At 34.5% G+C, this 56,545-nt stretch carries 61 protein-coding genes (2 of these 61 cut by a window edge); 31 read left to right on the top strand and 30 right to left on the bottom strand.

What is annotated here, in order from left to right; translation table 11 throughout:
- The 3 genes from G9Q29_RS04435 to G9Q29_RS04445 all read right to left on the bottom strand — a co-directional run.
- Window positions 1–715, bottom strand: partial view of a hypothetical protein gene (locus G9Q29_RS04435; RefSeq protein ID WP_166133746.1) — the 5' portion only. Its footprint begins 131 nt before the window's first position; the window shows 715 of its 846 coding nt (coding positions 1–715); it begins with the start codon at window positions 713–715; its stop codon lies off the left edge, out of view.
- 18 nt (window positions 716–733) lie between these two features.
- Window positions 734–1,552, bottom strand: coding sequence for a 3-deoxy-8-phosphooctulonate synthase (kdsA, locus tag G9Q29_RS04440; protein WP_166133748.1), 819 nt, complete (start codon window positions 1,550–1,552; stop codon window positions 734–736).
- A 158-nt stretch (window positions 1,553–1,710) separates the two neighbouring features.
- Complete coding sequence (locus G9Q29_RS04445; protein WP_166133750.1) at window positions 1,711–2,160, bottom strand: 2-dehydro-3-deoxyphosphooctonate aldolase; 450 nt, start codon at window positions 2,158–2,160, stop codon at window positions 1,711–1,713.
- Window positions 2,161–2,322: 162 nt separating this feature from the next.
- On the opposite strand from G9Q29_RS04445, the gene G9Q29_RS04450 reads away from it, so the two are divergent.
- Window positions 2,323–2,883 (top strand): YeeE/YedE family protein, encoded by a 561-nt coding sequence (locus tag G9Q29_RS04450; RefSeq protein WP_166133752.1) that lies wholly within the window; start codon window positions 2,323–2,325, stop codon window positions 2,881–2,883.
- Between the two features lie 19 nt (window positions 2,884–2,902).
- The gene (locus G9Q29_RS04455) at window positions 2,903–3,319 is read left to right on the top strand and encodes a DUF6691 family protein (RefSeq protein ID WP_166133754.1); all 417 of its coding nucleotides are present in this window, start codon (window positions 2,903–2,905) and stop codon (window positions 3,317–3,319) included.
- A gap of 88 nt (window positions 3,320–3,407) precedes the next feature.
- Here the strand turns inward: G9Q29_RS04455 and G9Q29_RS04460 are convergent, their stop codons facing one another.
- Complete coding sequence (locus G9Q29_RS04460) at window positions 3,408–3,683, bottom strand: ATP-dependent Clp protease adaptor ClpS (protein WP_166133756.1); 276 nt, start codon at window positions 3,681–3,683, stop codon at window positions 3,408–3,410.
- A 48-nt stretch (window positions 3,684–3,731) separates the two neighbouring features.
- Entirely contained in the window at window positions 3,732–4,565 is an 834-nt protein-coding gene (gene prmA, locus G9Q29_RS04465; protein WP_166133758.1) for a 50S ribosomal protein L11 methyltransferase, read from the bottom strand.
- A 94-nt stretch (window positions 4,566–4,659) separates the two neighbouring features.
- On the opposite strand from prmA, the gene G9Q29_RS04470 reads away from it, so the two are divergent.
- Complete coding sequence (locus tag G9Q29_RS04470) at window positions 4,660–5,883, top strand: porin (RefSeq protein WP_166133760.1); 1,224 nt, start codon at window positions 4,660–4,662, stop codon at window positions 5,881–5,883.
- A 58-nt stretch (window positions 5,884–5,941) separates the two neighbouring features.
- On the opposite strand, the gene tpiA is transcribed toward G9Q29_RS04470, so the two are convergent.
- The 4 genes from tpiA to G9Q29_RS04490 all read right to left on the bottom strand — a co-directional run bounded on the left by tpiA (window position 5,942) and on the right by G9Q29_RS04490 (window position 9,122).
- The gene (tpiA, locus tag G9Q29_RS04475; protein WP_166133762.1) at window positions 5,942–6,694 is read right to left on the bottom strand and encodes a triose-phosphate isomerase; all 753 of its coding nucleotides are present in this window, start codon (window positions 6,692–6,694) and stop codon (window positions 5,942–5,944) included.
- Between the two features lie 52 nt (window positions 6,695–6,746).
- Complete coding sequence (locus tag G9Q29_RS04480; protein ID WP_166133764.1) at window positions 6,747–7,244, bottom strand: TlpA family protein disulfide reductase; 498 nt, start codon at window positions 7,242–7,244, stop codon at window positions 6,747–6,749.
- A 219-nt stretch (window positions 7,245–7,463) separates the two neighbouring features.
- Window positions 7,464–8,564: a BT_3928 family protein gene (locus G9Q29_RS04485; protein ID WP_166133766.1), complete on the bottom strand. Its 1,101-nt coding sequence runs from the start codon at window positions 8,562–8,564 to the stop codon at window positions 7,464–7,466.
- Window positions 8,565–8,573: 9 nt separating this feature from the next.
- Window positions 8,574–9,122: a DUF1599 domain-containing protein gene (locus G9Q29_RS04490; protein ID WP_166133768.1), complete on the bottom strand. Its 549-nt coding sequence runs from the start codon at window positions 9,120–9,122 to the stop codon at window positions 8,574–8,576.
- A gap of 151 nt (window positions 9,123–9,273) precedes the next feature.
- Between G9Q29_RS04490 and folP the strand changes: the two genes are divergently transcribed.
- Window positions 9,274–10,095 carry a dihydropteroate synthase gene (gene folP, locus G9Q29_RS04495; RefSeq protein WP_166133770.1) on the top strand — a complete coding sequence of 274 codons (822 nt, stop codon included), beginning with the start codon at window positions 9,274–9,276 and terminating at the stop codon, window positions 10,093–10,095.
- Between the two features lie 12 nt (window positions 10,096–10,107).
- On the opposite strand, the gene rlmH is transcribed toward folP, so the two are convergent.
- From rlmH to G9Q29_RS04510, 3 genes are read right to left on the bottom strand one after another with little or no spacing between them, the layout of a single operon-like run.
- Window positions 10,108–10,581, bottom strand: coding sequence for a 23S rRNA (pseudouridine(1915)-N(3))-methyltransferase RlmH (gene rlmH / locus G9Q29_RS04500; protein ID WP_166133772.1), 474 nt, complete (start codon window positions 10,579–10,581; stop codon window positions 10,108–10,110).
- Between the two features lie 59 nt (window positions 10,582–10,640).
- On the bottom strand, window positions 10,641–11,150 hold the full coding sequence (locus G9Q29_RS04505) for a CIA30 family protein (RefSeq protein ID WP_166133774.1): 510 nt from the start codon (window positions 11,148–11,150) through the stop codon (window positions 10,641–10,643).
- A gap of 3 nt (window positions 11,151–11,153) precedes the next feature.
- Complete coding sequence (locus G9Q29_RS04510; protein ID WP_166133776.1) at window positions 11,154–11,576, bottom strand: hypothetical protein; 423 nt, start codon at window positions 11,574–11,576, stop codon at window positions 11,154–11,156.
- Between the two features lie 192 nt (window positions 11,577–11,768).
- Here G9Q29_RS04510 and nadC point away from each other — a divergent pair, with 192 nt between their 5' ends.
- The 4 genes from nadC (at window position 11,769) to priA (ending at window position 16,525) form a co-directional block, all read left to right on the top strand.
- Window positions 11,769–12,626: a carboxylating nicotinate-nucleotide diphosphorylase gene (nadC, locus tag G9Q29_RS04515; RefSeq protein ID WP_166133778.1), complete on the top strand. Its 858-nt coding sequence runs from the start codon at window positions 11,769–11,771 to the stop codon at window positions 12,624–12,626.
- Window positions 12,623–13,531, top strand: a complete 909-nt coding sequence (locus G9Q29_RS04520) for a YihY/virulence factor BrkB family protein (RefSeq protein WP_166133780.1) — start codon at window positions 12,623–12,625, stop codon at window positions 13,529–13,531. Before nadC ends, G9Q29_RS04520 begins: the two co-directional genes overlap by 4 nt.
- A 48-nt stretch (window positions 13,532–13,579) precedes the next feature.
- Window positions 13,580–14,008, top strand: coding sequence for a DUF2147 domain-containing protein (locus G9Q29_RS04525; RefSeq protein ID WP_166133782.1), 429 nt, complete (start codon window positions 13,580–13,582; stop codon window positions 14,006–14,008).
- Window positions 14,009–14,077: 69 nt separating this feature from the next.
- On the top strand, window positions 14,078–16,525 hold the full coding sequence (gene priA, locus G9Q29_RS04530; protein ID WP_166133784.1) for a replication restart helicase PriA: 2,448 nt from the start codon (window positions 14,078–14,080) through the stop codon (window positions 16,523–16,525).
- Here priA and G9Q29_RS04535 read toward each other — a convergent pair.
- Window positions 16,522–17,217, bottom strand: a complete 696-nt coding sequence (locus G9Q29_RS04535) for a LytR/AlgR family response regulator transcription factor (protein ID WP_166133786.1) — start codon at window positions 17,215–17,217, stop codon at window positions 16,522–16,524. The genes priA and G9Q29_RS04535 overlap by 4 nt on opposite strands.
- Before the next feature lie 165 nt (window positions 17,218–17,382).
- On the opposite strand from G9Q29_RS04535, the gene rpsF reads away from it, so the two are divergent.
- From rpsF to G9Q29_RS04570, 7 genes are all read left to right on the top strand, one after another.
- On the top strand, window positions 17,383–17,724 hold the full coding sequence (gene rpsF / locus G9Q29_RS04540; RefSeq protein WP_166133788.1) for a 30S ribosomal protein S6: 342 nt from the start codon (window positions 17,383–17,385) through the stop codon (window positions 17,722–17,724).
- A 5-nt stretch (window positions 17,725–17,729) separates the two neighbouring features.
- Window positions 17,730–18,026 carry a 30S ribosomal protein S18 gene (gene rpsR / locus G9Q29_RS04545; protein ID WP_026715037.1) on the top strand — a complete coding sequence of 99 codons (297 nt, stop codon included), beginning with the start codon at window positions 17,730–17,732 and terminating at the stop codon, window positions 18,024–18,026.
- Between the two features lie 63 nt (window positions 18,027–18,089).
- A complete protein-coding gene (gene rplI, locus G9Q29_RS04550) occupies window positions 18,090–18,530 on the top strand; it encodes a 50S ribosomal protein L9 (RefSeq protein WP_166133790.1) in 441 nt (146 codons plus the stop codon).
- A 98-nt stretch (window positions 18,531–18,628) separates the two neighbouring features.
- Complete coding sequence (locus G9Q29_RS04555; protein ID WP_166133792.1) at window positions 18,629–21,805, top strand: TonB-dependent receptor; 3,177 nt, start codon at window positions 18,629–18,631, stop codon at window positions 21,803–21,805.
- A 128-nt stretch (window positions 21,806–21,933) separates the two neighbouring features.
- Entirely contained in the window at window positions 21,934–22,407 is a 474-nt protein-coding gene (locus G9Q29_RS04560) for a DUF6495 family protein (protein WP_166133794.1), read from the top strand.
- Between the two features lie 75 nt (window positions 22,408–22,482).
- A complete protein-coding gene (gene ligA, locus G9Q29_RS04565) occupies window positions 22,483–24,483 on the top strand; it encodes an NAD-dependent DNA ligase LigA (protein ID WP_166133796.1) in 2,001 nt (666 codons plus the stop codon).
- Between the two features lie 4 nt (window positions 24,484–24,487).
- The gene (locus tag G9Q29_RS04570) at window positions 24,488–25,201 is read left to right on the top strand and encodes a hypothetical protein (protein ID WP_166133798.1); all 714 of its coding nucleotides are present in this window, start codon (window positions 24,488–24,490) and stop codon (window positions 25,199–25,201) included.
- Between the two features lie 71 nt (window positions 25,202–25,272).
- Here the strand turns inward: G9Q29_RS04570 and G9Q29_RS04575 are convergent, their stop codons facing one another.
- Window positions 25,273–26,184, bottom strand: a complete 912-nt coding sequence (locus G9Q29_RS04575) for a bifunctional metallophosphatase/5'-nucleotidase (RefSeq protein WP_166133800.1) — start codon at window positions 26,182–26,184, stop codon at window positions 25,273–25,275.
- A gap of 148 nt (window positions 26,185–26,332) precedes the next feature.
- A complete protein-coding gene (locus G9Q29_RS04580; protein WP_166133802.1) occupies window positions 26,333–27,112 on the bottom strand; it encodes a 5'-nucleotidase C-terminal domain-containing protein in 780 nt (259 codons plus the stop codon).
- A 47-nt stretch (window positions 27,113–27,159) separates the two neighbouring features.
- On the opposite strand from G9Q29_RS04580, the gene G9Q29_RS04585 reads away from it, so the two are divergent.
- The 12 genes from G9Q29_RS04585 to G9Q29_RS04640 all read left to right on the top strand — a co-directional run bounded on the left by G9Q29_RS04585 (window position 27,160) and on the right by G9Q29_RS04640 (window position 39,072).
- Complete coding sequence (locus tag G9Q29_RS04585) at window positions 27,160–27,678, top strand: DUF6913 domain-containing protein (RefSeq protein ID WP_166133804.1); 519 nt, start codon at window positions 27,160–27,162, stop codon at window positions 27,676–27,678.
- Between the two features lie 10 nt (window positions 27,679–27,688).
- Window positions 27,689–28,576 carry a 4-hydroxy-tetrahydrodipicolinate synthase gene (gene dapA, locus G9Q29_RS04590; protein WP_166133806.1) on the top strand — a complete coding sequence of 296 codons (888 nt, stop codon included), beginning with the start codon at window positions 27,689–27,691 and terminating at the stop codon, window positions 28,574–28,576.
- Window positions 28,577–28,704: 128 nt separating this feature from the next.
- The gene (locus tag G9Q29_RS04595; protein ID WP_166133808.1) at window positions 28,705–29,499 is read left to right on the top strand and encodes an outer membrane protein assembly factor BamD; all 795 of its coding nucleotides are present in this window, start codon (window positions 28,705–28,707) and stop codon (window positions 29,497–29,499) included.
- A gap of 8 nt (window positions 29,500–29,507) precedes the next feature.
- Window positions 29,508–29,825, top strand: coding sequence for a DNA-directed RNA polymerase subunit omega (locus G9Q29_RS04600; RefSeq protein ID WP_026709525.1), 318 nt, complete (start codon window positions 29,508–29,510; stop codon window positions 29,823–29,825).
- 9 nt (window positions 29,826–29,834) lie between these two features.
- Entirely contained in the window at window positions 29,835–31,046 is a 1,212-nt protein-coding gene (coaBC, locus tag G9Q29_RS04605) for a bifunctional phosphopantothenoylcysteine decarboxylase/phosphopantothenate--cysteine ligase CoaBC (RefSeq protein ID WP_166133810.1), read from the top strand.
- Between the two features lie 65 nt (window positions 31,047–31,111).
- Window positions 31,112–31,996 carry a type IX secretion system protein PorD gene (gene porD, locus G9Q29_RS04610; protein WP_166133812.1) on the top strand — a complete coding sequence of 295 codons (885 nt, stop codon included), beginning with the start codon at window positions 31,112–31,114 and terminating at the stop codon, window positions 31,994–31,996.
- 53 nt (window positions 31,997–32,049) lie between these two features.
- On the top strand, window positions 32,050–33,702 hold the full coding sequence (gene recN, locus G9Q29_RS04615; protein WP_166133814.1) for a DNA repair protein RecN: 1,653 nt from the start codon (window positions 32,050–32,052) through the stop codon (window positions 33,700–33,702).
- 96 nt (window positions 33,703–33,798) lie between these two features.
- A complete protein-coding gene (gene fabV, locus G9Q29_RS04620; RefSeq protein ID WP_166133816.1) occupies window positions 33,799–34,989 on the top strand; it encodes an enoyl-ACP reductase FabV in 1,191 nt (396 codons plus the stop codon).
- A 123-nt stretch (window positions 34,990–35,112) separates the two neighbouring features.
- Window positions 35,113–36,111, top strand: coding sequence for a glycosyltransferase (locus G9Q29_RS04625; protein ID WP_166133818.1), 999 nt, complete (start codon window positions 35,113–35,115; stop codon window positions 36,109–36,111).
- Window position 36,112: 1 nt separating this feature from the next.
- The gene (coaE, locus tag G9Q29_RS04630) at window positions 36,113–36,709 is read left to right on the top strand and encodes a dephospho-CoA kinase (RefSeq protein WP_166133820.1); all 597 of its coding nucleotides are present in this window, start codon (window positions 36,113–36,115) and stop codon (window positions 36,707–36,709) included.
- A gap of 59 nt (window positions 36,710–36,768) precedes the next feature.
- On the top strand, window positions 36,769–38,352 hold the full coding sequence (locus tag G9Q29_RS04635; protein ID WP_166133822.1) for a sensor histidine kinase: 1,584 nt from the start codon (window positions 36,769–36,771) through the stop codon (window positions 38,350–38,352).
- Window positions 38,353–38,355: 3 nt separating this feature from the next.
- Window positions 38,356–39,072: a response regulator transcription factor gene (locus G9Q29_RS04640; RefSeq protein WP_166133824.1), complete on the top strand. Its 717-nt coding sequence runs from the start codon at window positions 38,356–38,358 to the stop codon at window positions 39,070–39,072.
- Between the two features lie 56 nt (window positions 39,073–39,128).
- Here the strand turns inward: G9Q29_RS04640 and G9Q29_RS04645 are convergent, their stop codons facing one another.
- The 8 genes from G9Q29_RS04645 to G9Q29_RS04680 all read right to left on the bottom strand — a co-directional run bounded on the left by G9Q29_RS04645 (window position 39,129) and on the right by G9Q29_RS04680 (window position 47,188).
- The gene (locus G9Q29_RS04645; RefSeq protein WP_166133826.1) at window positions 39,129–39,869 is read right to left on the bottom strand and encodes an acyl-[acyl-carrier-protein] thioesterase; all 741 of its coding nucleotides are present in this window, start codon (window positions 39,867–39,869) and stop codon (window positions 39,129–39,131) included.
- Between the two features lie 30 nt (window positions 39,870–39,899).
- Entirely contained in the window at window positions 39,900–40,817 is a 918-nt protein-coding gene (gene miaA, locus G9Q29_RS04650) for a tRNA (adenosine(37)-N6)-dimethylallyltransferase MiaA (RefSeq protein WP_166133828.1), read from the bottom strand.
- A gap of 160 nt (window positions 40,818–40,977) precedes the next feature.
- Window positions 40,978–41,808, bottom strand: a complete 831-nt coding sequence (locus G9Q29_RS04655) for an ion transporter (RefSeq protein ID WP_166133830.1) — start codon at window positions 41,806–41,808, stop codon at window positions 40,978–40,980.
- An 18-nt stretch (window positions 41,809–41,826) separates the two neighbouring features.
- Entirely contained in the window at window positions 41,827–43,188 is a 1,362-nt protein-coding gene (locus G9Q29_RS04660) for an exonuclease domain-containing protein (protein WP_166133832.1), read from the bottom strand.
- A gap of 67 nt (window positions 43,189–43,255) precedes the next feature.
- Window positions 43,256–43,918 carry a YggS family pyridoxal phosphate-dependent enzyme gene (locus G9Q29_RS04665; protein WP_166133834.1) on the bottom strand — a complete coding sequence of 221 codons (663 nt, stop codon included), beginning with the start codon at window positions 43,916–43,918 and terminating at the stop codon, window positions 43,256–43,258.
- A gap of 22 nt (window positions 43,919–43,940) precedes the next feature.
- Window positions 43,941–45,164: a DUF1015 domain-containing protein gene (locus G9Q29_RS04670; protein WP_166133836.1), complete on the bottom strand. Its 1,224-nt coding sequence runs from the start codon at window positions 45,162–45,164 to the stop codon at window positions 43,941–43,943.
- Window positions 45,165–45,253: 89 nt separating this feature from the next.
- Window positions 45,254–46,141 (bottom strand): 3-hydroxyacyl-CoA dehydrogenase family protein, encoded by an 888-nt coding sequence (locus tag G9Q29_RS04675; RefSeq protein ID WP_166133838.1) that lies wholly within the window; start codon window positions 46,139–46,141, stop codon window positions 45,254–45,256.
- Between the two features lie 81 nt (window positions 46,142–46,222).
- Entirely contained in the window at window positions 46,223–47,188 is a 966-nt protein-coding gene (locus G9Q29_RS04680; RefSeq protein WP_166133840.1) for a Gfo/Idh/MocA family oxidoreductase, read from the bottom strand.
- Window positions 47,189–47,344: 156 nt separating this feature from the next.
- On the opposite strand from G9Q29_RS04680, the gene G9Q29_RS04685 reads away from it, so the two are divergent.
- On the top strand, window positions 47,345–47,986 hold the full coding sequence (locus G9Q29_RS04685; protein WP_166133842.1) for a protein-L-isoaspartate(D-aspartate) O-methyltransferase: 642 nt from the start codon (window positions 47,345–47,347) through the stop codon (window positions 47,984–47,986).
- A 67-nt stretch (window positions 47,987–48,053) separates the two neighbouring features.
- Here G9Q29_RS04685 and G9Q29_RS04690 read toward each other — a convergent pair whose 3' ends face one another.
- The 3 genes from G9Q29_RS04690 to G9Q29_RS04700 all read right to left on the bottom strand — a co-directional run bounded on the left by G9Q29_RS04690 (window position 48,054) and on the right by G9Q29_RS04700 (window position 50,088).
- A complete protein-coding gene (locus tag G9Q29_RS04690; RefSeq protein ID WP_166133844.1) occupies window positions 48,054–49,025 on the bottom strand; it encodes a helix-turn-helix domain-containing protein in 972 nt (323 codons plus the stop codon).
- Window positions 49,026–49,106: 81 nt separating this feature from the next.
- Entirely contained in the window at window positions 49,107–49,562 is a 456-nt protein-coding gene (gene smpB, locus G9Q29_RS04695; protein ID WP_166133846.1) for an SsrA-binding protein SmpB, read from the bottom strand.
- A gap of 40 nt (window positions 49,563–49,602) precedes the next feature.
- Window positions 49,603–50,088, bottom strand: a complete 486-nt coding sequence (locus G9Q29_RS04700; protein ID WP_166133848.1) for a SixA phosphatase family protein — start codon at window positions 50,086–50,088, stop codon at window positions 49,603–49,605.
- A 46-nt stretch (window positions 50,089–50,134) separates the two neighbouring features.
- On the opposite strand from G9Q29_RS04700, the gene G9Q29_RS04705 reads away from it, so the two are divergent.
- A complete protein-coding gene (locus G9Q29_RS04705) occupies window positions 50,135–50,365 on the top strand; it encodes a VF530 family protein (protein ID WP_166133850.1) in 231 nt (76 codons plus the stop codon).
- 5 nt (window positions 50,366–50,370) lie between these two features.
- Here the strand turns inward: G9Q29_RS04705 and G9Q29_RS04710 are convergent, their stop codons facing one another.
- The 3 genes from G9Q29_RS04710 to G9Q29_RS04720 form a co-directional block, all read right to left on the bottom strand.
- A complete protein-coding gene (locus tag G9Q29_RS04710; RefSeq protein WP_166133852.1) occupies window positions 50,371–50,922 on the bottom strand; it encodes a DUF3575 domain-containing protein in 552 nt (183 codons plus the stop codon).
- A gap of 116 nt (window positions 50,923–51,038) precedes the next feature.
- Window positions 51,039–51,587 carry a GNAT family N-acetyltransferase gene (locus G9Q29_RS04715; RefSeq protein WP_166133854.1) on the bottom strand — a complete coding sequence of 183 codons (549 nt, stop codon included), beginning with the start codon at window positions 51,585–51,587 and terminating at the stop codon, window positions 51,039–51,041.
- A 12-nt stretch (window positions 51,588–51,599) separates the two neighbouring features.
- The gene (locus G9Q29_RS04720; protein WP_166133856.1) at window positions 51,600–52,451 is read right to left on the bottom strand and encodes an aldose 1-epimerase family protein; all 852 of its coding nucleotides are present in this window, start codon (window positions 52,449–52,451) and stop codon (window positions 51,600–51,602) included.
- Window positions 52,452–52,613: 162 nt separating this feature from the next.
- Here G9Q29_RS04720 and G9Q29_RS04725 point away from each other — a divergent pair, with 162 nt between their 5' ends.
- A complete protein-coding gene (locus tag G9Q29_RS04725) occupies window positions 52,614–54,884 on the top strand; it encodes a M1 family metallopeptidase (protein WP_166133858.1) in 2,271 nt (756 codons plus the stop codon).
- Between the two features lie 70 nt (window positions 54,885–54,954).
- On the opposite strand, the gene G9Q29_RS04730 is transcribed toward G9Q29_RS04725, so the two are convergent.
- On the bottom strand, window positions 54,955–55,995 hold the full coding sequence (locus G9Q29_RS04730; RefSeq protein WP_166133860.1) for an agmatine deiminase family protein: 1,041 nt from the start codon (window positions 55,993–55,995) through the stop codon (window positions 54,955–54,957).
- 183 nt (window positions 55,996–56,178) lie between these two features.
- On the opposite strand from G9Q29_RS04730, the gene G9Q29_RS04735 reads away from it, so the two are divergent.
- Window positions 56,179–56,545 carry the 5' portion of a choice-of-anchor I family protein gene (locus G9Q29_RS04735; protein WP_166133862.1) on the top strand. Its footprint extends 1,154 nt past the window's final position, so only the first 367 of its 1,521 coding nucleotides appear in the window; the start codon lies at window positions 56,179–56,181; its stop codon lies beyond the right edge, outside the window.

A 56,545-nucleotide genomic window follows, 5' to 3' on the forward strand; every position in this document is an offset into this window, starting at 1 on the left:
GAATATAAAAATGTTTAAAAAAAGTAACATTTACACCTGCTTTTACCGAAGCTCCATATCCTGAAACATGAAAATCGTCGTGTCGCTCTTTGCCAAGCAAAGTAGTATTAGTTTTCGGATAAAGTACTCCTGCGCCAATACCTTCCGTAAGATTCACTTGAATTTTATCAGTATTCGTAATTTTAAATAGTTTGGAAATATCATCATAACGCGATACTTCAGTATGTACATAGTTTAAACCATCGGTGTGCTCGTACATTAAAAAATCTTCAGTCAATTCAATCGAGGAATTATTATATACTCCGTCAAAAGGCGTTCCTGCTGCAATTGTACCACTAATATTAGCCGTTTGACCTTGAGTCATCACATATTTCATGTGGTCAACTCCAAGGGCTACACTATAATGATCATTAATAAAGTAACCCAAACGCAAATTAGTTTGTGGGATGGTCATTTTAGTGGGGTTGATATAGTCAACGTGCCAACCCTTAGGTTTGTCATGCGCCGTTATGTTATTTAGGGTGAAATTATAATCAGCACCCTTAAAAGTCACATCAGATTTACTATATGTTTCTCTGTTTCCGCCCCATGATACAAAAAACTTCCCTTTATTGTGTGCTGTATATTTATCTTGAATTTTAATATCGTCTTGAGCTTGAACCCTATTTCCAGCCAAAACTGTTAAAAATGCAGATATAAAAATTATTTTTTTCAATTGTTTAGTTCTCAAAAATTAGAATTTATTCACAGTTTGTCTAATAGCCACAAGCTTAGTCATTAAAGCTTCAAAATAATCTAAATGTAGCATATTAGCACCGTCACTTTTAGCATTAGCAGGATCAAAATGTGTTTCTATAAAAATTCCATCTACTCCTGTTGCAATTCCGGCCTTGGCAATCGTTTCAATCATATCTGGGCGTCCACCCGTCACACCTGCAGTTTGATTGGGTTGTTGTAAAGAGTGCGTTACATCAAGTACCGTTGTAGCATAGTTTTGCATTGTCGGAATACCTCTAAAATCAACAATCATGTCTTGGTACCCAAACATTGTTCCTCTATCCGTAACCATCACATTGGTATTGTTGCAATCCAGCACTTTTTGAACGGCATGCTTCATACTTTCTGGACTCATGAATTGTCCTTTTTTTAAATTCACAACTTTACCAGTATTAGCGGCTGCAACTACCAAGTCAGTTTGACGTACTAAGAAAGCAGGAATCTGCAATACATCAACATATTGAGCAGCCATGTCAGCATCTTCATTGGTGTGAATATCAGTAACGGTTGGAATATTAAAAGTTTCAGAAACTTTTCTTAGAATTTTTAAAGCTTTTTCGTCTCCAATTCCCGAAAAACTATCTATTCTAGAACGGTTTGCTTTCTTAAAGGAACCTTTAAATACAAATGGAATTTGAAGATTGGTAGTAATTCCAACTAATTTTTCAGCAATTTGTAATGCCATTTCTTCGCCTTCAATAGCGCATGGTCCAGCCAATAAGAAAAAATTGCCGCTATCAGTATGCTTAACTAAAGGGATATCTTGTATGTTCATAATGTGTTGTTTTTTAAAGTTGCAAAGATAGTCAGGTTTTACAAATTTGTTGGCGATTTTATTTTTTTTAGGAGCTCTTTCCTGCTATCCGTTGCAATCTTTTGCTTTTTGAAAATAAAAAGCAAAAGGATTTCCACTGCTATCAGGGCTAGGAACGATTATTTTTTTAAAGTAAAACCCACGGGAACCATCAAAATTCCTTTTTCATAGATGTTTAAGTAAAGTAAAACAGGTTTATTTTGACCTTGCCATTTAATCTGATATACATCTAAGAAACCTGCACCCATATCGCTTTTTGTGGTTGGAAAAGGACAACAGCTTTCTAATTTTTCATAACTTATTTTTTCGCCTTTTGGCCCAGCCAATGCATTCAAAAATCGTTCTTGGTTAATGGCTGTATTTGCTGTTCCGCTAAAAAATAAATTTATCGGGTAATCTTTGTCGTATCCATATTTTTTATCAGTGCTAAATTGAGTAATTATAAAGGTGTTGTTTTCGCTCAATCGTAGGTTTGGTGCCGAGTCATCGGTGTTTTTTAAAGTTGATTTGGTGCTAGTGCAAGAGCTTAGTTGTAGTGCCAAGATGGTTAAGAGGAGTAATTTTTTCATGCTAGGTGGTTTTTTATATTTGTTTGTAGCGCTTTTTACGAGTTCAATTTCTAAAACAAAGATAATTGAAACTAATATGTATTGTATTTCTACATTCAAAAATTACAAGTGTTAATTGAACTTTGCAAATGCTTCTTATATTTGTCTAAAAAATTCAAGAATATGGAAATAATTTTTCAAACCTGGCCTTGGTATATTTCAGGTTTTTTGATTGGTATGATAATGCTGGCACTTACTTATTTTGGAAAAGCTTTCGGGATGTCTTCGAACCTGCGCTCACTTTGTGCAATGTCTGGATTGGGTAAAAAGGTTTCATTTTTTAATTTTGATTGGAAATCGCAGCGTTGGAATTTAGTTGTGGTCCTGGGTGCTATGCTTGGTGGATTTGTAGCAGTTCAATTCATGAGCGACCCTTCTAACGTTAGTTTAAATCCTGCTACAGTCATACAATTAGAACAAATGGGTATTGATGCGCCAAATGGTAAACTGATGCCTGCGGCTCTTTTTGGGTCTGATGCAATTGCAAATCCTGCCACTCTTATTTTATTAGTTATTGGCGGAATTTTAATTGGTTTTGGCTCCCGTTATGCCGGCGGATGTACGTCTGGTCATGCTATTTCTGGCTTGAGCAATTTGCAAATTCCATCTTTAAAAGCGGTTATTGGCTTTTTTATCGGAGGCTTATTGATGGCTCATTTTATTTTGCCTTATCTTTTATCCTAATCATTTTAAATAGTTCAAAATGAAAAATATAATAAAATATCTTTTAGTGGGTTTTGTTTTTGGAATTGTCCTTACAAAGTCCGAAGCCGTTTCGTGGTACCGAATTTACGAAATGTTTCAATTTCAATCTTTTCATATGTTTGGTATTATTACCGTTGCAATTGTAACTGGAGTAATAGGGTTACAGCTAATCAAGCGTTTTAATGTTAAGGACAGTTCAGGTGCAGCGATTAATATTCCTGATAAGGAAAAAGGAAATGCCAGATATTGGATTGGTGGTCTTATTTTTGGATTGGGTTGGGCATTAGTTGGTTCTTGTCCAGGACCAATTTTTATATTAATTGGCGCAGGTTTTTGGAGTGTACTTATTGTGTTGTTTGGCGCGCTATTGGGTACCTTTTTGTACGGTGTCATTCGTTCAAAATTGCCTCATTAAACTAGAAGTAGTAAACTCAAATTAAAGCAAAAAACCTACTCGAGATCAAATCAAGAATAGGTTTTTTTATTGTTTTTAAACGAATTAATTACACTATTTCAGCGCTAATTCCTGCCTCGAGCAGTTGCGTACATTGCGGTTTTAGCTTTTCAATAGGTCCCGTTTTTACGGTACATTTTCCGTTATAGTGTACAATTAAGGAACATTGCTCTGCTTGCTCAGGAGTATGATCGCATACACGAATGAGAGTTTCAATAACATGATCAAAAGTGTTGACATCGTCGTTGTACACTATAATTTCATTTTCAAGCTGCACAGCCTCTTTTAAACTGACTCTTTCTCTAACTTTTTCTTTAGTACTCATTTTATTTGCTTTTTGTACTGTGATTATTACTTTTTACAAATATTAGTTCTAATTTACGTATTTTAATGATACCCAGTTGTTTCTTTCAAATTTTTTAACATAGGTCAACCCTTTTTCAGTGCATGACGCATCGATAAACGGGATGTCTTCTTGGTAAAAGCCACTCAACAACAAAGTCCCACCCGGATTTAAACAATCCACATATCTTTGCATATCATTTAATAAAATATTGCGATTGATGTTGGCAATAATCAAGTCGTAATTTTTCCCTGCAAGTAAAGCAGCTTCGCCTTCATACACGGTAATGTGTTTGCAATTGTTGCGTGCTGCATTTTCAATCGAGTTCAAATAACACCAATTGTCAATATCAATAGCATCAATTGGTTGTGCGCCTTTCATTTCAGCTAAAATAGCTAAGATTGCCGTTCCGCAACCCATATCTAGTGTTTTAAGACCAGTAACATCCATTTCTAGTAAATGCTGAATCATCATGTGTGTAGTTTCATGGTGACCAGTTCCAAAACTCATTTTTGGTTCAATTACAATATCAAACTCTGCATCAGTTTTTGGGTGAAAAGGAGCTCTCACATGGCAATTCCCGTCTACGTCAATTGCTTCAAAGTTTTTTTCCCATTCTTCATTCCAGTTTACTTGCTCGATTTCTTCAAATGTGTAATCAATTTCAAATTCTTCTGAACTTAAAATTTGTACTCCTTCTAAAATCATTTCGTCCCAAAGGTCTTTTTGTACAAAAGCTGAGATGCCGTTTTCTGTTTCGGTGAAACTTTCAAATGCTTTTTCTCCTAATTCAGCAATTAAAATTTCTGAACCCAATTCTTTTGGACTTATCGTAAAATGGTAGCCTATATAAATGTTTGACATGCTTATTTTTTTTGCAAAGGTAACAATAGCGTAGCAAATGCATTTGATATTTAAATAATATTTTACATTTGTAGGACAAACACACAACAAAATAATGAAAAAAATTGCCTTAATCATTGCGCTTGCTTTTTACATGAATTGTTCTGCTCAAGTGTCTATTAAACGAAGCAATCAAGACAATGATTTAAAACTTTCTGCTTTGCCCTATTATAGTTTTGGAAAAGGAATTGGGATCACTTCGCCAGATAGCTTGTACCAATTAAATATTAGGTTCCGAATGCAAAACAGAGTTACCTACTTAGATAATGAAGGAGCTGCAGCTTCCTATGATGGGCAAATTCGTAGGTTGCGATTGCGCTTGGATGGTTATGTGGGCTCACCAAAATTTTTATATGCGGTGCAATTGTCATTTGCCCCGGGCGATGTAGGTGAATTTAGAGAGGGAGAAAATATAAACATTATTCGCGATGCTGTGCTATTTTACAGACCCAACAAAAATTGGAATCTCAGTTTTGGTCAAACGAAATTACCTGGAAATAGACAACGTGTAAATTCGTCAGGAGGATTGCAGTTGACCGATCGCTCCATCAATAATGCTAAGTTTACTATTGATCGTGATTTTGGTTTTCAAGTTCACAATTTGAATGAATTTAAGGATGCGTTTTCGTATAATTTTAAAACTGCCATTTCAACGGGAGAAGGCCGAAATATTACCGATAACGCTGATGCAGGTTTAGCTGTAACTGGTAAAGTAGAATTGTTTCCGTTTGGCGCTTTTGCAAAAGACGGTAGTTATTTTGAGGGAGATATTGTGCGAGAACCAAAGCCTAAATTAATGCTCTCCGGAGCTTTTCAGCAAAATAATCAAGCCAAGAGAACGCAAGGACAATTAGGAAATGATTTATTTCAAGCTCGAACTATGAAATCCGTTTTGTTGGATGCTATGCTCAAATACAATGGTTGGGCTTTCATGAGTAGTTATATGTCTAGAACCACGAGTAAGAACGCTGTTACTTTTAGCCCTACTGACGCAAGCCTTTTTAATTTTGCTTATGTTGGTCATGGATTTGACCATCAAGTCAGCTATAATTTTGTATCAAATTATGAAGTAATTGGTCGTTTTTCAACTCAAAAGGTCGGAACTGATATTCAGACTTTGGCTCCCAATACCAAACAATATAGTTTAGGACTCACCAAGTATATTTGGGAACATGCCTTTAAAGTACAAGGTGAAATTAGTTTTGATACACTAACTTTTTATTCAGGTGACAGAAAAAATAATTGGTACGCCCGTTTTCAAATTGAAATTGGGATCTAAAATAAAAAAACCGATGCTGTTAGAGCATCGGTTTTTTTTGTTTTAAATAGGAGTTGTTTTAGATTGCAGTAACAATTGCAACAAAATCATCTGCTTTTAAAGCAGCACCACCAATTAATCCGCCATCAACATCTGGCTTAGAGAAAATTTCTTTTGCATTTTCAGGTTTAACACTTCCTCCGTAAAGTATAGAAACAGTATCAGCGATATCATTTCCGTATGTTTTGCGAACAGTTTCTCTGATGAATTCGTGCATTTCTTGCGCTTGCTCTGGCGAAGCAGTTTCACCTGTGCCAATAGCCCAAACTGGTTCGTAAGCCAAAACAACTTGCTCCCAATCTTTTGCTTCAATTTGAAATAAACCATCTTTTAATTGGTTTTCTACCACATTAAAATGATTGGCTGATTGACGGTCCTTTAATTCTTCGCCAAAGCAAAAAATAACAGTCATATCATGTTCTAAAGCTGTGTTAACTTTGTTTGCAATGAGTGCATCAGTTTCGTGAAAAATGGCACGTCGTTCAGAGTGACCTAAAATAACGATATCAACACCAACACTTTTCAACATGTCTGCTGAAATTTCTCCGGTGAATGCACCGCCTTCAGCTTGGTGTACGTTTTGCGCTGCAACCTTGATATTAGTAAATTCTAAATGATCTACTGCCGATGCTAAATTGACAAATGTAGGTGCAACAATTACGTTTGTATCTGTATCAGTTGGAATTTTAGCGATTAATTCATTCAATAAATCTTCTGTTTGCTCCGCATTTTTATGCATTTTCCAGTTTCCAGCAACAATCTTTTTTCTCATTATAATTCTCTTGTAAGTTTATTAGTTTTTTCGTGTGTGTTAAAGTAGTAGATTACTTTAAACTTTCTAGTGTTTCGTTAATTTTATCAAAGTCGGTTTCAATGGCTCTGTAAAGAACGATTTTACCTGTTTTGTCCACGATAATGTAACGCGGTATCCAATCGATGTCCATTGCTTTTCCAAAAACACCCTTCATTTGGTCATTGGCCATATAGTGATCTCCCACCAAAGCGTGTTTCTCGATACCAGACTTCCATTTGTCAGCAGTTTTATCCATTGAAATAAATACGTAATCAACATTTGTGTGAGCAGCTTGCATTTCTTTTACCTTAGGCATTGCTTTTACACAGTCACCACACCACGAAGCCCAAACTTCAATTACTACGGTTTTACCTTTGTGTTTCTTTAAAATGTTTTTAAATGCTACTTGGCTACCATTTGGTGCCAAAAGCGTCTCTGATAATGCTGTTTTTGAGAATGCGGTTTTTTGCGCATTAGTATTACATGAACAGCTCAAGATTACTAGAAATAGTGCTATTAATTTTTTCATTTTTATTTTCTTTTTAACAAAGTTACGTAAACAAATGTAATGCCAAATAGAGAAAAAGCATTTTTGAAATTATTATTCGAAAATCACAAATTTATATCGTTATCGTATAATAATTGTGTAACAAATTTTCGTTTTTGCTCTGTATCATTTTACGTTCAACCATAAAAAAAGTCGTAAAACTCATGAGAGTATTTACGACTTTGTAATTTGAACTTTTTTCTACCACTTAATTTGATCCAAGTCTTGATGATGTACTTTTTGTTTTACGGTACCTTTTTCAAGAAGTATAATACTTGGATTTGCTCTTTCAATAGTTTTAACTGTGATTGCATCACAAAAATAAAAATCAAAATTGTAACCGTATTTTTTTTGAGCCGCAGCTATATCCTCTGGTAATGAAGCCGTCATTCCTACAACCTGATACCCTTTTGCGATAGCGGTTTTACTTAAATTTGCTAACTTTTTCATCCCATCGGCATCAGCATTTGGTAAATCATAAGCCGTAATTAAAAGTAATTTAGGAGCATTTAAAAATTCATCTTTATAATCAGAACCATCTTTTTCCATAATAAAATCATGAATAGGCGGTACGTAGCCTTCAGTAATTACCTTGTCTTTTCGGTCAACAAAAACGGCTCCTTCTGGTATCGCCATTAAATCAGCTTCTTTGAATTCTTTAGCAACACCGTCTACTTTGTAAATAAATACCATTTCAACTACTGATTTTGCAGCGCCATCAGGAATTTTCATGCCTGCTTGAATGCTGTTGCCCACTTTGTAAGGTCTAAAATCGATGATAGGCAAGTGGTTTAAAACCCAATAGCCCATGAATGCCGAAGCTGCAATGCTTGCTAAAAACAAAGTATTTTGCAAAGCGGCAGGAAATAACGGTTTGATGAGTTTTTGGTTTCGGTACAAAATCAAAATAAAAACTAACAATACCACATCTTTTGTAAATGATTCCCAAGGTGTTAATTTTAAAGCATCACCAAAACAACCACAATCTTTTACCACATTAAAATAAGCCGAGTAAAAAGTTAAGAATGTGAACAAGACAATTAAAATCAGTAAGCTCCAAACTGTAAACTTTGTTTTGTAGCCAATTAATAGCATTACGCCCAAAACCACTTCAAGTATTACAAGAAATAGCGCTATTGCTAAAGCAAAAGGGACGAAAATTGGTAGGTTAAAAACGGGTTCGCTGAAGTATTCGGCGAGTTTGTATGAGAATCCTACTGGGTCATTTAACTTGATTAATCCTGAAATGATAAAAAGGATTCCGACAAATATTCTTGAAAATTGAGTAATTGAATTTTTCATGTAAAGAAATTATTTTTGAGAGCCAAAGCCCATTAAAATTAGTGCGAAAACCGCATAATTAAGCATGTCTTGATAATTAGCATCAATTCCTTCGGATACCAATGTTTTTCCTTTATTGTCCTCGATTTGCTTTACGCGAAGCAGTTTTTGTAAAATTAAATCGGTTAAGGATGCCACACGCATTTCGCGCCAAGCCTCACCATAATCGTGATTTTTGGCTTCCATGAGTTCTTTGGTTAAAGAAATTTTAGCATCATACAGAGCGGTTGCTTTGGCCACTTCAAGATCGGGTTGCTCTACGACTCCAAGTTCCAATTGTATTAAAGCCATTACCGCATAATTGATGATGCCGATAAATTCGCCTGTTTCATCCTCATCAATTTTTCGAGTTGTGTTTTCTTGAAGACTCCTAATGCGCTGTGCTTTGATGTAAATTTGATCAGTTAGTGATGGGAGTCGTAAAATGCGCCAAGCACAACCGTAATCTTTCATTTTGTTAACAAAAAGGCTGCGACATGTAGCAATCACGGCATCATATTCTTGTGAAGTATTCTTCATTATTGCTGTATATTTGTATTCAATTTTTTTCAAAAGTAAAGAATTAAGACCGAAGTTCAAAGTTCCAAAGTTGTTACACCACTCATATTAAACTTTCATCTTGCTGGTTTGGGCCTTACCACAAAAGGAATTGAATTAAAACAAGTATAAAATGACAATTAACTGTAAAGGAAATTTAATCGATTTAAGTAGTCCGAAGGTAATGGGGGTTTTAAATATTACACCCAATTCTTTTTTTGATGGTGGAAAGTATAAAGATGAAACTGCTTTTTTGACTCAGGTAGAAAAAATGCTTCAGGCAGGCGCTACTTTTATTGATGTAGGAGCTTATTCTAGTAAGCCAAATGCGGAGTTTGTAACCGAGCAAGAGGAAATTGAGCGCATTGTGCCCGTAATTGAATTGATTTTAAAACATTTTCCTGACACATTATTATCGATAGATACTTTTAGGAGTGCTGTTGCAAAAGCTACTCTTGATAGCGGTGCAGCTCTTATAAATGATATTTCGGCGGGGAGTTTAGATGCTGAAATGTTTGAAGTTGTGGCTAAATACAATGTTCCTTATATCATGATGCACATGCGTGGCAATCCGCAGACGATGCAAACTTTGACAAATTATGATAATGTAGTAAAAGATGTACTGTTTTATTTTTCTGAAAAAATAGCATTAGCACGCAGTTTTGGAATCAATGACCTCATTGTAGATCCTGGCTTTGGCTTTGCTAAAACTGTAGCTCAAAATTTTGAAATTTTCCAAAAATTAGACCATTTTCATATTCTTGAGTTGCCGTTGCTTGTTGGTATTTCTCGCAAATCGATGATATATAAAACTTTAGAAACAACCGCTCAGGAAGCCTTAAATGGTACAACAGTCTTGAATACTGTTGCGCTAACCAAAGGTGCTAAGATACTGAGAGTACATGATGTGAAAGAAGCTATGGAGTGCGTTACTTTACTTCAAAACTTGAAATAATTATTAATCAATTTATTGATGGTGATAGGGTTCGTTTCGCAAAATAGTAAAGCCGCGGTACAATTGTTCGATAAAAAATAACCGGACCATTTGGTGTGAAAAAGTCATAAGCGAAAGAGAAATTTTGCCTTGTGCTTTGGCGTAAACAGTGTCGGAAAATCCGTAAGGACCGCCAATTACAAATACCAAAGTTTTTACTCCTGAATTCATTTTCTTTTGTAATTCGGCCGAGAAACCTACGCTTGAGAAATTTTTACCGTTTTCATCAAGCAGAATCAATTGGTCAGTTGTATTAATTTTTGAGAGTATTAGTTCTCCTTCTTTTTCCTTTTGTTGGCTTTCGCTAAGGTTTTTTACATTTTTGATGTCGGGAATAATTTCGAGATCAAATTTGATGTAAAACGACAACCGTTTAGTATAATCGTCAATTAAAGTTTGTAATGCCTTATTGTCGGTTTTTCCTATTGCGATAAGCTTGATATTCATAAAAGTAATGCTTTTGGGCAAAGGTAGTCCTAATCTTGGATAAGGAAAAGTGGTTTGAATTAAAATTCAAGCCAGATTTTGTCAATGTACAATTCAAAAGTTTCGGCTACTTTGTTACCAATCAAAAAAGTAATTTCTTCGAGATTTCCGCCGGTGTAATTAGGTAAATCTAATTGTCGTCCTCTGTAAAAAGGGGGTAATTCTGCAACTGGAATTTTGATTACTTCCCAGTCTGTACCTGTAGTGAAAGTATAAGTAAAGGCGTGTTGTTCTGATCTAAACTGCTTCACACGAAATTGATATTGTTTACCATCGCCCTTTAAATGTAGAAAAACTGTAGCTTTTTGTGATATGCCGCTATGTTGACAATCTAGTTTAGTTGCGCAAAAACCGCCATTATTTTCTAGAGATACTTTACCTTTAAACAGCACGAAGTTTTTGCGTTCAATTCTCATCTCGCTGTTTGAAATGCCTCCCATCACGGTGTCGTTTACGGTACGCCAAGTATCAAAATCTTCTTTTCGGCTTGAATCGAAAAGAATAATGGTTTCCAAAGAGTTTGTTTCCATTTTTTACACTTTTGGTAATGGAGCACCGACTGCAATATCACAGCGGTGATTTTCTTGGCCATGTGGCGGATTCATTCCTGCTTCAGTGACTACAGGTGCTGGAATTGTTGCAGGCTGTGCTGCAGTATTTTGTGGTGCCGAATTTTGTGTTGCTGCAGGAGTTGGAGCTACGGGGGTGCTTAATGAGGCACCAACAGGTATATCACAACGGTGTCCTGGCTGACCATGTGCTGGATTTGCGTCAGCGCTAGTTGACGCCACGGCTGAACTTGTTGCTGGAGTAGAATTTGGAACTTCACTTTTCATTTGGCGTCCTACCTCTGTAAAAGGAACTACAATTTTATTTGGCACAGGCTTTTGAGTTTCTTTGTTGCAAGAAGTCAATGTAAGGAGCGCAACAGCGCTATAATAGAGCAATGATTTCATAATAGTTCATTCTTTAGAAACTCAAAGATACTTGATTATTGCTATTTGCCAAAATAATTAGGGTAGGGTTTTGGTACTAGAAATTTGATATTGAAAAAGTTTTTTTATCATATTTTTAATAAAGTTGCTTGTTTCCAAATTTCCTAGTCCGCAAAATATAACCTATTTTAGCAATTCAAAAATTATCGAAAAATGATCAGCGAAAAACAGTTCGAAAAAGAATTACAATTAATTATTGAAAATGCAATTCGAGAAGATGTAGGAACCGGAGATTACAGTTCACTAGCTTGCATTCCTATTGATGCAGCAGGAAAAGCGAAGTTATTGGTAAAAGAAGATGGGATCATCGCTGGTGTAGCTTTTGCTAAAAAGGTTTTTGCATACGTTGATGCTGATTTGCAAGTTGAAACTTTTATCGAAGATGGGAATTTTGTAAAAAAAGGAGATGTCGTTTTTCATGTTAGTGGTAGTTCACAATCCATCTTGAAAGCAGAGCGAGTAGTTTTAAATTCGATGCAAAGAATGTCTGCAATCGCTACAAAAACCAATCAATATGTACAATTGTTAAAAGGAACTCAAGCTAAAATTTTAGATACTCGAAAAACTACACCAGGATTTAGGGCTTGTGAAAAGTGGGCTGTAAAAATTGGTGGTGGAGAAAATCATCGATTTGCGTTGTATGATATGGTTATGCTTAAGGATAATCATAATGATTTTGCTGGGGGAATTACGTTGGCAATTGCAAAAACCAAAGCTTACCTAGAAGCAAATAAGCTCGATCTAAAGATTATTGTAGAGGCTAGAAATTTAGCTGAAATTGAGGAAATATTAGAAAGTGAAGGTGTTTTTAGAATTCTAATTGACAACTTTAACTTTGAAGATACCAAAAAAGCAGTTGCGCTAATTGGAGATAAATGTCTGACAGAATCGTCCGGAAATATTAACGAAAGTACGATTAGAGCGTATGCAGAATGTGGCGTAAATTACATTTCGTCAGGAGCATTGACACACTCTGTTTATAACATGGACTTGAGTTTAAAAGCAATATGAATCTCTTATTAGAAGATAAACTTGTTAAAATGCCTGTTATTAGGCATGTAATCTCGGGACTTCAAAAATTGAAGTTACCATGGTTACAAGGTTTGTCTTTATATGATTTGATTGTGCTCTATAGTAAAGGAATTGTTGAAAGTGCCGTTCCCTATCATGCCAGTGCCATTGCTTTTAGTTTTTTTATGGCTTTGTTTCCGTTTGCACTTTTTATTTTGAATCTGATTCCTTTTATCCCAATTGATGGTTTTCAGGAGGATTTTTTACTATTTGTTAAAGATGGTGTTCCGCCTAATACCTATGATGCTATTTATAAAATCATTAGTGATATTTTGAATAATAGTGATTCTGGTTTGTTGTCTTCGGGTTTTATGTTATCTATTTTTTTGATGGCAAATGGTCTAAACGGAATTCTTGGTGGTTTTCAAACTTCAAGACATGTTATTGTAAAAAGGGGTTTTGTTAGGCAGTATTTGGTGGCTTTAGCAATGTCTTTGTTGTTGTCTGTTTTACTTTTGGTTACCGTAGCAACCATTGTTGTTTTTGAAGTTTTGTTGCAAAAAACTGTATTTAGCGACCAAGTTTTACTAATTGTCGCAGGTAGATATGCCTTTGTAATTTTGATGATTTTGCTTACTACGTCGGTACTTTTTAAATTCGGAACTAAAAGAGTAGGCAATAGAGCATTTATCTCGATAGGATCTGTATTCACAACAATTTTAATTTTGATTGATTCCTATCTTTTCGGGATTTGGGTAACCAAGTTTTCTAAGTACAATGAGTTGTATGGCTCCATTGGAACGCTTTTAATTTTGATGTTTTACATCTGGATTAACTGTGTAATTTTGTTGTTGGGATTTGAATTGAATGCAACAGTCTCTAAGTTGCGCGCAAAAAAAGAGTAGTTTAAAAGGGAATAGTTTTAGTAAAAAAATAATAAAAATAAGAGTAGAATGAAAAAAGTGATTACCGCAGTAGCAGTTATGATTTCAATGGCTTTTTATGGCCAAAATAATCAAGTAGTTGGTAAATGGAAAACTATTGACGATGAAACAGGTAAGCCTAAATCTACGGTCGAAATTTATGAACGTGGTGGACTTTTGTATGGTAAAATTGTTGATATCGTAGAGGCAGATAAAAGAAAAAGCATTTGTACCTTATGTACTGGAGAAGATAAAAACAAACCAGTAATGGGTCTTGTTATCATTAAAGGTCTTAAAAAAGATGGTAAAGAATACAATGGAGGTAAAATTGTAGATCCAACAACCGGAAAGCAGTACAAATGTTTTATTGTACTTGAGGGGAATGATAAATTAAATGTACGAGGGTACATTGGAGTATCTCTTTTTGGTCGCACTCAAACTTGGAATAGAGTTAAATAAATGTCTCATTAAGATTTTGAATAAATCAAAAACGTAAAGTGAAAAGCTTTCAAAATAAAAAGATAATACATGTATTTTGTTGAAGTAATTTTGCCGCTATCTTTGGCTAAGACCTTTACGTATGCTATTTCAGAGGAAGAATATAAGTTCATTCAAAAAGGGATGCGCTTAGCGGTTCCGTTTGGTAAAAGTAAAATTTATACAGGTTTAGCGATAGCCATGCATCAAAACGCTCCTGTTTTGTATGAAGCAAAAGAAATTCACCAAATATTAGACGAAAAACCAGTTGTTACTGAGATTCAAATACAACATTGGCAATGGATTGCATCGTATTACATGTGTGCTATTGGTGATGTGTACCGAGGTGCCATGCCAAGCGCTTTGCTATTGGAGAGTGAAACTGTTATTTCGCAGCAAACTAGCTCAATAATAGATGTTTCGCTCTTAAGTGACGATGAGTTTTTAGTATACGAGGCATTACAACAACAATCTACCTTAAAAGTTAACGATATCATTGCAATATTGAACAAGAAGAATATTTTTCCTGTCATTCAAAAGTTGGTAGATAAAAATATTTTAGTACTTCAGGAAGAGATTCAAGAAAGTTATAAGCCCAAATTGATTCGATATGTGCGCTTGCACTCTCAATATGTTGGCGATTTGGGTTTGGGTGTTTTGCTAAACAACTTAAAAAACGCTCAAAAACAACGAGAAATTGTGATGTCTTTTTTTCAACTTAGTGCAAGTGAAAAAAAGCCGATAACAGTAAAGAAATTAGTAGAAATAACACAATCATCAACTGCAGTTGTTAAAGCTTTAATAACAAAAGAAATATTCGAAGAGTATTTTTTAGAAACAGATCGTGTAGAATTTGGAGCTAAAAATGCCAGCGAACTAAAATTGAGTAATCAACAAGAGGAAGCGAGCTTGGCTATCAAGGCAGTTTTTGAGTCTAAAGAGGTGTGCTTGTTGCATGGTGTAACCTCAAGTGGTAAAACGGAAATCTACATTCAGCTTATTCAAGAATATTTGAATTCAGGGTTACAAACCTTGTATTTGTTGCCTGAAATTGCTTTGACTACTCAATTAGTCAGCCGGTTAAATGCTTATTTTGGTAACAAAGTGGCTGTTTATCATTCCAAATACAATAATAATGAGCGTATTGAGGTATGGAGGCAGGTCTTGTCAAATTCAGAAAAAGCGCAAGTTGTTATTGGTGCCCGTTCTGCTTTGTTTTTACCATTTTCAAATCTGGGTTTGGTGATAGTAGATGAAGAGCACGAACAAACATTTAAACAAGTAGATCCTGCGCCACGTTATCATGCGAGAGATGCGGCTATTGTATTGGCTCATTCTCATAAAGCAAAGGTATTACTGGGATCCGCAACACCAAGTGTCGAAACCTATTACAATGCACAATCCGGAAAGTTTGGATTAGTTGAGCTTAGTAAACGATACGGTAATGTGCAGCTGCCGGTCATTGAATTGGTTGACTTAAAAGATAAATATTTCAGAAAAAAAATGACAGGCCATTTTAGTGATGTTTTAATTGCTGAGATGGGGCAAGCGCTCTCGTTGGGCGAACAAGTAATTTTGTTTCAAAATAGAAGGGGTTATTCACCCGTTGTAGAATGTATGACTTGTGGGCATGTGCCTCAATGCCAACAATGTGATGTAAGTTTGACTTATCATAAAAATAAAAATCAGTTGCGCTGTCATTACTGTGGTTATACTATGGCGAAACCTACCAATTGTCATTCGTGTTCTAGTATTGATTTGTTGACTAAAGGATTTGGTACTGAGCAAATAGAGCAGGAGTTACTTTCTATTTTACCAAATGCTAAAATAGGACGTATGGACCAAGATACGACGAGAGGTAAGTTTGGTTTTGAACGTATTATTGATGCTTTTAAAAATAGAGAAATTGATGTTTTGGTTGGTACGCAAATGTTAGCCAAAGGATTAGATTTTGATAATGTAAGCTTAGTTGGTATTTTAAATGCTGATAATATGCTTTACCATCCAGATTTTCGTGCCTTCGAGCGTAGTTATCAAATGATGACACAAGTGGCAGGTAGGGCAGGGCGCGCTCAAAAACAAGGCAAAGTAATTATTCAAACCTATAATGTCAATCACAATACTATTCAACAGGTTACCAGAAATGATTATGCTGCTATGTATAAAGAACAATTGTATGATCGGCAAATTTATAAGTATCCACCGTACTTTAGAATCATTAAGCTTACTTTAAAACAGCGTGATTATGATAAGTTGAAGCAAGGTTCTATGTGGTTGTATCAGGTTTTACAACAAAATTTAAATATGCCTGTTTTGGGTCCAGAAGAGCCGGCGATTAGCAGAATTCGTAACGAATATTTGCGAACTATTATGATTAAACTGCCTCAAAATGTTGGAGTTGCTTCAACAAAAAAAACTATCCAGAAAATCCTGAATAGTTTTGAAGCTGTTGCGCAATACAGAGCAATTAAAGTTTCTGTAAATGTTGATTTTTATTAAGAAAAAGATAAAGCTTTTACTAGATCTTCTTTTTTGTGGCGACTCAGAGGTATTTTTGTTGACCCTATTTCGGCAAATTTACTATTAAAACGTTCCACCTTGTCAATGTTGATGATATATGATTTGTGTACACGTACAAACTTTTCCTTTGGTAAGTCGCTTTCAAAAGCCTTCATTGTAGATAAAACTAAATTGCTATCATCTTCAGTAACTACTTTCACATAATCTCCAAATGCTTCAATCCATTTGATTTTTGATGTAAATATTTTTAATTTTTTAAGATTACTTTTAATGAAAATGTGATCACCTTCTTCGTCTTTGTTTTCTTTTTTAAGTAAATGAAAATCAATAGCTCTTTTAACAGACGAATTAAAACGATCGATTGCAATTGGTTTTTGCAAATAATCGGTAGCATCATAATCAAAAGCTTTCATTGCGTATTCTGCTTTTGAGGTGATAAAAATGATCTGAGGTTTTACTTTTAAACCATCCAAAAAATCGAATCCACTAATTACTGGCATCTCAATGTCGAGAAAAATCAGATCAACATTGTGAATAGACATGCAACTACGCGCTTCAATAGCATTAGAAAAATCACCAATTAAATGTAAGCTTTGGTGATTATTAACTAACTTTGCAATGATCATTCTTTGTATCGAACTATCATCTACAACTACACAGTTAAGTTTCATAATTTAGATTTTTTAAGATTTGGCACGGTAAACATAGTAATTATTTTTTGATCTGCAACCAGTTAACCTCCTTTTTTTGTCATACGTCGAATAAAAATCAAATAAAGTTGCTTGTTTTAAAAAAATGATTACTTTTGCACCCAAATTAACAATAAATATATTTTTATGAATCATTATGAAACTGTTTTCATTTTAAATCCCGTTTTATCTGAAGTTCAGGTAAAGGAAACAGTAAGCAAATTTGAAGATTTTCTTACTAGTAGAGGTGCTGAAATGGTGTCGAAAGAAGACTGGGGTCTAAAAAAGATGGCTTACGAAATTCAAAACAAAAAAAGTGGTTTTTACCATTTGTTCGAATTTAAAGTATCTGGAGAAGTACTTCTTGCCTTCGAAACTGAATTTAGACGTGACGAAAGAGTTATGCGTTTCTTGACTGTAAGTCTTGACAAACATGCTATATCATGGGCTGAAAGAAGAAGAACTAAATTAAAATCTACAAAAGCTTAATTATCATGGCAACATTACAACAATCAGCTTCAGGAAAAAAAGACGGAGATATCAGATATTTAACGCCTTTAAACATAGAAACTAACAAAACTAAGAAATACTGTCGTTTCAAAAAATCAGGTATCAAGTATGTTGATTACAAAGATGCTGATTTCTTATTGAAATTTGTAAATGAACAAGGAAAAATTCTTCCTCGTCGTTTAACAGGAACTTCTTTGAAATACCAAAGAAAAGTGTCTGTAGCTGTAAAAAGAGCACGTCACTTAGCTTTAATGCCGTACGTAGCGGATTTACTTAAATAATAATTAATCACAGTTGTTGCCTCGCTTCGAGCGGGCTAACTTCTACAATACAAGGACAACAACATGGAACTTATTTTAAAACAAGACGTTCAAAATTTAGGATTTAAAGACGATGTAGTAACTGTAAAAAACGGTTATGGTCGTAATTACTTAATCCCACAAGGATTTGCTCAATTAGCTACTGCTTCTGCAAAGAAAGTGTTAGCTGAAAACCTAAAACAAAGAGCGCACAAAGAAGCTAAAGTGGTTGCAGATGCAAAAGCACTTGGTGAAGCTTTGAAAGCTATTGAAATTAAAATTTCTGCAAAAGCAGGTGGAGAAAAATTATTCGGTTCAATTACTAACAGTGACATCGCTGAAGCGTTGGCTAAAGGTGGTCAGTCGGTTGATAGAAAATTCATCACTAGTGGAATTGTAAAACGTACTGGTAAATATACTGCTAGTGTACGTTTACACAGAGATGTTATAGTTGAATTAGACTATGAAATTGTTGCAGAAAAATAACATTGTGTTAGTATTTTGTTAATAAATTACTAAAATCACTCTTCGGAGTGATTTTTTTTTGCCTAATTTCGCGCCATAAACAATACATACTCAAACAAATGAAAAAAATTATCACATTACTACTTATCTTTTGTAGTTCGATCACCATGATCAGTCAAACTACAACGTCTAGTATTAAAGGAATTGTAAAAAGTACGTCAGGCGAGACACTACCGTCGGCTACAATTTTGGCAATTCACACTCCTACAGGTTCTAAATATTCAGGAGTTTCAAATATCGATGGGCGATATAATATGCTAAACATGCGTATTGGTGGACCTTACAAAATCACCATATCCTTTGTTGGTTACAAATCTCAAGAATTTAATGAAGTGTACCTAGAACTTGGTAAAGCTTTGATTTTGGATGCTGAATTGTCAGACGAAAGTATGCAATTGAGCGAGGTGAAAGTTACAGGAGCTAAAAACAAAGTGTTTGGTAACGGTAGAACAGGTGCTGAAACTACAATTGGTAGAAAAGAATTGTCAGCTTTGCCAACAATTTCTAGATCTGCAGAAGATTTCACCCGTTTAGAGCCATCAGCAAGTGGAGGATCTTTCGGTGGGCGTAATGATCAATACAATAGTTACTCTTTGAACGGAGCGGTGTTTAACAACCCGTTTGGTTTAGATGCAGCTACACCTGGTGGGCAAACAGGTTCTCAACCTATCTCATTAGATGCAATTGATCAAATTCAAGTAGCTACTGCTCCTTATGATGTTACTTTATCTGGTTTTACAGGAGCATCTGTAAATGCAGTTACTAAATCAGGTACTAATGAATTTCACGGAACTGCTTACGCTTTTTTTAGAAATCAAGATCTTACAGGAGGACGAATTAAGGGTCAAGATATTTTTGTTCCTTCGCTAGAGCAAACTCAGGCAGGTTTTAGCATCGGTGGACCAATTGTAAAAGACAAACTTTTCTTTTTTGCCAATTTTGAAATTGACCAAAGAAGTGATTTGGGGTCTAATTTCGTTGCCAATAATGGTGATGGAGTTACTGGAGTGAATGAATCAAGAGTTTTAGAATCTGATTTGATTGCAGTTTCAACTGCTTTAAGTAATTTAGGTTATAATACTGGAGCATATCAAGGCTTCAAGCACAATTCAAATTCTAATAAAGGAATTTTTAAATTAGATTGGAATATCAATGACAACAATAAATTAGCAGTTATTTACAATTTTTTAGATGCTAGTAAAGATAAACCAGCACATCCATCAGCTTTAGGATTTAGAGGACCGGATGCAAATACACTTCAATTTGAAAAATCAGGTTACCAAATTAACAATGAGTTAAGTTCTTTTTTAGTAGAGCTTAATTCAAAAGTGAGTGAAACTGTGTCTAACAAATTACAAGCTGGATACACAACATTTAATGATTTCAGAAACCCTTTTTCGACACCAGCACCAGTAATTAATATTCAAAGTAATGGATCTAATTATATTATCGCAGGACACGAGCCTTTTTCTATCAATAATACTTTAAGTCAAAAGGTTTTGCAAATTACAAATAATTTAAATTATACTTTAGGAACACATGCACTTACCTTTGGTGGTTCGTTTGAAAAGTACCAATTTGAAAACTCATTTAATCTTGCTGGTTATGATAATTTTGGTAATCCAAATGGTTATGCTGGAACTTTCTTTTCTCCGTACTTCAGTGTACAAGATTTTTTAACAGATGCTGCTAAACCATTTGCAAGTAGTATTATTGCACAAAATTTACTTTACGCGCAAAACACAGCTGCAACAAAAAACACTTTTGCTGTTGGTGCTGATAACGGCTGGAAATTAGCGGAATTAAATGTAGGTCAAGCTGCATTCTATGTGCAAGATGATTGGAATATTACTGAGAATTTTAAATTCACGTATGGTATTAGAGTTGATAAGCCATTGTATTTTAATACGTCAGATTTGATTCAGAAATATATTGATACGCAAAATGGAGCTACAAGAAACAATAACACTTTGTATTACAATCCAACAACTAAAATGAATGAGCAATTAATCTCAACTACGTTACCTACTGCTGAATTGTTGTGGTCTCCTAGATTTGGTTTTAATTGGGATGTAAAAGGTGATAAAACAACACAATTGCGTGGAGGTTCTGGAATTTTTACAGGAAAACTTCCTTTCGTTTGGTTAGGAAATCAAGTAAGTGGTGCTGATGATGGTTTCTTCCAAATTATGGATAAAGACTTTAAGTGGCCACAAGTATGGAGAAGTAGTTTAGGTTTGGATCACCGTTTCAAAAATAATTATATTGCTACACTTGATGTTGCTTACAATAAAGATATTAATGGGGTACACGTTCAAAACTGGGGATTAAGAACTCCATCAGGTACTTTGGCAGGTGTAGATAATCGTTTAATCTACAATGCTTCAGATAAAGGTGCTAACAATGCTTATGTAATGACCAATTCTAGTAAAGGTTATGTTTTGAACTCTTCTGTAAAGTTGCAAAAAACATTTGATAACGGAGTATTCGCTAGTTTAGCTTACAACTACCTAGTTGCCAAAGATGTGAACTCTATCGAAGCTGAAATTACAGGTGATGCGTTTGCATTTAATCCTGCTTTAGGAAATGTAAACAATGCTGTTTTATCAAATTCTAAATATGGAGATACACACCGTTTTATTGGTGTAGGTTCAAAAAAATGGAAATACGGTTCTAATGATGCATGGGCTACAACAATTTCAACTTTCTTTGAATATGCTCAAGGAGGTCGTTTCAATTACATTTATGGTGGTGATGTTAATAATGACGGATCAGGAACGAATGACTTAATTTACGTTCCAACAACAGCTGAAATTGGTACAATGGCATTCAGTGCTCCTGGTCAAGGTGCTGCATTTGATGCATTTATTAGTCAAGATAAGTATTTGAGTGGTAGAAGAGGGCAATACGCAGAGCGTTATGGAGCTTTAGCACCTTGGAGAGGAAAATGGGATATGAAATTAATTCAAGATTTTAATTTTAAACCATCTTCTAGTTCAAATAAAACAAATACAATTCAGTTTAGTGTTGACATCTTAAATGTTGGAAATTTAATTAATTCTGATTGGGGATTGGTACAAGTTCCTACAAGTATCCAACCTATTGGAGTTAGCGTTAATCAAACTACAAAAGTACCTACTTATACTTTTAACGGAACGCAAACAAAAACATTCAATTACGATGCTAGCTTATTGTCAAGATGGCAAGCACAATTCGGATTAAGATATATTTTTTAGTAGATACTCTAATGTACCAAAAAAGCCTTCTTGAAAAAGAAGGCTTTTTTGGTTTTAAAATTATAAATTTGCACCCATTTTTATTTTAATCAAAGTCCACAACAGGACCAATAGCAATTATACATTTCATGAAATATTCAAGACTTACAAAAGAGCAATTTGAAGAATTAACGCAAGAGTTTACTAATTTTTTAGCAACCCAAGCAATTGATAAAGCGGAATGGGATAAAATTAAATTAGAAAAACCTGAAGTAGCAGAGCAAGAATTAGATGTTTTCTCTGATTTGATTTGGGAAGGCGTTTTGTCTAGAGCAACTTTTTTAGAGCATTTTTCTAAAAATCATATTTTTCTTTTTGAATGTTTTGATACGCACGTACAATCAATTGTCTTAAAATCATTAGTTCCCGATGTTGATTTTCTAACTCGTGAAGGTTTACAATGGTTGAGTGATAATATGTTTACAGAAACTATTGAAATGAAAGTAGGTAAAAAAGAATTCACAGAAGAGCGAAATTCATCAATTTTTCAATTAATACAACAAGGAGCCTTTTTGAGCGACGGTCAGTTATACCAACAAATAAACTCAATTATCAAATCCTAATTTAGTTGTTTTTTGGTTTAATTTGGTTATTTTAGTACACTGATTTCAGGCACTAAAATGACCAATTTTTTTTTTATGGATGATCAAAATACGATAATAAAATTACGCGAAGAATTACACTTTCATAACCACAATTATTATGTGTTAGATGCACCATTGATTTCGGATTATGAATTTGATATGAAATTAAAAGCACTTCAAGATCTTGAAAATGCACATCCAGAATGGTACGATTCTAATTCTCCAACCCAAAGAGTAGGTGGTGCTATTACGAAGAATTTTGAGACCAAGGCGCACGAATACCGAATGTACTCATTAGATAACTCCTATTCAAAAGAAGATTTAATCGATTGGGAAAATCGTATAAAGAAAACCTTAGGCGATGTGCCTTTGCGATATACTTGTGAGCTCAAATATGATGGAGCTTCAATTAGTATTACCTATGAAAACGGACAGTTAAAACGTGCCTTAACTCGTGGTGACGGTTTTCAAGGAGATGATGTTACGAATAATATAAAAACTATCAAATCAATTCCTCTGTTTTTAAAAGGAAATGATTTTCCAGAAAAGTTTGATATTCGTGGCGAAATTGTTTTGCCTTTTGCTGGTTTCGAAAAAATGAATCAAGATTTGATATCCCTTGGTGAAACACCTTATTCTAATCCTAGAAACACAGCTTCGGGTAGTTTAAAATTACAAGATAGTGCAGAAGTAGCCAAACGTCCGCTAGACTGTTTATTGTATTTTATGATTGGGCCAAATCTTCCTTTTCAATCTCAATTTGAAGGCTTACGAGCTGCGAGAAAATGGGGTTTTAAAGTTCCTCAAGAATCAAAATTGGCACAAAATTTAGATGAAGTTTTCGAATTTATTGCTTTTTGGGATCAAAACCGAAGCAATTTGCCTTACGAAACTGATGGCGTGGTCATAAAAGTGGATAACCTACAATTTCAAGATGAATTAGGTTACACTGCCAAGTCGCCCCGATGGGCCATGGCTTATAAGTTTAAATCAGAGCAGGTTGCTACCGTTTTAGAATCTATTTCGTATCAAGTTGGTAGAACAGGCTCTATCACGCCTGTTGCAAACCTTAAAGCAGTGCAACTGGCTGGTACAATTGTAAAAAGAGCTTCCCTACATAATGCGGATCAAATTGAAAAATTAGATATTCGAATTGGAGATACTGTTTTTGTTGAAAAAGGTGGTGAAATTATCCCAAAGATTATCGCTGTTGATTTAACCCAGCGACCACTTCACGCTGAGCCAACAATCTATATTGATAAATGTCCAGAGTGTGAAGCTAATTTAGTAAGAAATGCAGGTGAAGCTAATCACTATTGCCCAAATTTTTATGGTTGTCCACCACAAATTATAGGTCGTATTCAGCATTTTATTTCTCGAAAAGCTATGGATATTGAAGGATTGGGTGGCGAAACGGTTGCGCTTTTATATCAAAATGATTTAGTTCATAACTACGCAGATCTTTACGACTTATCAGTTGCTGATATTTTACCATTGGAAAGAATGGCTCAAAAATCAGCTGATAACTTAGTAAATGGTGTCGAAAAATCTAAAAATATACCATTCGAACGTGTTCTCTATGCATTGGGAATCCGTTTTGTAGGTGAAACTGTCGCTAAAAAATTAGCTAAGCATTACAAAACTATTGACGCTTTGCGAACAGCAAATTTATTAGAATTGATGCTCGTTGATGAAATAGGAGAGCGCATCGCTCAAAGTGTAATGGACTTTTTTCAAAACGAACAAAACAGTATTATCATTCAACGATTAAAAGGTTATGGCTTACAATTTGAGTTATTAGAAAATACAAATCCTGATGCAACTAATTTGTTGGTTGGTAAGACATTTGTGGTATCTGGTGTTTTTGAGAAATTTTCTCGTGACGAATTGAAAAAAGCAATTGAAGACAACGGTGGAAAAGTAGGGAGTTCTATATCTGCCAAAACAGATTATTTAATTGCTGGAGCAAATATGGGTCCTGCCAAATTGGATAAAGCCGTCAAGTTGAATATTTCGATTATTTCGGAGGATGATTTTATGAAGTTAATAGCTTAAAATAATGCTGATATCGTTTAAGAAACCTTATTTTTCGGTTGAGAATATTCTTATTTTTTTACTTTTTTCTTTTTCATTAGTAGCTGTAGTTGCTGAGTGGAGAGAAAATCATCTTTTTACTGTGGTATTCAAACCAATTGTAGCCGTTTTATTGATTGTCCTTTATTGGTTATCATCAAAACGAAGGGATCCTATTTTTTTTGCTTGTTGCTTCTTTTTACTTTGTACAAGTATAATGATGATGAATACCTCGATGTTGTTTGTAATTTTAGGAGTAATTTCGATTGTGACTTTTCGAATATTATTGATTGTTTTGATTTTAAAGCTACAAAATTTTAAAAAAATAGGAATTACGCTTTTGGCTATTGTTCCATTTCTCTGTATTTTTTCGTACCTATTATTTAATTCAGAAGGATTGCCATTAAATAGTCATACTGTAATTATGATTCAGAATGTAATTGTAGCGGTAGCATTAGGCATCATTGTATCTTTATACATCAATCAGTCATTGAGTAATAATACAGTTTGGTTATATATTTTTGGATTATTGTATGCTTCCCTTTATTTTTTATTGCTAATTGAAAAATGTTTTTTAGCAAGGTTTCCGTTATCACATTTTGAGCCTTTAATCATGATGCTTCACGTAAGTTGTTATTATGCTTTTTACAAGTATGCACTTGATATGGAAGATAAATCAGAATTTGGAACACTGTTGTAAAAAAAAAGAATCGATTACATTTAATCGATTCTTTTTTTATTCAGTAAATCCAATTTTTAGTTGAAGGAGTTTTATACAATTATAGTTTTGCCATCAACGGCTTTAGCCTTCTCATTATCTAAATAAAAGTCAATGCGCCCTACATTTATGCCGTAGCAACCTACTTGGTTGACAAGTACATCTTGACCAGCTTTGTTTTTTAAAACTGTTGGCTTGTCTAGAAAAGTATGTGTGTGACCACCAATAATTAAATCAATATCTTGAGTAAGTTCGGCTAATTTTATATCAGAGATTTTATTAGGTTCGTCTCTGTATTTGTATCCTAAATGCGAAAGGCAAATTACAATATCACATTTTTGTTCTTTTTTCAAAATGCGCACCATATCCTGGGCAATTTCTAGCGGGTCATTATACACTGTTTCTTTTGATAAGTTTTTATCAACTAAACCAGCCAATTCTATTCCAAGTCCAAAAACTCCCACCTTGATACCATCTTTGTTAAATACTTTGAATGGTTTTACAAAACCGTCCATCACAGTATTTTTAAAATCGTAATTAGCACATAAAAAATCGAATTTTGCATGTGGCAATTGTGCGCGTAAACCATCAATTCCATTATCAAAATCGTGATTACCAATAGCAGATGCATCGTATTGCATCATACTCATTAATTTGAATTCCAATTCGCCTCCGTAATAATTAAAATACGGAGTTCCTTGAAAAATATCTCCTGCATCAAGCAAAAGTACATTTGGATTTTCTTTACGTACCGTTTCAATTAATGCAGCTCGGCGCGCCACACCGCCCATATTAGCGTTTCTCGGATGGTCAGCAGGAAATGGATCAATGTAACTGTGCACGTCATTTGTGTGTAAAATCGTCAAATGTTTTGTTTTTGAAGTTCCAAAACTGCTTAATGATACTCCTAAACCAAGTAATGCAGACCCGGCAGCGGTTTTTTCTATAAACTCTCTTCTTTTCATGTGTATACTTTTTTATTAAAAGCAGGAGCAATATTTTAAAACTTAAAATACTGATCCTTATTTTGTTATCGCCAAACAGAAAATCCTAATCGGTGCAGATCTATTTTGCTATTATTTTTCTCTGATAAATTCTTTTTAAAACTATGTTTTATTCCTCTGTGATACGAATATCGTTGGGAACCGCAATAGTATCAACATCTTTGAAATAATCAATTAAGATGTTGCGTAATTTGTATTCTAAATCAAATTTTTGAATACCTTTTTTGAAAAAGTTCATGTTATCGCCACCATTGGCTAGATAATCGTTGGTACCAACGTAGTAAATAGTTTCGTTTTGAACTGGTTTTCCTCGTATCACAATGTTTTTAGCAAATTTATTTTTGTCAATTGTAAATGTAATTCCTGCTAAAGGGTGTGGTTTTTTTTCGGCAATAAAGAAATTTACCATTTCAATAATTTGCTCTCCTTTTAGTGCAATTACTACTAGACTATTTTCGAAAGGCATAATTTCAAAAGCTGTTCGAGCCGTTACATTTCCTTTTGGAAGAATAGAACGAATACCACCACTATTAAGCAAACAAATGTCTATACTTTTTTTGTCTCTTAATTGAAATGCTTTCGTACCATATTGCAATGTTATATCGGCCATTAAATTTCCGATTTTGGTTTGCCATTTCCCATTACTTTTGTCCAGAGTTTCAGGACAAATTGCCAAAACATTATCTAAGTCTTTATTGATGTGTTCTCTGTAAGGTGCTACAAAGTTTTCAATTGCAGCAACTTGTGAATTGGTGTTGGTAATTGGAACTTTTTTTCCCTCAATTTTTGTAATGTAATATTTTTGACTGCTGCAAGATGCAATACAAATAAGTGTTAAGAATATAACAAAAAGTTTCAAAACATCGTTATACTTTTTTAAATTTACCATTTTAAATGCGACTTTATTAATTAAATTTGTAATCAGGTAAAAGTACTATGTTTTTAAATTATATAAAGCGTTTTTTGGTAAAAAAATCATTAAATTACGGTTGGGATAATTTAAAAACAAATGTTGTAAATAACCGTGTGCAAACAGTTGGGATACTAGCAGATGCTCAAAGTAAAGATTATCACGATGACTTATTGAACCAAATTTTGACACACGGAATTAAAGTAGAAAACTGTTCTTTTTTGGTTTTTAATTCAGAGAAAAGGAATGAATTTACAGACAAGTACAGTCATTTTGGTTCTAAAGATTTCGGTTGGAGTGGTGCAATTAATGAGAAATTTATAACTGATTTTTGTAATACAGATTTTGATTTGTTAGTTAATTTTTTCGACGAGGCGAATCCCTTTTTGATGAAAGTAGCACAACAGTCAAAAGCAGGATTTAAAGTAGGTTTTGATACTATAGACGAACGATTGAATCATTTTTTACTACAAACCCCAGACACAAAGCCTAAGGTTTTTGTTGACGAGTTATTCAAATATCTAAAAATACTAAACAAAATATAAATATAAGATCATGCAGGCATTAATAGGAACCGGAGTAGCCTTAATCACTCCATTTAAAAAAGATTTTTCAATCGATATAGAAGCTTTGAAAAGAATTGTTCAATTCTCTATCGATGGAGGAATTGAATATTTAGTAGTTTTAGGTACAACTGCCGAAAATGCCACTCTCTCTCAAGAAGAAAAAGAGGTAGTAATTCAAACTGTTATTGAGGCGAATAAAGGCATTTTACCTTTAGTTTTGGGAGTAGGCGGAAATAATACTGCAAAAGTAGTGGAGGAGTTGAAAACTAGAGACTTATCAGCCTTCACAGCTATTTTATCGGTGTCTCCTTATTACAATAAACCAACACAAGAAGGAATTTACCAACATTTTAAGGCGGTTGCGCAAGCATCACCAATTCCTGTAATTTTATATAATGTTCCTGGTAGGACTTCAAGTAATGTGTTGCCTGCAACTGTGGTTCGATTAGCAAATGAGTTTAGCAATGTAGTTGCAATTAAGGAAGCAGCGGGAGATCTAGTTCAAGCGATGCAATTAATTAAAGATGTACCTAAAGACTTCTTGGTGATTTCTGGGGATGACATGATTGCTTTGCCAATGGTTTTGGCAGGAGGAGCCGGGGTTATTTCAGTGATAGGGCAGGGTTTTCCAAAAGAATTTTCTGAGATGATTCGTTTGGGGCTTAATCGTAAAGTAGATGAAGCTTTTAAAACGCAATACCTTTTAGCTGAAAGTATTGATATGATCTTTGAACAAGGAAATCCAGCTGGGATTAAAGAAATTTTTAGTGTACTAGGTTTAACCGAAAATACGGTACGTTTACCTTTAGTTACTGTAAATGATGATTTGTCTAGTAGAATTGCTGCTTTTGTGGGGAAACTTTCAAAAATTAGCTAAATAAAGACGCTTTTTTTAAATAAAAAATATATTTTGCAGTCGCTAAATTAATAACTAAATTTGCCGACGAAACTTCGGCGTGATTCTGTAAGTAGTTTCAGCTTGCAAATCATGAAATAAGTAAGAAAATGAAAAAAATAATATCGCTTTTTATTGTAGTTGTCCTGTTTTGCTCTTGTAATGAGTATCAAAAAGCCTTAAAATCAGAAGATGTGGCTGTTAAATTTGATTTAGCAACTAAAATGTATGATGCTGGTAAATACAATAAAGCCATCCGACTTTTTGAGCAAATAGCACCTTCGTATCGCGGAAAACCTCAAGCAGAAAAGTTGTTTTACATGTTCTCTCAGTCGTATTTTAAAACCAAACAATATTATTTGGCAGGATATCAGTTTGAAAGTTTTGTTTCAGGTTATCCAAAAAGTGAAAAACTAGAGGAAGCAGCCTTCCTTGGAGCTAAGAGTTATTCAATGTTATCTCCCGTGTATAGTTTGGATCAAACGGAGACCAACAAATCGCTTGATAAATTGCAAACTTTTATTGATGCTTATCCTAATTCAACTTATTTAGCAGAAGCGAATGCTATAGTACAGACTTTAAGTGGTAAAATTCAAAAAAAGGTTTACGAAAATGCTAAAGGTTATCATACCGTGACAGAGTATAAAGCTGCCATCGTAGCTTTAGATAATTTCGTTGCTGATTATCCAGGTACACCTTACAAAGAAGATGCTTTGTTTTACAAGTTTGATTCAGCCTACCAATTGGCAATAAACAGTATTCCATCTAAAATGGAAGAACGTTTAAATGCGGCTAAGGTAGCACAGTCAAGTTTGATGAAGTTCAACGCAGAAACAAAATATAAAAAAGAGGCAGCAGCAATGTTGGCTCGAATAGAAAAAGATTTACAAAAATTTACTAAATAAATAAAGTCATGGATTTAAAAAAGACGAATGCTCCAGTAAATACAATAACTTATAACAAAACAGTTATTGAAGAACCTACTGGTAATGTGTATGAAGCGATAACCATTATGGCTAAAAGAGCAAATCAAATCAACTCTGAAATCAAAAAAGAATTGACAGAGAAATTAGAAGAGTTTGCCACATACAATGATAGTCTTGAAGAAGTTTTTGAAAATAAAGAACAAATCGAGGTGTCTAAATTTTACGAGAAATTACCAAAACCACATGCATTAGCAGTTCAAGAGTGGTTAGATGGAAAAATCTACCACAGAGATTCAAACAAATAATAGCATACTATGTCAGTTTTAAACGGGAAGAAAATTCTACTAGGAATTTCTGGTGGAATTGCAGCCTATAAAACAGCGTCATTAGTTCGACTTTTCATAAAAGCAGGTGCACATGTCCAAGTGATAATGACACCTGCTTCTAAGGATTTTGTAACGCCGCTTACCTTATCTACGCTTTCTAAAAATCCAGTTCACTCAAGTTTTTACAATCAAGACGACGAGAATGAAAAATGGAACAATCACGTAGAATTAGCACTTTGGGCTGATTTTATGGTTATTGCTCCAGCAACAGCCAACACTTTATCGAAAATGACACACGGCACCTGTGATAATTTACTTATTGCAGCCTATTTGTCGGCTAAATGTCCGGTTTATTTTGCGCCAGCTATGGATTTAGATATGTACAAGCATCCATCCACTGTTGCTAGTTTTCAAGCTTTAAGTAGTTTTGGTAATATGATGATTCCTGCAGAAACAGGTGAGTTAGCAAGTGGTTTGTCTGGCGAAGGCAGAATGGCAGAGCCGGAAAATATTATCGCTTTTATAGAAGCTGATTTAGAGGGTAAATTGCCTTTGAAAGGTAAAAAAATTCTAATTACTGCTGGCCCGACATACGAAGCGATTGATCCCGTACGTTTTATAGGTAATTACTCGTCGGGTAAAATGGGTTTTGATATAGCACAAGTTGCCGCTGATTTAGGTGCTTCGGTTACCTTAGTCACAGGTCCTACGCATTTAAAAATTAATCATTCGTTAATTCAAGTTGTACCTGTTGTGGCTGCAGAACAAATGTACCATGCATGTCACGAATTTTATAATGATGTTGATGTAGCTATTGCTGCTGCCGCTGTGGCAGATTATAAGCCTAAGTACAAGGCTGATCAGAAAATTAAAAAAGCATCTGATGATTTCACAATTGAGCTAGAAAAAACAAAAGATATTTTAGCCTCATTTGGAGCTCATAAAAAACAGCAATTTTTGATTGGTTTTGCTTTAGAAACCGAAAATGAAATTGAGAATGCAAAATTGAAAATTCAGAAAAAAAACCTAGATTTGATTGTTTTAAACTCCTTACAAGATGACGGTGCAGGATTTGGTACACCAACTAACAAAATTACTTTCATTGATAAGAATTTTGTCATTGAACCAATGCCGTTAAAATCTAAGGAGGCAGTTGCTACCGATATTGTAGCAAAAGTTTTAGAACATTTTGATTCGTAGTTAGAGTGCAGTTAATATGCTATTATCCTAAAAAAGTCGAGTCAAACAAATACTAAAAGTTAAAGATGAAGAAATTATATGCTTTTTTACTCCTTTTTATTTGTGGATACGGACAAGCACAGCAGCTTAACTGTACCGTTACTGTTGATTCACAGCGTTTGAGTGCAACGAATCAGCAGGTTTTTAAAACCTTACAAACATCAATAACAGAGTTTGTTAACAAAACCGATTGGACAGGCAAAGCTTTAAAACAGTCCGAAAAGATTAATTGTTCCATGTACATTACGATCAATTCTAATAGTTCTGATCAATTTTCAGCTTCTATTCAGGTACAATCCTCTCGTCCAATTTATAATTCTACTTATGCTTCTCCAGTTTTAAATTACAACGATAAAGATTTTAGTTTTAGGTACGTTGAATTTGAAAATCTATTTTTTAACCCAGCTTCGTACGATTCTAATTTAGTTTCTGTTTTAGCTTTTTATAGTTATATGATTTTGGGCCTAGATGCTGACACTTTTGTAGCTAATTCTGGTTCAAATAGTTTTGAGATTGCTCAAAACATTGCAACCGTGGCACAGCAGGGTGGTGCTAAAGGGTGGAGTCAAGCAGATGGAAATCAAACGCGTTTCTTTTTAATAAATGATTTACTTTCGCCACCATTCCAGCCAATTAGGCAAGCAATGTATGATTACCACACCGCTCTGGATGTAATGAGTCAGGATGGAAGGAGCGCGAAAGATAACGTAAAAACAGCGCTGATAAATCTTTCCAAATTAAATACATCAAGGCCTAATGCTTTTTTGTCAAGAGTTTTTTTTGACGCTAAGTCTGATGAAATAGTTTCCATTTTTTCAGGAGGACCATCTGTACCTACCGCAGATTTGGTTGATGGATTGAATAAAATTTCGCCTTTAAACTCTAGTAAGTGGGCTATGATGACTTTTTAATCCCTAAAAAAAATCCTCTTTTACTGCCAATTATCTATTAATAAATCAAACTAATGATTACGTCACTTTCGATAAAAAATTACGCTTTAATAGAAAAACTTTCAATAGATTTTTCATCTGGATTTTCTATAATTACAGGAGAGACTGGCGCTGGAAAGTCGATAATTTTGGGTGCTCTAGGATTGGTTCTTGGTAAAAGAGCTGACTTGAGTTCTCTAAAAAATAAAGAAGAAAAATGTGTAATTGAAGCACAGTTTGAAATTAGCAAATACAATCTTCGTCCGTTTTTTGAGGCGAACGATCTGGATTACGAAGATGAGACTATTATCCGACGTGAAATTTTACCATCGGGTAAGTCAAGAGCCTTTATAAATGACAGTCCAGCGAATTTACAAGAGTTGCAGGATTTGAGTGTTTTTCTTTTAGACATTCACTCACAGCAACAAACTCAAGAATTATCTGATGAAGGAGTACAGTTTGCAATTATTGATGCAATTGCTTCCAACAATGAAACTATTTCAGAATATCAATCCTTGTTAAAAAAATTCAAATCAGATCAATCTAAATTGAATGCGCTACTTAAAAAACAAGCTGAATCTAAAAAAGAACAAGATTACAATACCTTTTTGCTGCAAGAATTGCAGGCTGCCAAACTAAAAGCTGGTGAGCAAGAAGTTTTAGAGACAGAATTTGAAAAATTAAATAATGTTGAAATCATCAAAGAGTCTCTTCAAAGAGCTTTGTCAATTTCGAACGAAGAGCAAATTGGAGTTTTACATAATTTGAATGAAATTAAAGCTTCTCTTCAAAAAATTGCTTCTTTTTCTGAAGAGTATAACTTGTTATTAGATCGCATTACAAGTTTAGCTATTGAGTTTAATGATATTTCTGCTGAAATGAATCGCAATGCGGAAAAGTTGATTGATGATCCAGAACAACTTAACTTATTAAGTCAAAAATTACAATTGATTTTCTCTTTACAGAAAAAACACCAAGTAGCAACTGTAGAAGAGTTGTTGGCTATCCAAACTGGATTAGAGAATGCTGTACTGGAGTTAGGAACAATGGAACAGGATATTGCAATCTTAACTGCTTCGTTGTCTTCTCATACAGAGCAATTAGATACTATGGCCGAAGTGATTCGTAAAAATAGACAAGTCGCTATTCCGGTCTTGACAGAGCAATTGATTACTATTTTAGCATCTTTGGGTATGCCCAACGTTCGCTTTGACATTCAAGTATTGCCATCAAAAGTATATCATACTAATGGTAAAGATGAACTTCAATTTTTGTTTTCGGCAAACAAAGGAACTGATTTCGGGATTTTGAAAAAGGTAGCCTCTGGTGGTGAAATGTCTCGAATAATGTTGGCCGTAAAAGCTATTTTGGCACAGTATTCAAAACTACCTACTTTAATTTTTGACGAAATTGATACTGGAGTTTCAGGTGAAATCGCTATCAGAATGGGTGAAATTATGAAGCAAATGAGTCAACAGATGCAAATATTTGCGATTACGCATTTACCGCAAATTGCAGCCAAAGGAAATGCGCATTTCAAAGTGTTAAAATCAACTGTAGGAGAAGATACGCAATCGGAATTGAGATTGCTGTCTGCTGAAGATAGAGTAGTGGAAATCGCTCAAATGTTGTCTGGAACTGTAGTCTCTGACTCTGCCTTAAATCATGCAAAAGCCTTGTTGAACTAATTTTTTAAATTATATTTGTCTGCGTTTTGAATTGTAATTACAACTACAAATGCACAAAAAAAAACTAAAACTGTACATAAACGAATAAGCAAGAATATGATTATTGAACCAAGAATGAGAGGATTTATTTGCACAACATCTCACCCAGCGGGATGCGAGCAAAATGTAAAAAATCAAATTGAATATATTAAATCAAAAGGCAGTATTGATGGTGCTAAAAAAGTATTGGTAATTGGAGCTTCTACTGGATTTGGTTTAGCCTCAAGAATTACTAGTGCTTTTGGATCTGATGCTGCTACTATTGGTGTGTTTTTTGAAAAAGCACCAGCAGAAGGAAAAACAGCTTCGCCAGGATGGTACAATTCTGCAGCTTTTGAGGCAGAAGCACACAAAGCAGGTTTATATGCTAAAAGTATCAACGGAGATGCTTTTTCAAATGAAATCAAACAACAAACTATTGATTTAATCAAAGCCGACTTGGGTCAGGTTGATTTAATAATCTACAGTTTGGCGAGTCCAGTGCGTTTGCACCCTGTAACTGGTGTTTTGCACCGTTCGGTTTTAAAGCCAATTGGTGATACTTTTACCAACAAAACAGTTGATTTTCACTCGGGAAAAGTTTCTGAAATTTCAATTGCTCCATGTAATGATGATGATATTCAAAATACAGTAGCCGTAATGGGTGGTGAAGATTGGGCGATGTGGATTGACGCTTTAAAAGAAGCTAATTTGCTTGCTCCGGGAGCTACAACTGTTGCTTATTCATACATTGGACCAGCATTGACAGAGGCTGTTTACAGAAAAGGAACTATCGGTCGTGCCAAAGATCACCTAGAAGCAACTGCTTTTGAAATTACAAATAGCTTAGCTGATTTGAATGGAAAAGCATTTGTATCTGTAAATAAGGCATTGGTAACTCAAGCGAGTTCTGCTATTCCAGTTATTCCTTTGTACATTTCATTGTTATACAAAATCATGAAGCAAGAAGGAATTCATGAAGGATGTATCGAGCAAATTCAACGTTTGTACGAAGAGCGTTTGTACACTAATGGTGAAGTTCCTGTTGATGAAAGCGGTAGAATTAGAATTGACGATTTAGAGATGCGTGCCGATGTTCAAGAAAAGGTTGCATTACTTTGGGATCAAGCTGTTACTGAAAATGTTGCTGAAATAGGTGATCTTGAAGGATACAGAAAAGACTTTTATAACTTATTCGGATTTGACGTAGCTGGTGTTGATTATAAAGCAGAGGCTAATGAAATGATGGGAATTGAAAGCATTGCTTAATTCAAAATCATAAAATTATATAAAAAACCATCGCTGAAAAGTTGATGGTTTTTTTATGGATTAGAGTATCTTTGTTAAAATTTTTTGAATCAAAAAAGTGTTGTAAAACCACCATTTTCCATTATGTTATTTTCCTTAATTATTCCAGTATACAATAGGCCAGACGAAGTTGATGAATTATTAGAAAGCCTATCAAAAACGACCTATACCGAACTGTTTGAAATTGTTTTAATTGAAGATGGATCGACCATTAGGTGTCAAGATGTAGCCAGTAAGTATGGCGATCGATTGGATATTTGTTATTATTACAAAGAAAACTCAGGACCGGGTGATTCTCGAAACTATGGAATGGATAAAGCCCGTGGTGATTATTTTATCATTTTTGACTCTGATTGTATTATTCCAGCCGATTATTTGAATAATGTAGCTAGTGCTTTAGAGAAGAATTATGTAGACTGTTTTGGTGGTCCAGATCGTGCTTTGGATAGTTTTTCAGATATTCAAAAGGCAATAAATTTTGCCATGACCTCTTTTTTGACAACTGGCGGTATTCGTGGTGGATCTGAAAAGATAGATAAATTTCAGCCTCGTAGTTTCAATATGGGATTGTCACGGAAAGCCTTTCAAGCTTCAAAAGGCTTTGGGAACATTCATCCAGGCGAAGATCCAGATTTATCCATTCGCTTGTGGAATTTAGGATTCGAAACCAAATTGTTTCCAGATGCATTTGTGTATCACAAACGCCGAATCGATTGGGATAAATTCTCAGTTCAAGTAACCAAGTTTGGTAAAGCAAGGCCTATTTTAAATAGTTGGTATCCACAGCACAACAAATTAACTTTTTTCTTTCCAACTGTATTTATCGTTGGTTTAGTAATAGCTGTTTTAGCAGTATTTTGCAATTTTGATTATTTTTTACAGTTGTATTTCTTGTATTTCGCAATACTTTTTGGAACGGCAACCTACCAAACCAAAAGCTTAAAAATTGGCTATTTATCGCTTGTCGCTGTGTGGAAACAATTTTATGGTTACGGTACTGGTTTTTTACAATCGTACATTAAAGTAATTGTTTTAAAACAAAAACCCCAAGTAGCATTTCCAGAGTTATTTTTTAAAAAATAATATGACAAAAATTATCGGGTTAACTGGAGGTATTGGTAGCGGAAAATCTACTATTGCTACTTATTTTAAAGAGGCTGGTGTTCCTATTTATTTAGCCGATGACGCAGGCAAGAAAGTAATGCAGAATCCTGACATTATAGCCGCTGTAGCAGATGTTTTTGGTAGCGGTGTTGTTGAAAATGGTATAATTAACAGACAAAAATTAGCTTCTATTGTCTTTAATGAATCTCAACAATTGCAAAAATTGAATAGAATTGTTCATCCTGCAGTGAAAAAACATTTTGACAATTGGTTGCTGGAGCAAAAACATTTTCCATATGTACTTTATGAAGCTGCCATTTTATTTGAAAGTGGAAAATATAAAGAATGTGATTGCGTTATAACTGTAATTGCAAGCACAGAGGCCCGAATAGCAAGGGTTATGCAACGAGACCAAACTTCTAGAGAGCTTGTTTTGCAAAGAATGAATTCACAATGGACTGATGGTCAGCGAATTCCTTTAAGCGATTTTGTTATTGAAAATGATGATTTAGAATTAGCTAAAGCACAAGTTACTAAAATTCTTAAAATTTTAGAGATTAAACAAAAACAACCCTAGGTGTTAATGTTTGGTTAATCTATCATTTAATATATTGTTAAAATACTAAATTTGTTTCGATGAATAAACTTTTCTTTAGACTGCTTGTATTGTTAATGAGTTTGTCCCTAATTGGGATAATTCTTGTACAAGTATATTGGTTTAACAATTCTTTTGAAAATAACAATGAGCAATTCAAGTTTCATGTGAACCAAGTGATTGGCAATGTTGCCGAAAAGATTCAGAAACAAGAAGCTTATAATTTTTACGATAAGATAAATCATTACAAGGATAGTACAGGTAAGGTGCCAAAGAGAGATGATATCTTGGAATTTTACTATGTTCAAAAAAATCCTCGTACCAAAAAAACGATTATTTATTCGAACAGTATCATATCTGAAGATTACAATATTTCACCGTCGTTCTTTGATAAAAAATACAACAATGATAAATTCAAAAGCTTTAGCTCCAAAAGGGTAACAGAGGTTTATGATGATAATTCAATCGATAATTCGGGGTTGAGCCAAAGTATGATTCCTGATATTAAAATTGAAAAGTCAGGGAATTTGAATGTTTTAGACAATGCTTCATTTGAGATTTTTTACAAAGATTTTGCTTCTGTTTTGCCAATTCAGGAGCGAGTTTCGAAGGAAACGCTTAGTAAATTAATCAAAAAAGAACTGGCAGAATCTGGTGTCAATACCAAATTTGAGTTTAGTGTATACAATAATAATATTGCTACAGCTGTTAAATCTAATGATTTTAAATACAATAAAGAGGCAACATATTCTATTCCTATTTTTACGGATAACGAGGGCAATAGTAAATACCAATTACTAGTTACTTTTCCGCAGAAAAAGAAGTTTTTATTGTCAGAATTGGTTAGTATCACGATACTTTCAATTGTTTTTACATTAATCATCTTGATCGCTTACACTAGTGCACTGAATCAGTTAATTAGACAACGTCAGATATCGGAAATAAAGAACGACTTTATCAATAATATGACGCATGAGTTCAAAACACCAATTGCTACCATTAACCTAGCTCTTGATGCAATAAGGAACCCAAAAATAATTGAGGATAAGGAAAAAGTGCTTCGATATTTGCAAATGATTAAGGACGAAAACAAGCGCATGCACGCCCAAGTTGAAAATGTCTTGCGAATATCTAAATTAGAGAAGAAAGAGCTAGATATTACAAAGGATTCAAACAATATTCATGATATAATAGAGGATGCTATAGATCATGTGAATTTAATACTGGAAGATAGAGGAGGTAAAGTACAATGTTATTTTAAAGCCGTAAGAACAACGGTTCTAATAAATGATGTTCATTTTACCAATGTGATCGTGAATATCTTAGAAAATGCGATAAAGTATTCTCCTAACGCACCTGAAATAGATATTTATACTGAAAATATCAAAGATGTTATTATTATAAAAGTTAGAGATAGAGGTTTAGGAATGAGTAAAATAGCTCAAAAACGAGTTTTTGAAAAATTTTATAGAGAACATACTGGAGACATCCACAATGTAAAAGGGCACGGTTTAGGTCTTGCTTATGTAAAAAGAATTGTTGACGACCATAACGGTCAAGTTTATGTAGAAAGTGAAAAGGGAAAAGGAAGTACCTTCATAATAAAATTACCATTAATAAATTAGAATATGGAAAATGTAAATAAAAAAATACTTTTAGTAGAAGACGATCTTAATTTTGGAGCTGTCTTGAAAGATTATTTGATGCTAAATGATTTTGATGTGACTTTAGCTAAAAATGGTATGGAAGGATTTGAAAAATTCAAAAAAGATACCTATGACCTCTGCATTTTAGATGTCATGATGCCTTACAAAGATGGATATACACTAGCAAAAGAAATCAGAGAAAAAAATAATGATGTTCCTATCATCTTTTTAACTGCTAAATCCATGAAGGAGGACGTGTTAAAAGGTTACAAAGCAGGAGCTGATGATTACTTAAATAAACCATTTGACTCTGAGGTTTTGTTAATGAAAATTAAAGCCATCATTCAAAGAAAATCATCTGACACCAAAGCTGAACAAGTGCAGTTTGAATTTAATGTTGGTAAATTTCATTTGAACTCTAAACTACGTTTTTTAACGTACAAAGATGAGGAGCCAATAAAACTTTCTCCAAAAGAAAATGAGTTGCTTAAAATGCTTATTTTGCATGAAAATGATTTAATGCCAAGAGAATTAGCATTAACTAAAATTTGGAGAGATGATAATTATTTCACATCAAGAAGTATGGATGTGTATATTGCAAAGTTACGCAAGTACTTAAAATTAGATGAGGATGTTGAAATTTTAAACATTCACGGTGAAGGCTTCAGATTAGTTGTAAAAAACAAAGTAGCTCAATAATTACTGTTAAAAATAGTAAAAAAAATGCCCTAAGATTTATTTCTTAGGGCATTTTTTTATTTCCAGTTGAGTTGCAAAGCAAAGCACGTTTTTCCTTCTGTGGTAATGTTAAAAAGGCTCTCGTAATCATCTTCTTGTTTTAAAATTTCTACTTGATCTTGAAGTGATAATTCCTTTAAAAAATTCATTTCAATACTTTGTAATTGTTGTTTTAATAGTAAAGGTGCCGCAGTGTAATCAAGGCACCATTCTAAGTATTTTACATTGTTCACGTGGTTTACAATATCCAAATCTGACATGTACACTGTTTTATCGGCAATTTTGCTTGTGGCAGTACTTACATTTACTTTGCTAAATCCGTTTGCGGTAGCCTTTTTTTCAGGATAAAGTTCAAAGTGATCGTATGGCAAAGCCAATGCTTCAGGACGTCTTTTTTGGGTGTTGAATACAGCCCAAAAGGTTTCGGCGCCCACAATTTTTTTTCCGTTCAAATGCATCTCTAAGGCACGAACGGAACGCGAATTTTCTAATGAATTGATCCATGTTGTAACCGTTACAGTATCGCCCCATTTTGGAAGTTCTGCTATTTCAACGCGCATGCGGCTTAAAACCCAAGCTTGGTGAAACTCCTGCATGTCATAAAAACTAATACCACCAAGTTCAGAATGGGCAGCTGCAGTAAGCTGTAACATATTACATAAATCTGTATATTTTAAAAAGCCATTGGGCGCACATTGTGTAAAATTAATATCCCATTGTTTGGTGATAATGGAATTGAAATTAGGGGAAATAGGCATGTATTTAAGTATGAATTATGATTTAATGAATTATTTGTACTTTCTAATGTAATCTATAATGGTTGTGTACGGCGTCTCAAAGTCAAACCATTTGGTGTTTTCATTTCTTTTAAACCAAGTTAATTGACGTTTAGAAAAACGTCGCGTGTTTTTCTTTATTTCTTCGATGGCAAATTCTAATGAAAACTCTTTATCAAAAAAGCTAAACAATTCTCTGTATCCTACCGTTTGTAAAGCGTTTAGTTCTTTATTGGGATATAAAGTTTTGGCTTCGTTTAGCAAGCCTTCGTTCATCATAATATCTACACGCTGATTGATTCTGTTATAGATTATCTTTCGGTCAGCTTCTAAACCGATTAATATAGGAGTGAAGTCTCGGTTGTTTTTTTTCTGGTTCAAGAAAGAGGAATACGGTTTTCCCGTTCCCAGGCATACTTCTACAAAACGCATCATGCGCTGCGGATTTTGTAAAGTTTGCGGATTTTCTGTGGTTAGGGTTTTGTAATAGGTTAGATCAAGTTGTTCTAGTTTTTGTTGTAAATATCCAATTCCCAATTTTTCGTATTGTGAATTTATTTGAATACGCAATTCAGGATCAATTTCAGGAAATTCATCAAAGCCTTTTAGGATTGCATCAACGTATAAGCCTGAGCCGCCTACTAAAATTACGAAATCATTACTTTGAAATAGTTCGTTAAGTTTAGCAATGGCTTCTTTTTCGAAATCTCCTACTGTATAATTTTCAAAAATAGACTTGTTTTGAATAAAATGGTGTTTGGCTGCAGCCAATTCAGCTAGGCTTGGAACGGCGGTACCAATGGTCATTTCTTTAAAAAATTGTCGGCTGTCGCATGACACGATTTCGCAATTAAAGTGGTTTGCCAAGACAATGCTAAGGGAAGTTTTCCCGATAGCTGTAGGACCGACGATAGTGATTAGGTATTTCATATTTTTTAGCCCAGATGGCAACGTAAACCCCACAGTGATTGAAGTTTGTTTTTCTTGGTGTAAAAGAGCGACCGTAGGAAGCTCCTTTTATGCCTTAGAAAAACAACTGAAGTCACGAGGAGTTGCTGTGAACAGCTGGATTGGCTTCAAGGTTAATAAATTATAATTCGGTTCCGCAATGGAAACAATATTTAGCGTTAAACTCATGTCCGTCTGTTCCGCAGGTGGCACATGGATTTATTTTTTCGGCTTTTAATTTTTTTCGATGACTATTAGCAAACTCTGCCGATACGATTCCGGTTGGGACTGCAATTATTCCGTAACCCATAATCATAACTGCAGATGCGATGGTTTGGCCAAGAGGTGTAATGGGTGAAATATCACCGTATCCTACTGTTGTGAGCGTGACAATTGTCCAGTAAATGCTGATGGGAATACTTGTGAAGCCGCCTTCTTTGCCCTCGACTACATACATGACAGATCCAATGATGACACTACTAATGAGCATGAAGTAAATAAATATGAGTATTTTACCACGGCTGGCTAACAAAGCTTCTTTAAGATGCGTAGATTGTGATGAAAATTGAGGGTGTTTTAAAATTTTAAATAAGCGAAGCAATCGCAGTGCTCTTACCACAGTTAGTACACTCGTACCTACATAAAATAACGAAAAGTACATGGGTAAAGTCGCGATTAAGTCAATAACACCATAAAAACTAAAAATATAAGTAAGTGGTTTTTTGATTGAAATAATGCGTAACAGGTACTCTAAAGTAAAAAAAACAGTAATTATCCACTCCAAAAGCAACAGTGTTGTATGATATTTTGTATCGATTTCTTTGACTGTTTCTAGCATTACTATAACTACGCTTGCAAGAATGACAAGTAATAAAACCAAATCAAATAGTCGCCCAGCGGCTGTATTAGTGCCGTAGATTATGATATTTGTTTGTTGTCTGAACGTGTCAAATTTTGATTTGAATCGCTGCATAGTAGCTAATATGGTTATCTAGAGATGAACTATTTTTAACGTCTTGTTTTTTCGGATGTGTCCTTGAATAATATTTTTCACATCGCGATTATTTTGCATGGGGATAATGATGTTTCTTAGGATTTCAACATTGTTTATTTGGTAGTTTAAATCATAAAAAGCATACCCTTTGTAAATTCCGTTTTCAATTAATACCGCTGAGCGTTCGCTTATAGTTCGGCCTTTGTCAATTAAAATCATGTTTTGATTGTCAAAACTATTTTTGTCGATAAAAGCTTGCACTCTTGTATTGTACTCTTCAGGAGTTATTTCGCCTACACAAGCTCCATCACATTCTTTAATGGTGTATTGAAAACAATTTGTTTTACTAGCGTACAAGCCCGTTAGTTTTTGGCATAAATTGTAATGAGATGTGATTCTGAATAAGGCATTTTTTCCTTCTTGGATAGAAGTAAAAGACGTGATTTCTTTTTTACGACCATCCGCTTTTTGAAGTTTTAAGTTCAAATATCCCTTCTCATTTTTTTCTACATACAAAGCCAATTGAAAAATACTTTTGCGTTGTGCCCTGTTGTATATGGGTTTGTTGACTTTGATTTCCTCGCTTTCTTTTAATAAAGCGATTAGTTCACTACCCGTTTCTTCATAAGTTACAGTGTAAACATCAGCTTGAATTTTTTTGCATTTTTTTGTAGTTCCAGTAAAATGTTGGTTGATTCTTTTTTTGATGTTTCGGCTTTTACCAATGTAAATCAGATTTCCTTTCTCATTATGAATGTAGTAAACACCGGTCTTTGATGGTAAACTTGACACAATGTCTAAGAGTTTGGGAGCAATGCCTTTTTGTACTTCTAGTTTGATGAAATCTTTTACGATTTCTTTTTCTAAATCTTTTTCTAAAAGAATTTTAAACAGTTTAACGGTAGCTAATGCGTCTCCGCTTGCACGGTGCCTGTCGGCCATAGGAATGCCAAGTGCACGTACCAACTTCCCTAAACTATGTGATGGTTGTTCTGGTAATAATTTCTGTGATAGAGCAACGGTACAAAGTGTTTTGGCTTCAAAATCATAGCCTAATCTGCGGAACTCTGTTCTCAGGATTCTATAATCAAAAGAAGCATTGTGCGCCACAATTACGCAACCCTCTGTAATTTCAATTATCCGTTTGGCTACCTCAAAAAATTTGGGTGCTGAAGTAAGCATAGCATTATTGATACCAGTAAGTTTTACAACAAACGGCTGTATGGGAATTTCAGGATTGACCAAGCTTATGAATTGATCTACTATTTCATGTCCATCAAATTTATAGATGGCAATTTCAGTGATTCCTTCTTCGTTAAATTGTCCTCCTGTGGTTTCTATGTCGAGTATTGCGTACAAAATAAGTATTCAGTGTTCAGTTTTTAGTATTCAGTTTCTAACAGCATTATCGACTTTGAAATTGAAATTAATTTCTCCCCCCAAAGATACTACTTCCTATTCTAACCATAGTACTACCACATTCAATCGCAAGTTGATAGTCACCGGACATTCCCATTGAGAGGGTCTCGAGCTGGCAGTTTGAAATTGTTAAAGCTTTCGTTTTTTCGAAAATTGTTTTCAATTGCGTGAACTCTTTCTTGATTTGATCTTTGTTGTCAGTAAAAGTTGCCATTCCCATTAATCCAACGATTCTAATGTTTTTCAGATCTTCAAATTCATTTGAGGAAAGGAGGGAAGTCAGTTCAGCTTCATCAAGACCAAATTTACTTTCTTCTTCGGCGATATAAATTTGTAATAAACAATCAATAATACGGTTGTTTTTCAACGCTTGTTTATTGATTTCTTGTAATAGTTTTAAGCTATCTACACCATGAATCAAGCTTACAAACGGCGCCATAAATTTTACTTTATTGGTTTGCACGTGACCAATCATGTGCCATTGAATGTCTTTGGGCATTTGTTCCCATTTATCGGCCATTTCTTGGATTTTGTTTTCTCCAAAAATGCGTTGACCCGCTTCATAGGCTTGAATCAAATCGGATACAGGTTTCGTTTTTGAAACTGCAACTAAAGTAACGTGGTCCGGCAAGGATTCTTTTATGCTTTGTAAATTATTTGTGATAGACATGGTTTTGTTTTTATGTATTAACCTAATCAAATTCGTAAACGACCAATCCGCTTCTGAATTTGGGTTCGATATATGTGCTTTTCGGTGGCATTATCAAATTAGCATCTGCTAAGGCTTTGATTTCGCTAATATTGGAAGGGAAAAGAAAGAATCCTAACTCAAATTCGCCTTGATCTATTTTATTTTTTAACTCTAAAACGGCCTGTTTTCCTGAAAGGTAGTCAATTCGTTCGTCATTACGCAAATCTTCAATACCTAAAATAGGCAACAATATTGTAGTGTATAAAATTTGAGCATCTAATGAATCCAATGGACTTTCAAAGTTTAGATTTTCAGATTTTAAAGTCAAACTGTAAAACTCCTCTTCAAGATACATTCCAAATTGATGTTTTTGAATCGGTTGAAATGGTTGTTGCGCTCTATTTTCGATTGTGAAATGAGCACTAACTTGATGTAAAAATTCAGCTTTGGTCAAGCCATTCAAATCTTTGATTAATCGATTGAACTCGTATATTTTGACATTATTTTCAGAAATTAAATAACTCAAAATGTGGTTTGTCGTCGTGTTTTCAGGATTATCATTTTCCGCAGCAAGCATTCTCATGGCTTCTGTTCGATGATGACCATCGGCAATGTACAAGCTTTCTGTTTGAGCGAATATTTTTTGCAACCAACTTATTTCTAATGCGTCATCAATTTTCCAGAGATAGTGAATTTCTTTTTTGGTCGTTGAAAATTCAAAATCGGCTAATTTTTGGGTACAATTAAAAATCCAATTTTCGATGGTTTTGTTGTCAGGGTAGGTCATTAAAACCGGCTCTGTATTGAAGGCGGCGTGTTTCATGTACTCCTTAAGCAATTGCACTCTAAACGCAATAATATCTTCGTGCTTTTTGATGTGATCTTCGCAATAATCCGCTACGCTTGTTCCTGCAATAATTCCAGTAAAGGATTGCGTTTTGTTGACAATTTTATGAATGTATAGTGCTGGTTTTTTATCTTTTACCAAGATGAGTTCATTTTTGAAATCTTGGTATTTTTGATGTACTTGTCGGTATCTTTTTTCGAAAGAAACACTTTCTTGATTGGTGTAAGCGGGTTTTAGAATGTGTAAAAAAGAAAGCGGATTAAAATCTAGTTGTGCAGCAAGCTCTGCATTGACATATTCCTCGTAGGACCTGCACGTTACAAGGCAAACTTTATCACGAGTAGGGCGCACCGCTTGAAAAGGAATTATTTTTGCCATAATTAAGTCAAAAGTCAAAGGTCAAAAGTCAAAAGTTCAAGGTTGACAGAAGTTTACCTTGATACTTTTGACTTTCAATATTTATGACATTAAATAAATTGTTTAGATATTTTTTCCGCTTTTTTGCTTTCAGAATAATCATAGAAACCTTCACCTGATTTTATTCCTAATTTTCCGGCGCGAACCATGTTTACAAGTAATGGACAAGGCGCATATTTTGGATTTTTGAATCCGTCGTACATTACATTTAAAATTGCCAAACACACATCAAGACCAATAAAATCAGCAAGTTGTAGCGGTCCCATGGGTTGTCCCATTCCTAGTTTCATCACCGTGTCAATTTCATACACACCAGCAACTTTATTGTACAAAGTCTCAATAGCTTCATTGATCATTGGCATTAAAATTCTGTTGGCAACAAATCCAGGGTAGTCATTTACTTCAACAGGAGTTTTTCCTAATTTTTCAGAAAGGCTCATGATGGTTTTTGTAACTTCATCGCTAGTGTTGTACCCGCGAATGATTTCCACCAATTTCATAATTGGCACCGGATTCATAAAGTGCATGCCTATTACACGCTCTGGGTGCGCTACAACAGCACCGATTTGTGTGATAGAAATAGACGATGTATTGGTAGCCAAGATAGTATCGTGAGAACATAGTTTATTCAACTTCTCAAAAATGCTCAGTTTTAAAGCTACGTTTTCAGTCGCCGCTTCAACAACTAAATCAACGCCAACAACTCCATCTTCGATGTCATTGTAAGTAATAATGTTGGTAATTGTTTTTGTTTTATCTTCTTCGGTGATAGTACCTTTAGCAATCATTCGATCTAAATTAGCGGCAATAGTTGCCATTCCTTTATCTAATGATTTTTCAGAAACATCTATTAATTTTACGGTAAAACCACTTTGCGCAAAGGTATGTGCTATTCCATTACCCATTGTTCCTGCACCAATTACGGCTATTGTTTTCATATTTTGAGTTTAAAGTTTAAAAGTTTAAAGTTTAAAGTTATTATGAGTAACTGAAAACGGTAAACTTGAAAGTAGTTATATTTATTTTTTAAAGCAGTCAATGATTTGATACGCTACTCGCAGCGCTTCTGTTGCTTGATTTAAGGTTACAGTAGGAGTGGTGTTGTTGGTAATGGCATCTGCAAACGATTCTAATTCATCAAGAATGGCATTATTTTGCTCGACTTCAGGATTCGAAAAGTAAATTTGTTTTTTTACTCCTTCAGCATTTTGCAAGATCATATCAAAATCGCCTGGAACTTCTGGAGCATCTTTCATTTTAACGACTTCACATTTTTTTTCTAGGAAATCAACGGAGATGTAAGCGTCTTTTTGGAAAAAGCGTGATTTGCGCATGTTTTTCATCGAAATTCGGCTTGCGGTCAAGTTAGCAACGCAACCATTCTCAAATTCAATTCTGGCATTGGCAATATCAGGAGTGTCAGAAATAACAGAAACTCCGCTCGCACTTATATTTTTTACTTTAGATTGTACTACGCTTAAAATAGCATCAATATCATGAATCATTAAATCTAAAACAACAGGAACATCGGTTCCACGAGGATTAAATTCTGCTAAACGATGTGCTTCAATAAACATTGGGTTTTCGATCATATTTTTGGTCGCAATGAACGCAGGGTTAAAGCGCTCCACATGTCCAACTTGCCCTTTTACATTGTATTCATTTGCCAAAGCGATAATTTCTTCGGCTTCTTCAACAGTGTTTGAAATTGGTTTTTCAATAAAAACATGCTTTCCTGACTTGATTGCGACTTTGGCACATTTGTAATGCGAAAGAGTAGGAGTAACAATGTCAATTACATCTACAGCATGTATTAAAGTAGCGATAGTGCTAAAATGTTTGTAACCAAATTCTTTAGCTACTTTTTCAGCATTTTCTTGATTGGGGTCGTAAAAACCAACTAATTCATATTTTTCAGATTGTTGTAATAAACGCAAATGTATTTTTCCTAGATGACCCGCACCTAATACTCCAATTTTTAGCATAACGATGTAATTTTTACAAAAATAGCAATAATATGATTAAAATTCAATTTAAAAAAGTCCAATTTCAGGCTATAATTGCAAGGATTGTTTTTGCAAATTGCCATTTGCTTTTTGGCATTTTTCCCTCTATTTTTACCAAAATAAAACTACCCCATTTTGAGAGATACAGCCAAACATCAAGGACTTCGAAATCAACTAACAAGCATTTTAGAGCAAAAAGGGATTGTAGATAAAAATGTACTTGATGCGATTAAAAAGATACCAAGACACTTGTTTTTAGATTCTAGTTTTGAGGATTACGCATACCAAGACAAGGCTTTTCCTATTGGGGCGGGGCAAACTATTTCGCAACCCTACACGGTAGCTTTTCAATCGCAATTGTTAGAAGTTAAAAAAGAAGATAAAATCTTAGAAATTGGTACTGGCTCGGGATATCAAACGGCTGTTTTGTGTACCATGGGAGCTAAAGTATATAGCGTAGAACGACAAAAAGAGTTGTTTAAAAAGACATCTAATTTTTTTCCGAAATTGCATATTAGACCCAAGCATCTTTCTTTTGGTGATGGTTACAAAGGTTTACCAAACTATGCGCCATTTGATAGTATTATTGTCACTGCGGGTGCTCCTTTTATCCCGCAGCCGTTAATGGCTCAGTTAAAAATTGGAGGTCGATTGGTAATTCCGCTTGGCGAAGACGTTCAAATCATGACGTTACTTATTCGTAAAAACGAAACCCAATTTGAAAAACACGAATTTGGTGAATTTCGATTTGTACCGCTTTTGGAAGATAAAAATTAAGTAAGATATCGGGTATTCTGAGGTTAATCTCTTTTTTATTATTAGATTTTCAGCTTCTATTTCAATTTCATTCGATTGAAGTAGTTAAACCATATCGTTTCAAAATGTTTTTCTGTTCATTAATCACAGCGATATAATTTTCTTCTTCGCTTGAATTTGTTGTGTTTAATAAGGTTTGAATAATCGGTAAAAGTGTATAACCATTCAGTAAGAATAAATAATTTGTTACTAGGCACGCCATTTTTTCAATTTCAACATCAAAAACAGACAGCCTTCTTAACTTTTGATAGGTTTGTACAGCAAAAATCATAGGATGAAGCTCATTTTTTTGGCTTTCGAACCATGTGAAAAAGCTTTCCAATTCCTTGTTTGATTCATTTGTCTGATTTTCAATTGCATCTGATGAAATTCCGCGAATTAACAATTGATAAAGGGTATGTAATTCTTTAGGACTGATAACTGTATTGTTTTGAGCAAGGTCACGAAGGTAGGCGAGTGCTTCGTGCTGATTAATGACTTCAAGGTGTTCGCGCATGCTTTTACCTGAAATCGTGTGGCCTTTGTTGATAATCAAATCTGTTTCCTCAAGACTCATGCTGTTGCCTGCAGCACGATTACTTTCATGAGTGAGTTCTATTTCTAAAGCTTTGGAGATGCGGTATCGGTCAAAGTGACTAATTGTACTCAAGTCATTTTTCAAAGAAGTAACTTCATCTAATAATCGTAAAAGGATTTTTGAAGGCTCGAACTTTTTTGGTTTAGTAATTACTTGTAATTCCTGCTGAGCGAGTTGTAAGGCTTGCATTGCCCATTCTTCGTTATTGATTTCGTTTAGGATTTTATCTTTAAGCCAAAGTATCACAATTTTTTCAATATCTATTTCAAGTAATTGAGCTAGTTTGACTAATTGGTCTCTTGTAGGCTTACGGTTTCCGGTTTCAAATTTGCTAATTAAAGCCTGATCAATGCCTAATAATTGCGCTACTTCTCGAGTTTTCAAACCTTTTTGTTCGCGCGCTGATTTAAGCATTTGGTGCATATAATTGAAATGTTTTTGCGAGTCTTGACGATTTAAGTCATCAATTGAGTTCTTAAATTAATGCAAATCAAAGGGAACTACTTAGAACGATTTTTTGATTCGTTCTAAGTCGCGTTTGGTATCTTGTTCTTTTAATGATTCGCGTTTATCGTAGGTTTTCTTTCCTTTACAAAGGCCAATTTGTAGTTTAGCCAAGCCTTTTTCATTGGTAAACAATTTTAAAGGAACAATGGTTAAACCTTTGGCTTGTACGCTTTTTAGTAAACCTTTTAATTCTTTCCTTTTTAAAAGTAATTTTCTTTCACTTCTGGATTTATGATTGAATTGATTACCAAAAGCATACTCTTCAATATAGGTATTGATTGCAAAAAGCTCAGCATTGCTGTTAAACTCACAAAAGCTTTCTGTAATATTGGCTTTGCCCAAACGAATAGATTTAATTTCAGTACCTGCTAATACAATTCCAGCAGTGTAGGTATCGAGAATTTCATAATCGAATTTCGCTCTTTTGTTGAATATGTTTATTGTTTTTACCATAGGTGACAAAGGTAATAAAATTTAAAATGGTTTTGTCAAATTAAGGTAATTTGAGTAGTTGGTAACTAATGGTGTCACCAATAATTGTTACTATATAGAGGTTTCCAAAGGTGGTATCTTCAATATCGTTAAATACTTGTTGGTTTATTATCTTATTGACAAAGTCTGGAGTGGTATTGCTATGACCTACAATCAGTACTTTTCTACCTAAAGTTATTTTTTTAAACGCCTTTAAATCAATTTTTTGAGGATCATAAAGCTGTATTTCAATTTTATCGGCAGTAGCAATTGGAGTCGCTGTTTGCTGAGTTCTTTTGTAATTAGTGCTGTAAATTTGGTCAAAATCAATTGATTCAAAAATAGCTTTCCATTTTTGTGCTCGTTGCATTCCTAACTCTGATAAATTTGGATCTTTAGAGTTGTCTACTTTTTCGGCATGTCTAATAAAATAATAAGTAGTGCTTTTTTGTTGACTAAAACTAAGTTGCCATGCCATTAATAGGAATAAAATCAGTTTTGTTTTCATGATCAATTGTATTTTGCTTCGGTTGAAAATTAGTTATCTTTGCATTATGCAAAATTCTACATCAAAAGACCCACTTCACGGTATTACCCTAAAATCTATTGTAGAGCAATTGGTTGCTTATTATGGGTTTGATACTTTAGGAGAATTGGTCAAAATTAAATGTTTTAGAGACAACCCAAGTGTAAAATCAAGCCTTACTTTTTTGCGTAAAACCGATTGGGCACGTCAGCAAGTTGAGGAGTTGTATGTAAAAACTATTCCAAAATTCTCAAAGTAATTCCATTACTTAATTCGGTAAGAAAGCATTATGCCACCTCTATAAGGAAGCCATTCACCACTTTTGTTGTATTTTTTGGCCTCATCCACACGTTCACCTGTACTTACTAAATACCCTTTGTAAAAACCCTGATGGTTTCCGCCACCTAAAAAGAAATCCAAAACAAAGCGTTCTTTAATTCTCTTTTGGTAGCCAATTGTTGCCCCGGCCATGTATCCCACACCTTTTTCATAATTATCCGTTTTCCAGTAGTTCCATTTTTGAAAATTATACACGGTTCCACCTAAGTGAACGCCAGCATAAAAACCATTAAATTTTTCCTTGAAGTGATAACGGTATTCTGGGATAAACATATAGAATTGCGCTGGATTTCCATTGATAGATTTCCACATAGATGCGGTAATATCAAACTGAAAAGTTGATTTTTCACCAATGCTGGTTTCAATCCCAACATTTGGTACGGTTAGCAAGGTAGTTATCGCATTGGCTTTTACATAGGTTTGTGCTTGAGCGAAAGTGCTAATTAAAAGGAGACTGAAGTAAATTAGTTTTTTCATAATTATCGAATTACTACCAACGGTATTCAAATTGTAAAATGGTTTGGAGCAAATTTAGAATATAATAGGTACCAAATAGGTATTGTGGTTTAAAAATCACTTTTAAAGTGATTGTTTTATTTTTTTAAAATCGAATAAATAACACTATCCCAAAAGCGACCGTCAAAAAATTCATTTTCTCGCAAATGACCTTCTTTAATAAATCCGTTTTTCTCTAGTACTTTTGCGGAAGCATAATTTTCTGGATCGATAATGGCTTCAATGGAATGCAAGTTCATCTCGTCCCATCCATATTTCACAACTTTTTGTACTGCCTCTGTAATAATTCCTTTGCCGTGATGTTCAGGTAATAACATGTACCCAATTTCGGCTCTGTAACTCTCAGGTTTAATTCTGTAATGTCCAATAATACCAATCATTTTCGGGTTGTCTTGAAATGATATAGCCCAATTTATTCCTAAGTTGGCATCAATGTTATCATTGATTGTTTTGATATGTTCAAGGGCTTGTTCAGTAGTATGTAAAAGTGGTCGTGGAATAAATTCCATTGTTTGAGGATTGGAACGTAGCGCAAGTAATTCGGCAGCATCGTTATTATCTAAACGTCTCAAAACCAATCGCTCTGTTTTTAAAATAGGGAATGGAGAAAAATTAATTACCATCATGCGGATGAAGATTTAAAGTATTTCAATTTGATATTGTGCCGTAAAAGATTGATTTGCATTAAGTTTTTGCATTCCTTCTTTTTCAAACAAATTACCATTTGCAGTTTGAGTATCAGAATAACCATACCAAGGTTCAATGCAAATAAAAGGAGCGTTAGTTTTTGTCCAAATCCCCAAATTGGGAAAACCAGCAAATTTTACTTTTAAAAGTGGTTTTTCTCGATGGAGAATGGTCAGCTCCTTAGATTCAATAGATTTAAAAATCAAAGCATCGTGTGCAAACAAATCATAATCTAATGCTACTTTTTTGTTATTTGAAGCAAGAACTTTGGTTTGATCAGATACTAAATCGTTGGCGAGAATAAAATATTTCAAAGTTTCTTCTTTTTCGAATACTAAACTATAATCATTAAAATTATCTGCTAAAGCAAATGCAGGATGTGCACCTATTGCAAACGGCATCGAATGCTCACCGTTATTACTCACTTTGTAATCAACAAAAATTGAAGCATCTTGAAGTGTGTAGCTCACCTGCAATTCAAAATGGAATGGGTAAACTGCTAAAGTTTTTGCATCGGCTTGCAAAGAAAAAGTAACTGCTGTTTTTGACGATTGTACGATATCAAAAGGCATATCTCTTGCAAAACCATGACGTGTTAATTGGTATTGTTGCTCATTAAAATTGTAGGTGTTGTTTTTTAAAGTTCCAACAATTGGGAATAAAATAGGAGCGTGCTTTCCCCAAATAGCTGGGTCACCTCCCCACATGTATTCTTTTTTCTCAGAGTTTGTAATCGAAAATAATTCGGCTCCAAGCTGCTTGATTTGAACGGTAAGTTTTGAATTTTGTAGCGTTGTAATCACGTTAGTTGATTTAAAATGAGAATTTGCAATAGTGTAAAAGTATTTATAAAATATCTAATAGTTGCTTGAAGCACTTTTTTTATTCATGCAGCTGGTAATGATTGTGTTTTTAAGGCTTAAATTCCTCTTTTTTTATTTAATTTGTATAAAAAATTATAAACAATGAAAAACTTAAAATTAGGATTTCTACTACCAGTTGCTTTACTGTCTGTAGGAGTTCATACTTTGTCAGCGCAGCAGGCTCCTGCAAATGGAGCAGTAGCACCGATTTCAAAGTATGATTATCATGATGCTTTTGCACCTCATTTTTACTCGAAAAACGGAACAAATACTCGTTCTGCAAGTGGTCAACCTGGAGCCGAATATTGGCAAAACAGCGCCGATTACAAATTGACGGCTAAATTAGATGAGCAAAAAAATGAAATTACCGGTACGGGAATTATCACCTATACCAATAATAGTCCGGATAAATTGGGCTTTTTATGGATGAATTTGGATCAAAATTTATTCAAAGCTGATTCTCGTGGAAATGCCGTTGTGCCCTTAACAGGAAGTAGAAATGGTGCTCAAGGACAAGTTTTTGACGGAGGTCACAAAATTAAATCGGTTAAAATTCTTAGCACTAATAAAGGAGTAACAACCGAGTCAGTAGCTAAGTATGTAATCACTGATACTAGAATGCAAGTTTTTTTACCTCAAGCTTTGAGTGCAAAAGGTGGCGTTGTAAAAGTAAAAATTGAATTTTCATTTGTTGCGCCTTTTGAGGGATCAGATAGAATGGGAGTTTTGGAAACTAAAAACGGAAAAATCTTCACAATTGCTCAATGGTACCCACGTATGTGTGTGTACGATGATGTGCGCGGCTGGAATACTAACCCGTACTTGGGAGCTTCTGAGTTTTACCTAGAATATGGTGACTTTGATGTAAGTATTACTGCCCCATCAAACCACATAGTTGTGGCTTCGGGAGAATTGGTAAACACAACTGCTGTTTATTCTGCGGCGGAACAAGCTCGTTTGGCACAAGCAAAACAAAGCGATAAAACGGTTATCATTCGATCTGCTTCAGAGGTTGAGGCGCTCGCTAAATCAGCAACTTCAGCTACCAAAACGTGGAATTATAAAATCAAAAATTCACGAGATTTTTCATGGTCTTCTTCTGCGGCTTTTGTTTTAGATGCTGCAAAAATCAATTTGCCAAGCGGTAAAAAATCGTTAGCAATGTCAGTGTATCCTATCGAAAGTGCTGGTGATGCAGCTTGGGGACGCTCTACAGAATATACCAAGGCTTCTATTGAAAATTACTCAAAAAGATGGTATGAATATCCTTATCCTGCTGCAATTAACGTCGCTGGAAATGAGGGTGGAATGGAATATCCAGGAATTGTATTTTGTAGTTGGGAGTCTAAAGGTGCCGACTTATGGGGAGTTACTGATCACGAGTTCGGACACATTTGGTTCCCAATGATCGTAGGTTCTAACGAACGTTTGTTTGCTTGGATGGATGAAGGTTTTAATACATTCATCAATTCATTAAGTTCACTTGATTTTAACAATGGTGAGTATAAAGAGCCAAAAGCCGACATGCACCAGAGAGCTGAAACGTATACAAGCCCGAATTTAGAAACTATCATGAGTTCTCCTGACAATATGAAGGAACGTAATATTGGTTTATTAGCGTACTCTAAACCAAGTTCTGGATTGGTAATTTTGAGAGAACAAGTTCTAGGACCTGAACGATTTGACTTGGCTTTGAAAACATATATTGAGCGTTGGGCTTTTAAACACCCACAACCAGATGATTTCTTCAGAACAATTGAAAATGTTGCTGGAGAAGATTTAAGTTGGTTTTGGAGAGGTTGGTTTCAATACAACTGGCGTTTAGATCAAGGTATAAATAATGTGAAATACGTTAAAAATGATCCTAAACTAGGTGCGGTAATTACCATTGAAAACTTCGAAAAAATGGCTATGCCAGTAGCCTTAGATGTAAAAACTAAAGCTGGAAAAGTTACACGTGTGAATTTACCAGTTGAAATTTGGCAACGTAACAAAGCATGGTCTTTCAAACACAATTCAACTGAAGAAATTGAAAGTATTACTCTAGATCCAGACCACGTTTTACCAGACAGCAATACTAAAAACAATACTTGGACAGCAACAGCTGGAACTCTTGAAAAAGATGTGATTTTGGATGGATATTTAGGAACTTATTCTACAAAAATGGCTCCGCTTAAAATCACTTTCACAGAGAAAAATGGCGTTTTGAATGCATTGATTACAGGTTATCCAAGTTTTAGTGTAGAGCCAATTGGTAAAAACAAGTTTGAATCTAAACTGGCAGGATTGACTTTTGAATTCAACGATAGTTTAAATGGTTTCGAAATGTTGGTTCCAGATGGACAAAAAATCCCTTTCACCAAGGAAAAATAAAATTAGGATTGTTTTTAAACAAAATAGGCTGCCCGAAAAGGCAGCCTATTTTTATTTAGAATTTTAATTGTTACTTGGGTATTTGTTGACTTAAGCAGTGCAAAGTTCCAAATCCCCAAATGAAATCAGTAGCACTGATTCCTATAACTTCTCTGTCAGGAAAGCATTCTGATAAAATATTCAATGCAATTCGGTCATTACTGTCATTAAATGTAGGTACCAAAACGCAGTTGTTCAAAATTAAAAAATTTGCATAACTAGCGGGTAATTGCAGTCCGTCAAAAAGTACTTTTTTAGGCATTGGCAAAGCTACAATTACTGGCGATTTACCATTTTCTAGTTTTGCATTTTGCAAGCGCTTTAAATTGTCTTGTAGGGCATGGTAATTTTTATCTTCTGGATTTGTCTCTACAATAGTCACAATGGTATCTTCGTTGACAAAGCGGCACAAATCATCAATATGGCCGTGCGTATCATCTCCTACGATTCCGTCTCCAAGCCAAATGACATTGGTCACTCCCAAATATTCTTTAAACACGGCTTCGTAATCTTCTTTTGTGAAACCAGCATTTCGCACTTGAATATCTGGATGCAATAAACATTCTTCAGAAGTTAACAAAGTACCTCGACCGTTTACATCAATCGCACCGCCTTCTACAATGACAGGTTTTCCTTTGTATACCACTTGCGTTAGCGGTAAGCCAAGATGAGTGGCTACTTTTTCAGGAACCAATTTATCTAGCTGTATGTTTTTGTATTTGGCCCAACCGTTGAAATTAAAGTTTAAAGCTTCTCTTGCAGAACCATTATATACGATAATTGGTCCTGAGTCACGCATCCAACTGCGATTGGTTTTGTATAGAATATAGGATACCGAGTCGGCTGAAACATGCGCCATTTCTAGTATTGATGTTACTTTTTCTTGTTGGTTCTCATCGGCTACAACCAAATAAACGGTTTCAAAAGCGGCTACTTTTTTAATAAATTCAACAAATGCCCACTGAACGGCTTCGTATTTTCCAGGCCAATCTTTTCCGTTGTGTGGAAAACAAAGTAACATTCCTTGTTGTTTTTCCCACTCTGCAGGAAATCGTCTTGTATTTGTAGTCATAAAGAAGTTATTATTTGAAAGATTGCAAATATAAACATTCAACTTCATTCTCGAAAACTATGTATTGACTGATTTTATATTTGAAATGAACCTTGATTGTTTTGGTAATAATTATATAATGTTGTGTTAATTTCAAAAATACAGTTGCGTGTTAGTTTTGGCAAAAACAAAAAACACACAATTATGAAAAAACAATTTATGATGTTCTTGGTTGCCGGTGCCGTATTGGTAGGTTGCGAGAAAGATTCGAATGCAAATCAAGAACCCGAGTTAATCGTTAATGAAAATGCTGCAAGTTTTAAAGAAATTGGTTCGCTTGCCATAGGAGGAACGGGTGCTGCTGAAATTAGTGCCTATGATGAAGTTGGTAAAAAATTATTTACAGTAAATAACAGCAACACCAATCAAATTGATGTAATTGATTTATCAGATCCTACTAGTCCTAAAAAATTAGCTGTGATTGATTTATCTGTTTATAATGGAGCATCAAATAGTGTGGCTGTTTATGATGGCAAATTAGCGGTTGCATTAGAATCTACTGTTAACAAAC

It is taken from the genome of Flavobacterium turcicum (assembly GCF_011365745.1).
Lineage (GTDB): Bacteria > Bacteroidota > Bacteroidia > Flavobacteriales > Flavobacteriaceae > Flavobacterium > Flavobacterium turcicum.

What these genes read in the sequence shown, in the direction of transcription:
- recN (WP_166133814.1), top strand. Translation starts at nt 32,050, where the DNA reads ATGATTACGTCACTTTCGATAAAAAATTACGCTTTAATAGAAAAACTT.
- smpB (WP_166133846.1), bottom strand. Translation starts at nt 49,562, where the DNA reads ATGGTAAAAACAATAAACATATTCAACAAAAGAGCGAAATTCGATTAT.
- G9Q29_RS04715 (WP_166133854.1), bottom strand. Translation starts at nt 51,587, where the DNA reads ATGATGGTAATTAATTTTTCTCCATTCCCTATTTTAAAAACAGAGCGA.
- nadC (WP_166133778.1), top strand. Translation starts at nt 11,769, where the DNA reads ATGATCAGCGAAAAACAGTTCGAAAAAGAATTACAATTAATTATTGAA.
- G9Q29_RS04585 (WP_166133804.1), top strand. Translation starts at nt 27,160, where the DNA reads ATGTTTTTAAATTATATAAAGCGTTTTTTGGTAAAAAAATCATTAAAT.
- G9Q29_RS04485 (WP_166133766.1), bottom strand. Translation starts at nt 8,564, where the DNA reads ATGAAAAATTCAATTACTCAATTTTCAAGAATATTTGTCGGAATCCTT.
- fabV (WP_166133816.1), top strand. Translation starts at nt 33,799, where the DNA reads ATGATTATTGAACCAAGAATGAGAGGATTTATTTGCACAACATCTCAC.
- G9Q29_RS04480 (WP_166133764.1), bottom strand. Translation starts at nt 7,244, where the DNA reads ATGAAAAAATTAATAGCACTATTTCTAGTAATCTTGAGCTGTTCATGT.
- rpsR (WP_026715037.1), top strand. Translation starts at nt 17,730, where the DNA reads ATGGCAACATTACAACAATCAGCTTCAGGAAAAAAAGACGGAGATATC.
- G9Q29_RS04705 (WP_166133850.1), top strand. Translation starts at nt 50,135, where the DNA reads ATGCAAAATTCTACATCAAAAGACCCACTTCACGGTATTACCCTAAAA.
- G9Q29_RS04595 (WP_166133808.1), top strand. Translation starts at nt 28,705, where the DNA reads ATGAAAAAAATAATATCGCTTTTTATTGTAGTTGTCCTGTTTTGCTCT.
- G9Q29_RS04665 (WP_166133834.1), bottom strand. Translation starts at nt 43,918, where the DNA reads ATGTCTATCACAAATAATTTACAAAGCATAAAAGAATCCTTGCCGGAC.
- G9Q29_RS04730 (WP_166133860.1), bottom strand. Translation starts at nt 55,995, where the DNA reads ATGACTACAAATACAAGACGATTTCCTGCAGAGTGGGAAAAACAACAA.
- G9Q29_RS04690 (WP_166133844.1), bottom strand. Translation starts at nt 49,025, where the DNA reads ATGCACCAAATGCTTAAATCAGCGCGCGAACAAAAAGGTTTGAAAACT.
- G9Q29_RS04625 (WP_166133818.1), top strand. Translation starts at nt 35,113, where the DNA reads ATGTTATTTTCCTTAATTATTCCAGTATACAATAGGCCAGACGAAGTT.
- dapA (WP_166133806.1), top strand. Translation starts at nt 27,689, where the DNA reads ATGCAGGCATTAATAGGAACCGGAGTAGCCTTAATCACTCCATTTAAA.
- G9Q29_RS04710 (WP_166133852.1), bottom strand. Translation starts at nt 50,922, where the DNA reads ATGAAAAAACTAATTTACTTCAGTCTCCTTTTAATTAGCACTTTCGCT.
- rpsF (WP_166133788.1), top strand. Translation starts at nt 17,383, where the DNA reads ATGAATCATTATGAAACTGTTTTCATTTTAAATCCCGTTTTATCTGAA.
- G9Q29_RS04670 (WP_166133836.1), bottom strand. Translation starts at nt 45,164, where the DNA reads ATGGCAAAAATAATTCCTTTTCAAGCGGTGCGCCCTACTCGTGATAAA.
- G9Q29_RS04725 (WP_166133858.1), top strand. Translation starts at nt 52,614, where the DNA reads ATGAAAAACTTAAAATTAGGATTTCTACTACCAGTTGCTTTACTGTCT.
- G9Q29_RS04635 (WP_166133822.1), top strand. Translation starts at nt 36,769, where the DNA reads ATGAATAAACTTTTCTTTAGACTGCTTGTATTGTTAATGAGTTTGTCC.
- G9Q29_RS04505 (WP_166133774.1), bottom strand. Translation starts at nt 11,150, where the DNA reads ATGGAAACAAACTCTTTGGAAACCATTATTCTTTTCGATTCAAGCCGA.
- coaBC (WP_166133810.1), top strand. Translation starts at nt 29,835, where the DNA reads ATGTCAGTTTTAAACGGGAAGAAAATTCTACTAGGAATTTCTGGTGGA.
- G9Q29_RS04555 (WP_166133792.1), top strand. Translation starts at nt 18,629, where the DNA reads ATGAAAAAAATTATCACATTACTACTTATCTTTTGTAGTTCGATCACC.
- G9Q29_RS04455 (WP_166133754.1), top strand. Translation starts at nt 2,903, where the DNA reads ATGAAAAATATAATAAAATATCTTTTAGTGGGTTTTGTTTTTGGAATT.
- G9Q29_RS04520 (WP_166133780.1), top strand. Translation starts at nt 12,623, where the DNA reads ATGAATCTCTTATTAGAAGATAAACTTGTTAAAATGCCTGTTATTAGG.
- G9Q29_RS04450 (WP_166133752.1), top strand. Translation starts at nt 2,323, where the DNA reads ATGGAAATAATTTTTCAAACCTGGCCTTGGTATATTTCAGGTTTTTTG.
- folP (WP_166133770.1), top strand. Translation starts at nt 9,274, where the DNA reads ATGACAATTAACTGTAAAGGAAATTTAATCGATTTAAGTAGTCCGAAG.
- porD (WP_166133812.1), top strand. Translation starts at nt 31,112, where the DNA reads ATGAAGAAATTATATGCTTTTTTACTCCTTTTTATTTGTGGATACGGA.
- kdsA (WP_166133748.1), bottom strand. Translation starts at nt 1,552, where the DNA reads ATGAACATACAAGATATCCCTTTAGTTAAGCATACTGATAGCGGCAAT.
- G9Q29_RS04655 (WP_166133830.1), bottom strand. Translation starts at nt 41,808, where the DNA reads ATGCAGCGATTCAAATCAAAATTTGACACGTTCAGACAACAAACAAAT.
- G9Q29_RS04640 (WP_166133824.1), top strand. Translation starts at nt 38,356, where the DNA reads ATGGAAAATGTAAATAAAAAAATACTTTTAGTAGAAGACGATCTTAAT.
- G9Q29_RS04445 (WP_166133750.1), bottom strand. Translation starts at nt 2,160, where the DNA reads ATGAAAAAATTACTCCTCTTAACCATCTTGGCACTACAACTAAGCTCT.
- G9Q29_RS04510 (WP_166133776.1), bottom strand. Translation starts at nt 11,576, where the DNA reads ATGAAATCATTGCTCTATTATAGCGCTGTTGCGCTCCTTACATTGACT.
- G9Q29_RS04535 (WP_166133786.1), bottom strand. Translation starts at nt 17,217, where the DNA reads ATGAAACTTAACTGTGTAGTTGTAGATGATAGTTCGATACAAAGAATG.
- rplI (WP_166133790.1), top strand. Translation starts at nt 18,090, where the DNA reads ATGGAACTTATTTTAAAACAAGACGTTCAAAATTTAGGATTTAAAGAC.
- G9Q29_RS04460 (WP_166133756.1), bottom strand. Translation starts at nt 3,683, where the DNA reads ATGAGTACTAAAGAAAAAGTTAGAGAAAGAGTCAGTTTAAAAGAGGCT.
- G9Q29_RS04570 (WP_166133798.1), top strand. Translation starts at nt 24,488, where the DNA reads ATGCTGATATCGTTTAAGAAACCTTATTTTTCGGTTGAGAATATTCTT.
- tpiA (WP_166133762.1), bottom strand. Translation starts at nt 6,694, where the DNA reads ATGAGAAAAAAGATTGTTGCTGGAAACTGGAAAATGCATAAAAATGCG.
- G9Q29_RS04600 (WP_026709525.1), top strand. Translation starts at nt 29,508, where the DNA reads ATGGATTTAAAAAAGACGAATGCTCCAGTAAATACAATAACTTATAAC.
- G9Q29_RS04575 (WP_166133800.1), bottom strand. Translation starts at nt 26,184, where the DNA reads ATGAAAAGAAGAGAGTTTATAGAAAAAACCGCTGCCGGGTCTGCATTA.
- ligA (WP_166133796.1), top strand. Translation starts at nt 22,483, where the DNA reads ATGGATGATCAAAATACGATAATAAAATTACGCGAAGAATTACACTTT.
- miaA (WP_166133828.1), bottom strand. Translation starts at nt 40,817, where the DNA reads ATGAAATACCTAATCACTATCGTCGGTCCTACAGCTATCGGGAAAACT.
- G9Q29_RS04645 (WP_166133826.1), bottom strand. Translation starts at nt 39,869, where the DNA reads ATGCCTATTTCCCCTAATTTCAATTCCATTATCACCAAACAATGGGAT.
- coaE (WP_166133820.1), top strand. Translation starts at nt 36,113, where the DNA reads ATGACAAAAATTATCGGGTTAACTGGAGGTATTGGTAGCGGAAAATCT.
- G9Q29_RS04490 (WP_166133768.1), bottom strand. Translation starts at nt 9,122, where the DNA reads ATGAAGAATACTTCACAAGAATATGATGCCGTGATTGCTACATGTCGC.
- G9Q29_RS04700 (WP_166133848.1), bottom strand. Translation starts at nt 50,088, where the DNA reads ATGAAAACAAAACTGATTTTATTCCTATTAATGGCATGGCAACTTAGT.
- G9Q29_RS04470 (WP_166133760.1), top strand. Translation starts at nt 4,660, where the DNA reads ATGAAAAAAATTGCCTTAATCATTGCGCTTGCTTTTTACATGAATTGT.
- G9Q29_RS04680 (WP_166133840.1), bottom strand. Translation starts at nt 47,188, where the DNA reads ATGCTAAAAATTGGAGTATTAGGTGCGGGTCATCTAGGAAAAATACAT.
- rlmH (WP_166133772.1), bottom strand. Translation starts at nt 10,581, where the DNA reads ATGAATATCAAGCTTATCGCAATAGGAAAAACCGACAATAAGGCATTA.
- prmA (WP_166133758.1), bottom strand. Translation starts at nt 4,565, where the DNA reads ATGTCAAACATTTATATAGGCTACCATTTTACGATAAGTCCAAAAGAA.
- G9Q29_RS04675 (WP_166133838.1), bottom strand. Translation starts at nt 46,141, where the DNA reads ATGAAAACAATAGCCGTAATTGGTGCAGGAACAATGGGTAATGGAATA.
- G9Q29_RS04560 (WP_166133794.1), top strand. Translation starts at nt 21,934, where the DNA reads ATGAAATATTCAAGACTTACAAAAGAGCAATTTGAAGAATTAACGCAA.
- priA (WP_166133784.1), top strand. Translation starts at nt 14,078, where the DNA reads ATGTATTTTGTTGAAGTAATTTTGCCGCTATCTTTGGCTAAGACCTTT.
- G9Q29_RS04580 (WP_166133802.1), bottom strand. Translation starts at nt 27,112, where the DNA reads ATGGTAAATTTAAAAAAGTATAACGATGTTTTGAAACTTTTTGTTATA.
- G9Q29_RS04525 (WP_166133782.1), top strand. Translation starts at nt 13,580, where the DNA reads ATGAAAAAAGTGATTACCGCAGTAGCAGTTATGATTTCAATGGCTTTT.